This window comes from Metabacillus halosaccharovorans (genome assembly GCF_002019635.1).
Lineage (GTDB): Bacteria > Bacillota > Bacilli > Bacillales > Bacillaceae > Metabacillus > Metabacillus halosaccharovorans.
This window is the reverse complement of record NZ_KV917373.1, coordinates 1-46,257: the sequence shown is the minus strand read 5'-3', so window position 1 is coordinate 46,257 and position 46,257 is coordinate 1. Positions and strand designations below refer to the sequence as shown.

The 46,257-nt window shown below is 34.7% G+C and carries 47 protein-coding genes and 1 rRNA gene (1 of these 48 only partly in view); 10 read left to right on the top strand and 38 right to left on the bottom strand.

The genetic code is table 11. The features are described from left to right. From BK577_RS26295 to BK577_RS24590, 3 genes are all read right to left on the bottom strand, one after another. A 16S ribosomal RNA gene (locus tag BK577_RS26295) occupies positions 1–947 on the bottom strand (it extends 65 nt beyond the left edge of the window). A gap of 328 nt (positions 948–1,275) precedes the next feature. After that, positions 1,276–2,061, bottom strand: coding sequence for an SDR family oxidoreductase (locus tag BK577_RS24595; RefSeq protein ID WP_078435434.1), 786 nt, complete (start codon positions 2,059–2,061; stop codon positions 1,276–1,278). 100 nt (positions 2,062–2,161) lie between these two features. Continuing rightward, positions 2,162–2,899 carry an SDR family NAD(P)-dependent oxidoreductase gene (locus BK577_RS24590; protein WP_078435433.1) on the bottom strand — a complete coding sequence of 246 codons (738 nt, stop codon included), beginning with the start codon at positions 2,897–2,899 and terminating at the stop codon, positions 2,162–2,164. A gap of 150 nt (positions 2,900–3,049) precedes the next feature. Between BK577_RS24590 and BK577_RS24585 the strand changes: the two genes are divergently transcribed. Then, a complete protein-coding gene (locus BK577_RS24585) occupies positions 3,050–3,643 on the top strand; it encodes a TetR/AcrR family transcriptional regulator (RefSeq protein WP_078435432.1) in 594 nt (197 codons plus the stop codon). Between the two features lie 117 nt (positions 3,644–3,760). Here BK577_RS24585 and BK577_RS26545 read toward each other — a convergent pair whose 3' ends face one another. From BK577_RS26545 to BK577_RS24510, 14 genes are all read right to left on the bottom strand, one after another. Then, positions 3,761–10,930: a 5'-nucleotidase C-terminal domain-containing protein gene (locus BK577_RS26545; RefSeq protein ID WP_078435431.1), complete on the bottom strand. Its 7,170-nt coding sequence runs from the start codon at positions 10,928–10,930 to the stop codon at positions 3,761–3,763. 696 nt (positions 10,931–11,626) lie between these two features. Further along, the gene (locus BK577_RS24575) at positions 11,627–12,265 is read right to left on the bottom strand and encodes an NAD(P)H-binding protein (protein ID WP_078435430.1); all 639 of its coding nucleotides are present in this window, start codon (positions 12,263–12,265) and stop codon (positions 11,627–11,629) included. A gap of 356 nt (positions 12,266–12,621) precedes the next feature. Next, the gene (locus tag BK577_RS24570) at positions 12,622–12,825 is read right to left on the bottom strand and encodes a hypothetical protein (protein ID WP_078435429.1); all 204 of its coding nucleotides are present in this window, start codon (positions 12,823–12,825) and stop codon (positions 12,622–12,624) included. Between the two features lie 551 nt (positions 12,826–13,376). Further along, on the bottom strand, positions 13,377–13,865 hold the full coding sequence (locus BK577_RS24560) for a hypothetical protein (RefSeq protein WP_078435427.1): 489 nt from the start codon (positions 13,863–13,865) through the stop codon (positions 13,377–13,379). Continuing rightward, on the bottom strand, positions 13,866–14,336 hold the full coding sequence (locus tag BK577_RS24555; protein ID WP_139367458.1) for a hypothetical protein: 471 nt from the start codon (positions 14,334–14,336) through the stop codon (positions 13,866–13,868). Positions 14,337–14,438: 102 nt separating this feature from the next. Next, on the bottom strand, positions 14,439–15,218 hold the full coding sequence (locus BK577_RS24550; RefSeq protein ID WP_078435425.1) for an AraC family transcriptional regulator: 780 nt from the start codon (positions 15,216–15,218) through the stop codon (positions 14,439–14,441). Positions 15,219–15,243: 25 nt separating this feature from the next. Next, positions 15,244–15,819: a LysE family translocator gene (locus BK577_RS24545; protein WP_078435424.1), complete on the bottom strand. Its 576-nt coding sequence runs from the start codon at positions 15,817–15,819 to the stop codon at positions 15,244–15,246. A gap of 90 nt (positions 15,820–15,909) precedes the next feature. Beyond that, complete coding sequence (locus BK577_RS24540; RefSeq protein ID WP_078435423.1) at positions 15,910–16,233, bottom strand: hypothetical protein; 324 nt, start codon at positions 16,231–16,233, stop codon at positions 15,910–15,912. A 129-nt stretch (positions 16,234–16,362) separates the two neighbouring features. Further along, the gene (locus BK577_RS24535) at positions 16,363–16,692 is read right to left on the bottom strand and encodes a hypothetical protein (RefSeq protein ID WP_078435422.1); all 330 of its coding nucleotides are present in this window, start codon (positions 16,690–16,692) and stop codon (positions 16,363–16,365) included. 6 nt (positions 16,693–16,698) lie between these two features. Then, positions 16,699–18,831 carry a DUF6792 domain-containing protein gene (locus BK577_RS24530; protein ID WP_078435421.1) on the bottom strand — a complete coding sequence of 711 codons (2,133 nt, stop codon included), beginning with the start codon at positions 18,829–18,831 and terminating at the stop codon, positions 16,699–16,701. A 10-nt stretch (positions 18,832–18,841) separates the two neighbouring features. Beyond that, the gene (locus BK577_RS24525) at positions 18,842–19,414 is read right to left on the bottom strand and encodes a hypothetical protein (RefSeq protein WP_078435420.1); all 573 of its coding nucleotides are present in this window, start codon (positions 19,412–19,414) and stop codon (positions 18,842–18,844) included. Positions 19,415–19,706: 292 nt separating this feature from the next. Continuing rightward, entirely contained in the window at positions 19,707–19,931 is a 225-nt protein-coding gene (locus tag BK577_RS24520; protein WP_078435419.1) for a DUF6792 domain-containing protein, read from the bottom strand. Positions 19,932–19,942: 11 nt separating this feature from the next. Continuing rightward, positions 19,943–20,515 carry a hypothetical protein gene (locus BK577_RS24515; RefSeq protein ID WP_078435418.1) on the bottom strand — a complete coding sequence of 191 codons (573 nt, stop codon included), beginning with the start codon at positions 20,513–20,515 and terminating at the stop codon, positions 19,943–19,945. Between the two features lie 358 nt (positions 20,516–20,873). After that, entirely contained in the window at positions 20,874–21,446 is a 573-nt protein-coding gene (locus BK577_RS24510; RefSeq protein WP_078435417.1) for a hypothetical protein, read from the bottom strand. A 289-nt stretch (positions 21,447–21,735) separates the two neighbouring features. Here BK577_RS24510 and BK577_RS24505 point away from each other — a divergent pair, with 289 nt between their 5' ends. Continuing rightward, positions 21,736–22,398 carry a hypothetical protein gene (locus tag BK577_RS24505; protein WP_078435416.1) on the top strand — a complete coding sequence of 221 codons (663 nt, stop codon included), beginning with the start codon at positions 21,736–21,738 and terminating at the stop codon, positions 22,396–22,398. A gap of 18 nt (positions 22,399–22,416) precedes the next feature. Beyond that, entirely contained in the window at positions 22,417–22,992 is a 576-nt protein-coding gene (locus BK577_RS24500) for a hypothetical protein (protein ID WP_078435415.1), read from the top strand. 524 nt (positions 22,993–23,516) lie between these two features. Here the strand turns inward: BK577_RS24500 and BK577_RS24495 are convergent. Then, positions 23,517–24,212, bottom strand: coding sequence for a CPBP family intramembrane glutamic endopeptidase (locus BK577_RS24495; protein ID WP_245823606.1), 696 nt, complete (start codon positions 24,210–24,212; stop codon positions 23,517–23,519). Between the two features lie 93 nt (positions 24,213–24,305). On the opposite strand from BK577_RS24495, the gene BK577_RS24490 reads away from it, so the two are divergent. Next, positions 24,306–25,058, top strand: a complete 753-nt coding sequence (locus BK577_RS24490) for a MerR family transcriptional regulator (RefSeq protein WP_078435414.1) — start codon at positions 24,306–24,308, stop codon at positions 25,056–25,058. A 189-nt stretch (positions 25,059–25,247) separates the two neighbouring features. Here BK577_RS24490 and BK577_RS24485 read toward each other — a convergent pair whose 3' ends face one another. The 3 genes from BK577_RS24485 to BK577_RS24475 all read right to left on the bottom strand — a co-directional run bounded on the left by BK577_RS24485 (position 25,248) and on the right by BK577_RS24475 (position 27,417). Further along, entirely contained in the window at positions 25,248–25,937 is a 690-nt protein-coding gene (locus tag BK577_RS24485) for an alpha/beta fold hydrolase (protein ID WP_078435413.1), read from the bottom strand. Positions 25,938–26,215: 278 nt separating this feature from the next. Further along, positions 26,216–26,653, bottom strand: coding sequence for an SMI1/KNR4 family protein (locus tag BK577_RS24480; RefSeq protein ID WP_078435412.1), 438 nt, complete (start codon positions 26,651–26,653; stop codon positions 26,216–26,218). Positions 26,654–26,835: 182 nt separating this feature from the next. After that, positions 26,836–27,417: a TetR/AcrR family transcriptional regulator gene (locus tag BK577_RS24475; RefSeq protein ID WP_245823605.1), complete on the bottom strand. Its 582-nt coding sequence runs from the start codon at positions 27,415–27,417 to the stop codon at positions 26,836–26,838. A gap of 200 nt (positions 27,418–27,617) precedes the next feature. Here BK577_RS24475 and BK577_RS24470 point away from each other — a divergent pair, with 200 nt between their 5' ends. Continuing rightward, positions 27,618–28,328 carry an SDR family oxidoreductase gene (locus BK577_RS24470; protein WP_078435411.1) on the top strand — a complete coding sequence of 237 codons (711 nt, stop codon included), beginning with the start codon at positions 27,618–27,620 and terminating at the stop codon, positions 28,326–28,328. A gap of 178 nt (positions 28,329–28,506) precedes the next feature. Here the strand turns inward: BK577_RS24470 and BK577_RS24465 are convergent, their stop codons facing one another. The 4 genes from BK577_RS24465 to BK577_RS24450 all read right to left on the bottom strand — a co-directional run bounded on the left by BK577_RS24465 (position 28,507) and on the right by BK577_RS24450 (position 30,538). Next, on the bottom strand, positions 28,507–28,899 hold the full coding sequence (locus BK577_RS24465) for a hypothetical protein (protein WP_078435410.1): 393 nt from the start codon (positions 28,897–28,899) through the stop codon (positions 28,507–28,509). Between the two features lie 145 nt (positions 28,900–29,044). Continuing rightward, positions 29,045–29,257 (bottom strand): hypothetical protein, encoded by a 213-nt coding sequence (locus tag BK577_RS24460; RefSeq protein WP_078435409.1) that lies wholly within the window; start codon positions 29,255–29,257, stop codon positions 29,045–29,047. A gap of 172 nt (positions 29,258–29,429) precedes the next feature. After that, positions 29,430–29,876, bottom strand: a complete 447-nt coding sequence (locus tag BK577_RS24455) for a GNAT family N-acetyltransferase (protein WP_169908488.1) — start codon at positions 29,874–29,876, stop codon at positions 29,430–29,432. Positions 29,877–30,118: 242 nt separating this feature from the next. Further along, on the bottom strand, positions 30,119–30,538 hold the full coding sequence (locus tag BK577_RS24450) for a carboxymuconolactone decarboxylase family protein (RefSeq protein WP_078435407.1): 420 nt from the start codon (positions 30,536–30,538) through the stop codon (positions 30,119–30,121). 121 nt (positions 30,539–30,659) lie between these two features. Between BK577_RS24450 and BK577_RS24445 the strand changes: the two genes are divergently transcribed. From BK577_RS24445 to BK577_RS24435, 4 genes are all read left to right on the top strand, one after another. Next, positions 30,660–31,112, top strand: a complete 453-nt coding sequence (locus BK577_RS24445; protein WP_078435406.1) for an Lrp/AsnC family transcriptional regulator — start codon at positions 30,660–30,662, stop codon at positions 31,110–31,112. Positions 31,113–31,528: 416 nt separating this feature from the next. Continuing rightward, on the top strand, positions 31,529–32,275 hold the full coding sequence (locus tag BK577_RS24440; protein WP_078435405.1) for an ABC transporter ATP-binding protein: 747 nt from the start codon (positions 31,529–31,531) through the stop codon (positions 32,273–32,275). Beyond that, complete coding sequence (locus tag BK577_RS26290; protein ID WP_218970511.1) at positions 32,272–32,547, top strand: hypothetical protein; 276 nt, start codon at positions 32,272–32,274, stop codon at positions 32,545–32,547. The genes BK577_RS24440 and BK577_RS26290 overlap by 4 nt, the downstream gene beginning before the upstream one ends. Continuing rightward, the gene (locus tag BK577_RS24435) at positions 32,544–34,214 is read left to right on the top strand and encodes an FtsX-like permease family protein (RefSeq protein ID WP_218970510.1); all 1,671 of its coding nucleotides are present in this window, start codon (positions 32,544–32,546) and stop codon (positions 34,212–34,214) included. Before BK577_RS26290 ends, BK577_RS24435 begins: the two co-directional genes overlap by 4 nt. A 3-nt stretch (positions 34,215–34,217) precedes the next feature. On the opposite strand, the gene BK577_RS24430 is transcribed toward BK577_RS24435, so the two are convergent. The 7 genes from BK577_RS24430 to BK577_RS24400 form a co-directional block, all read right to left on the bottom strand. Beyond that, entirely contained in the window at positions 34,218–35,213 is a 996-nt protein-coding gene (locus BK577_RS24430; RefSeq protein ID WP_078435404.1) for a sensor histidine kinase, read from the bottom strand. After that, positions 35,210–35,884, bottom strand: coding sequence for a response regulator transcription factor (locus BK577_RS24425; RefSeq protein ID WP_078435403.1), 675 nt, complete (start codon positions 35,882–35,884; stop codon positions 35,210–35,212). Before BK577_RS24425 ends, BK577_RS24430 begins: the two co-directional genes overlap by 4 nt. A gap of 589 nt (positions 35,885–36,473) precedes the next feature. Next, the gene (locus BK577_RS24420; RefSeq protein ID WP_078435402.1) at positions 36,474–36,788 is read right to left on the bottom strand and encodes an antibiotic biosynthesis monooxygenase family protein; all 315 of its coding nucleotides are present in this window, start codon (positions 36,786–36,788) and stop codon (positions 36,474–36,476) included. A 234-nt stretch (positions 36,789–37,022) separates the two neighbouring features. After that, positions 37,023–37,613: a TetR/AcrR family transcriptional regulator gene (locus tag BK577_RS24415; protein WP_078435401.1), complete on the bottom strand. Its 591-nt coding sequence runs from the start codon at positions 37,611–37,613 to the stop codon at positions 37,023–37,025. A gap of 659 nt (positions 37,614–38,272) precedes the next feature. Beyond that, complete coding sequence (locus BK577_RS24410) at positions 38,273–38,533, bottom strand: CPCC family cysteine-rich protein (protein ID WP_078435640.1); 261 nt, start codon at positions 38,531–38,533, stop codon at positions 38,273–38,275. A 158-nt stretch (positions 38,534–38,691) separates the two neighbouring features. Further along, complete coding sequence (locus BK577_RS24405; RefSeq protein WP_169908486.1) at positions 38,692–39,399, bottom strand: Type 1 glutamine amidotransferase-like domain-containing protein; 708 nt, start codon at positions 39,397–39,399, stop codon at positions 38,692–38,694. 131 nt (positions 39,400–39,530) lie between these two features. Then, on the bottom strand, positions 39,531–39,887 hold the full coding sequence (locus BK577_RS24400; protein WP_078435399.1) for a cupin domain-containing protein: 357 nt from the start codon (positions 39,885–39,887) through the stop codon (positions 39,531–39,533). A 449-nt stretch (positions 39,888–40,336) separates the two neighbouring features. Between BK577_RS24400 and BK577_RS24395 the strand changes: the two genes are divergently transcribed. Beyond that, positions 40,337–40,795 (top strand): DUF4871 domain-containing protein, encoded by a 459-nt coding sequence (locus BK577_RS24395; RefSeq protein WP_078435398.1) that lies wholly within the window; start codon positions 40,337–40,339, stop codon positions 40,793–40,795. A gap of 367 nt (positions 40,796–41,162) precedes the next feature. On the opposite strand, the gene BK577_RS24390 is transcribed toward BK577_RS24395, so the two are convergent. The 6 genes from BK577_RS24390 to BK577_RS24365 all read right to left on the bottom strand — a co-directional run. Then, positions 41,163–41,774 (bottom strand): TetR/AcrR family transcriptional regulator, encoded by a 612-nt coding sequence (locus BK577_RS24390; RefSeq protein ID WP_078435397.1) that lies wholly within the window; start codon positions 41,772–41,774, stop codon positions 41,163–41,165. 49 nt (positions 41,775–41,823) lie between these two features. Next, complete coding sequence (locus tag BK577_RS24385) at positions 41,824–42,438, bottom strand: GNAT family N-acetyltransferase (RefSeq protein WP_078435396.1); 615 nt, start codon at positions 42,436–42,438, stop codon at positions 41,824–41,826. Between the two features lie 546 nt (positions 42,439–42,984). Continuing rightward, positions 42,985–43,998, bottom strand: coding sequence for an ABC transporter permease (locus BK577_RS24380; protein WP_078435395.1), 1,014 nt, complete (start codon positions 43,996–43,998; stop codon positions 42,985–42,987). Further along, positions 43,995–44,858 carry an ABC transporter permease family protein gene (locus tag BK577_RS24375; RefSeq protein ID WP_078435394.1) on the bottom strand — a complete coding sequence of 288 codons (864 nt, stop codon included), beginning with the start codon at positions 44,856–44,858 and terminating at the stop codon, positions 43,995–43,997. Before BK577_RS24375 ends, BK577_RS24380 begins: the two co-directional genes overlap by 4 nt. Before the next feature lie 372 nt (positions 44,859–45,230). Beyond that, on the bottom strand, positions 45,231–45,680 hold the full coding sequence (locus BK577_RS24370) for a S1 domain-containing RNA-binding protein (RefSeq protein ID WP_078435393.1): 450 nt from the start codon (positions 45,678–45,680) through the stop codon (positions 45,231–45,233). A gap of 319 nt (positions 45,681–45,999) precedes the next feature. After that, positions 46,000–46,257, bottom strand: a 258-nt coding sequence (locus tag BK577_RS24365; RefSeq protein ID WP_139367457.1) for a GNAT family N-acetyltransferase, incomplete at its 5' end; no start/stop codon positions are given.

The following is a 46,257-nucleotide window of genomic DNA, read 5'->3' as shown; positions in this document are numbered from 1 at the left end:
GCTTGTGCGGGCCCCCGTCAATTCCTTTGAGTTTCAGTCTTGCGACCGTACTCCCCAGGCGGAGTGCTTAATGCGTTTGCTGCAGCACTAAAGGGCGGAAACCCTCTAACACTTAGCACTCATCGTTTACGGCGTGGACTACCAGGGTATCTAATCCTGTTCGCTCCCCACGCTTTCGCGCCTCAGCGTCAGTTACAGACCAGAGAGTCGCCTTCGCCACTGGTGTTCCTCCACATCTCTACGCATTTCACCGCTACACGTGGAATTCCACTCTCCTCTTCTGCACTCAAGTTCCCCAGTTTCCAATGACCCTCCACGGTTGAGCCGTGGGCTTTCACATCAGACTTAAGAAACCGCCTGCGCGCGCTTTACGCCCAATAATTCCGGACAACGCTTGCCACCTACGTATTACCGCGGCTGCTGGCACGTAGTTAGCCGTGGCTTTCTGGTTAGGTACCGTCAAGGTACCAGCAGTTACTCTGGTACTTGTTCTTCCCTAACAACAGAACTTTACGACCCGAAGGCCTTCATCGTTCACGCGGCGTTGCTCCGTCAGACTTTCGTCCATTGCGGAAGATTCCCTACTGCTGCCTCCCGTAGGAGTCTGGGCCGTGTCTCAGTCCCAGTGTGGCCGATCACCCTCTCAGGTCGGCTACGCATCGTTGCCTTGGTGAGCCGTTACCTCACCAACTAGCTAATGCGCCGCGGGTCCATCTGTAAGTGACAGCCAAAGCCGTCTTTCAATTTTGAACCATGCGGTTCAAAATGTTATCCGGTATTAGCTCCGGTTTCCCGGAGTTATCCCAATCTTACAGGCAGGTTACCCACGTGTTACTCACCCGTCCGCCGCTAATCTTCGGGAGCAAGCTCCCTCAGATTCGCTCGACTTGCATGTATTAGGCACGCCGCCAGCGTTCGTCCTGAGCCAGGATCAAACTCTCCAATAAAGTGTTTGATATAGCTCATAAAAGTTTTGTACTATTATAGTACGTTTTTGTTAATCGAAATTAACGTTGGCACGCTTGGTTTTGTTTAGTTTTCAAAGATCATTTACCAGTCATTAACGACTAGGTATTTATCATACCATCAAGAGTTAACGAAGTCAACAACATTTTTTAAATTTATTATTTTGAAATATTGTTTAATCATTCTTTTTCGTGGCAGATACCTAGAATAACTGATATTCATTCCACAGTCAAGATATTTCTTAATAATTTTTATGGATTTTCTAAACAACAAAAAGACACGGAAAGCCCGTGCCTATATTTATAGCTATTAATATTTATATGATTGTCCACCATCAATAGGAATAACAGTTGCATTAATGAAGTTTGCTTGATCAGATAGAAGGAACGCTGCCAAGTAACCCACTTCTTCCGGTTTACCAAAGCGTTTCATTGGATTCGGTTCAACGAATTGTTTTCCTACCTCTTCCCAATTGTCAGGATCAATTTGTTTTAAAGAGCCTTCAACCATCGGAGTCATAATAGCACCTGGTGCGATAGCTTTTACACTAATTCCATATTGACCGTATTCAATTCCGGAGTTTTTCGTTAATCCGACAACACCATGCTTACTTGCTGCATATCCGGATTGATTTCCTACTCCACGAATTCCACCGACAGAAGCAGTATTCACAATTGAACCAAAGCCTTGTTCCTTCATCACTTTCAGTACGTATTTCATTCCGTAGAATACACCATTTAAATTGATTGCGACAACTTTTTGAAATTCATCAATGCCGTAATCCTCTGTTAAGTTTTGTTTTCCTTCAATCCCTGCATTATTAAAGAAACTATCGATTTTTCCAAGCTTTGCTACTGTTTCATTTACATAGTTTTCAACAGCTTTTTCGTCTGAAACGTCAGCAGTGATAAGTATCACTTCTGCATTTGGTGCAACTTCTAATACTTTTGATTTTGTTTCTTCTAATGAAGCTGAGTTCAAATCAACTAGTGATAGTTTTGCTCCTTCTTTTGCGATTTGTAAAGCAGTTGCTTGACCTAAGCCAGATCCTGCCCCTGTAATTAAGACGACTTTTCCATCGAAACGGTTGTTCATGTGATTTTCCTCCTTATTAACTACAATTTATCTGGTGAAAGTAACCTATTACCCTTTAAAAATTATGTTCAAAATAGAAGTTTCTTATTTAAAAAATACATTATTGTGCTGTATACCCTCCATCAACTGTTAACGTATTACCTGTCATAAAGGATGAATCGTCAGATGCTAAGAATAAGACGCCTTTTGCCATTTCTTCTGCTTGTCCTAAACGTTTCATTGGTGTTGCTGCAGCTAATACCTGCTTGCTTTCTTCTGGAATAATTGGCGTATCAATAAAACCGGGACATAATGCGTTAACACGGATGTTTTTTTCGGCATATTCAAGCGCCAATGAGCGTGTTAAATTCACAACTCCACCTTTTGCAGCGTTATATGCTGCTGAACCAGGCGAGCCTACCAATCCGTACATAGATGCGGTATTCACAATCGTACCCCCACCTGTTTTTAACATTTCGCGAATTGATTCTCGTGCCACTAAAAAGACACCATCCAAATCAACATTTACTGTGTTTCTCCATTCTGAATATTCTAGCTCATGTGAAGGTTGGACACGGCCTATCCCCGCATTGTTGAACACAATATCCACTTTACCGAAGACTTCAATTGTTTGTTTGAAAATATTAACCACTTCATCTTCACTTGTAATATTTGCTTTAATAAAAAGAGCTTCATTATTAAGCGTTTTCAATTCAGTTTCAAAAGCCATTCCCTTCTCTTCATTTAAGTCTACTAGTACGACCTTAGCACCTTCTGAAACAAATAGTCGTGCTGTTGCAGCTCCAATTCCAGATGCTCCACCAGTAATCACGGCTACTTTATCTTGTAATTTACCCATTTTACATCCTCCTACTTATATTTTTTTACTATTATGTGTACAATTTAATTCTACTCCTTTGTTTTTGACTAAAAAATCATTAAGATTTTATGAAGTGTCTAATCCTTAGACATTTTTACTCAATCTGTCTATTTTGAGCGAGGTTTTTTTATGAACACACCATCTCAACGACAAAATCGAACAAAAACACATTTGAAGCAAGCATTAATTGCTCTTATAAAAGAAGAAGGCTACCATGCGGTAACTGTAAAGGATATTGTGGATTATGCCGCTTATAATCGCAGTACCTTTTATGTTCATTACCAAGACAAAATTGAGTTAGCAGAAGATTTACTTATGTCTATGCTTCAGGGGTTAGAATCATCAGTAGGCAAACCTTATACACCTGGTCAGAAAAATTATACCGAAAACCTAAAAGCACCATCTTTTCATATTGTTTCGTATATTTATCAGAATAGAAATTTCTTTGAACTCATAAACTTTGATGACACAATTCCAGGACTACATACACGTTTTCCCCAAACGATCTTAAAAATCTATCAAGAACAGTTTGTGTTTGAAACAATCGACAATATCCCGGTTAATATGGAGTATTTTAAGCGTTATACTGCCTACGGCTTTTACGGACTTCTTCATAATTGGATTGAAAATGGATTTATTGAGACGGAAGAGGAGTTTATAAGGGAAGTTATTGATCTTACAAAAACACATATTTATTCGTATAAGTATGTTGGGAGGAAATAACCAAAACCACCTTTAAAAGATGGATTGAACATTTTTCATATTTGACACTTCTCTAATGTTTTTCAACTATTGAAGAAAGGCGTGCTTCTAATGGCACGCCTTTCTTTTTCGTTCCTATTAATGTGAATTCGTATGTCTCCTCTTAACGGAGTATAATATTCCGCCAGCTAAAACTATCATTAATCCTAGTAAGATAAGATTAAAACTGTTTGTTGCTGTATTTGGAAGTTCGTTATCAGCTTGAGATGGAATAGTATGAGATTTTGGTTGGCCTTCAAATACGCCATACGTACTGAAGTGATCAGTATACGCTGACACTTCGCCATTTTTGTATTCTCCACCGATTAGTTCCCATTTATCCTCTGCTTCATTCCAATAATAAACTTTTACATTTTTAGGATTTTTAATTTGTTTTGGATCAACCTTGAATGTAAGTTTAACTTTTTCACTGAACGTATGATACACTTTGCCATCTGCTTCAATTGTAAAGTCATAAGCAACTAGTGAACCACTTGCTTTCATTTTCTTCACTTTAATATCTACACTTTCTGCTAATGGCAGGATAGAAGCAGGTATTTGCACATCAACGTTTCCGTTACTTACTACAATTGTTGCTCCAGCAGCTTGTAAAGCTTGGATTTGTTCTTTCGTTAGTGTTAAAGTCGCATTTATTTTATCAACCTCAACAACAACTACTACATCTTCTTCAAGATCTTCAAGTGCATCTTTATTAATTGTGTACTTGTTTCCTTTTTTAGTTACTGGCAATTTTATAACTTCGCTATCATTTTGGTTGCCTGGGTTTTCACCTGGGTTCTCACCCGGGTTTTCGCCTGGGTTTTCACCTGGGTCCTCGCCTGGGTTCTCACCTGGATTCTCTCCCGGGTTTTCGCCTGGGTTTTCACCCGGGTTCTCGCCTGGGTTCTCGCCTGGGTTCTCGCCTGGGTTCTCGCCTGGGTTCTCGCCTGGGTTTTCACCTGGATTCTCTCCCGGGTTTTCGCCTGGGTTTTCACCTGGTTCGTCTTTTATATCTATAATTCTACCTTCAACTTCTGTTGGAATTGATTCTAAGCTTACTAGATGATCTCTGAAGTTTTCCCAATCTGATAGACCTAAGTCTGTTACTCTGCCTTCTTCATAGGCTTTCGCAAAGACATCATAACCATCTCCACCTTTAGCTGTGAAAGCATTTGTGGCGATCGTGTACATTTCTTCATCTTGAACTTCTACGTACTCACCATTTTCATTTAAATATTTTACAGATATGACACGTTCTCCTGCTGGTTTCGTTGAATCAAATTCTACTTTACCACCGGCTACGTGTAAGAAACCGCCATTTTCCTCCGGATATTGACTGAAGCTGATTTCAAAGGCTTCCTTCAACTCAGCACCGGTAAGTTCCATTGTCGCTAATGTATTCGCAAATGGAAGAACCGTAATGACTTCACCGACAGTGATTGGGCCGGCATCAATTGCGGCACGGATACCACCACCGTTTTGTAATGCCATAATGACATTCTTTCCAGTGAATGATTTTGCTTTTTCAAGCATTCCATCTGTAATTAAGTTACCTAAGATGGTTTCATTTTTACGTACACTTGGTTGAGTATTATCTCCATTTGTACGTGGGTTTTCTAATTCCACTTCAGTTGTGACACCAATTTCTTCTTGTGCTACTTGATCTACTTTTTCTTTAAAAGGAGCTAGAATGTCCGCAGCTTCCTGGTCTTCCTCTTGATCTTTAATTGGAATCAGTTGACCTTTTTGTGCTACAACTACACCATCTTGATCAAATTCTACATTAAGTGAACCAAGGTTACTATTGGCATTTCCTGTTTGAACAATAACTGTTGGTGTTCCATCTTCCTCTACTACTGTTGGTTCCGTCAACGCTGTATGGCTGTGTCCACCAACAATAATATCAATACCTTCTACTTCTTTTGCAAGGGTTAAATCGTTATCAATTGCCGCATTATCATCATACCCGATATGAGTTAATGCAATAATCTTGTTAACACCTTGTGCCTCAAAGTCTTTAACAGCTTTTTCAGCTTCTTCAAGATAATTTTGGAATGCAATTGAACCAGGACTGGAAATGTCTTGTGTTTCTTCAGTCGTTAAACCGAAGATACCGACTTTTTCACCGTTTACTTCTTTGATAATGCCATTATAAATTTGGCCGTTTTGAACATCAGATGTCACTAAGTCATTGAATAGACCATTAAATTGATCATCTTTCGAGAAATCCACGTTGGCACTAACGAACGGGAATTGGGCTCCTTGGATAAATTCTGTTAATTTCTGATGGCCTGCAGCTGATGAACCTAAATCAAATTCATGGTTACCAAATGTCATCGCATCAAAGCCCATTAAGTTCATTAAGGCTAAGTCTGCTTCACCTTGGAATTCATTAAAGTACAATGTTCCAGTGAATGCATCGCCTCCGTGTAAAAGTAATGCATTTGGATCTTTAGCTCTTTCTTCTTTTACAGCCGTGACTGTTTTAGGCATGTTGTCTAAAGATGCGTGTGTATCATTTGTATGAAGGACAGTTAAATCATAGTTATCCTCTACAATACGACCTTCAACTTCTGTTGGGATTGAATCTATGCTTACTAAATGGTCTCTAAAGTTTTCCCAATCTGATAAACCTAAGTCTGTTACTCTGCCTTCTTCATAGGCTTTCGCAAAGACGTCATAACCATCGCCGCCTTTAGCTGTGAAAGCATTTGTGGCGATTGTGTATGTTTCTTCATCTTGAACTTCTACGTACTCATTATTTTCATTTAAATATTTTACGGATACCACACGCTCTCCTGCTGGTTTTGTAGAGTCAAATTCCACTTTTCCACCGGCTACGTGTAAGAAACCGCCATTTTCCTCCGGATATTGACTGAAGCTGATTTCAAAAGCTTCTTTCAACTCAGCACCAGTTAGATCCATTGTCGCTAAAGTATTAGCGAATGGAAGAACTGTGATTACCTCGCCAACAGTGATAGGTCCAGCGTTAATCGCCGCACGGATACCACCACCGTTTTGTAATGCCATGATAACATTTTCTCCAGTGAATGATTTTGCTTTCTCAAGCATTCCATCTGTAATTAAGTTTCCTAAGATGGTTTCATTTTTACGTACACTCGGCTTAGTATTATCTCCGTTTGTACGCGGGTTTTCTAATTCCACTTCAGTTGTAACAGCAATTTCTTCTTGCGCTACTTGATCTACTTGTTCTTTGAATGGAGCCAGAATGTACGCAGCTTCCTGGTCAACTTCTTGGTTTTTAATTGGAATTAATTGACCTGTTTGTGCTACAACTACACCATCTTGATCAAATTCCACATTAAGTGAACCAAGGTTACTATTGGCATTTCCTGTTTGAACGATGACAGTTGGTGTATTGTCTTCTTCAATTACTGTTGGTTCAGATAATGTTGTATGACTATGTCCTCCAACGATTACATCGATTCCTTCTACTTTTTTCGCCAGAGTTAAATCATTATCGATTGCAGCATTATCATCATACCCGATATGAGTTAACGCAATAATCTTATTTACACCTTGTGCTTCAAGGTCCTTTACAGCTTTTTCAGCTTCTTCTAGGTAGTTTTCAAAAGCGATTGATCCTGGGCTAGAAATAGATTCTGTCTCTTCAGTTGTTAAACCGAAGATCCCAACTTTTTCACCGTTTACTTCTTTGATGATGCCATTATAAATTTGGCCGTTTTCAGCATCAGCTTTAACAGAGTTATTGAATACACCATTGAATTGATCATCTTGCGAGAAATCAACGTTTGCACTGACAAACGGGAATTGTGCACCTTGGATGAATTCCACTAATTTCTTATGCCCTTCAGCTGACGAGCCCAGGTCAAATTCATGGTTACCAAATGTCATTGCATCAAAGCCCATTAAGTTCATTAAGGCTAAGTCTGCTTCACCTTGGAATTCATTAAAATACAATGTTCCAGTGAATGCATCGCCTGCATGTAAAAGCAACGAATTTGGATCTTTAGCTCTTTCTTCTTTTACAGCCGTAACTGTTTTTGGCATATTGTCTAAAGATGCGTGTGTATCATTTGTGTGAAGAACAGTTAAATCAAAATTGTCCTTTTCTTTGTTCTTTAAATCAACTTGAATCATAACAGGGTCATGATCTGATGCTTGTCCCTGAGCCTCTGTATAGTTCGCATTAATATGAATCATATCTGCTACTGTGCTATCTACGAGATTATTGGAAACAAGAATATGATCAAGTACTTGGTTATTACCTTGGAAGAAATAAGAGAAACGGTCATTTGCCGGAACTTTATCTACCATATTTGTTAATTCATTACCTTTAAGGATTTCGAATGTTTTTGTAAACTCAAAATCATTCATATCCCCAGCAAGTACTACGTTTAAATCTGGATTTTCCGCAAGTCCTTCATCAATGAAATCATTAATTGCTTGCGCTAATTCATGTCGTTCTGCTTCAGAACTTAATTGTGGCGGCTGGTTAGACCCCCATAAAGATTGATCTCCACCTTTAGAATTCAAGTGTGTTCCAATAACAACCACTCGTTCACCTTTGAACTCAAATTCTGCAGCAATTGGTTTACGTGTATTAGGGTATTTAGCTGGATCAATGACACCTGGGTTAAGGGTTAAATGACCATCTTCACTCCAACTATTTGCTTGGGTTCCATTACCTTTTGTTGCCTCAACTAATGTAACGCGCTCAGGATTATAAAGGTAACCTACACGAATATTCCCACCTGGTGCACCGCCATTTTCATTATTAACAGGCGCCACATCTGTCCATTCGTAAGCCGGGCCGCCAGCCGCTTTGATAGCATCAATTAAGCGTTGATAACTTTCTGATGCATCGGTATTACCTGAATCAGTTTCCCCATCATTGTCTTGAACTTCTACTAATGTAATAATGTCTGGAGATTTCATATTTTCTACAAATGTTTTTGCAATTCTTTCAACTTTCTCATCTGGTGTATTTGATTTATTATTTGAGAAGTTTTCGATATTGTATGATGCAACAGTTACTTTATCTTCAGCAGGTTCAATATGAGTTACTTCAGGCTCGATGTTAGACTCGATTACTTGAGGTAATGTGTCTTTGTTTGTTAAAAGTTGAAAACCTGTACTGGAGTAAGAAATAACCCCTACAACATCACCGTCAAACATATCACCTGATTTGAAGTTATTACCTACATTATCTAAAAATACTTTTTCCGGATTATAATCATCTGCAGCAATATTAAGACCGCCTTGATTATTTAACTCATTGTTTGTTGTACTCTCAACAATGATTGGAACATCACTTGAGTATGGAGGTCCCACTACTTTTGCATTTGGGAATGAAACCCGCATAAATTCTACAGACTCCCAGAAATCAATCCCATCTTCTTCTGGATCAAATGATTTCATTTCATCATTATCAATTACTTTATTTGGAGGAATGATGTCTTCTCCAACTACTAATGGTGCCGGTAACTCAGCTGTTCCTGTTTTTGTTACTGCACTTGCATCAATTTCAGTTTTAGACAGGTTCGCACCACCGCCATATTCTTGAACTGTTCCGTTAACTGATACTTTATCTCCAACAGATAGACCATGAGAAGATTTGTATACTTGGATGGCTTCAGATGTTGTATTATCATCATCGGCATTTTCATCTTGAATGATAACAGTTGATCCGCTAACAACATATGTTACAACACCAGTAATCCCCTCAACTGAAGCGCCTGTATATTCCGATACATGTCCTTTTCCTTGGATATCACGAATTTTTACGCCTTCAGTATTTAAAATTGTGTAAGAAAAGCTGAATACTTCGCTTAATTCTTCACCATTAACAGCAATAGCTTTAATCGTTGTTTTTCCAGTATCTAATGCAATAGGGTCAACATATTTTGTACTTTCTACAGTTGGTTCTGTGCCATCTGTTGTGTAATAAATCTCGGCACCTTCGATACCTGACTTCAATTCAATTTTTGTGCCTGCAGGTACTGTACCTTGAGCTTGATCCACATAAACTGCCGGTTTATTTACTAAATCATAGCTTTCAAGACCAAAAGTCTTTACATGATATCCATCATTATCAATCGTGCCAATTCCTGTTAAATGAACTTTGTCGCCTTCTTTATAATGTTTAATCAGTTCATTGTAATCAGAACCTGTACGGTTATCATGAATAACTCTTACCTGATCTCCTGATTCCGTTTTAGCTTGGAAAATAGCCGTTCCATAGCTATCACTTTCAAGATCTGTAATTGTTATATTTTCTAATTTAATCAATTCACCTTGAGTATCCTCATTTACAGCTGTTGGAGCGATAATTTGAGCTTCCGGCAGACTATTACCCGAAGAAATAATCTCCATACTAGTCGGTTGAATCTCTAATTCGTTCTTATATGTTAATAGCTTACCTGTAATTTTCACTTTATCGCCAGGTTGAACATCTTTCGGGCTACTGTATACAAGCATTCCAGCTGTATCGTCTTGCATATAGAACGTATCATAACCCCAAAGTCCATTCTTTGTTGTAGCAATACCTTCAATCGTTACAGTATTACCTGCACCAGCTTCACGAGCTGCTGCAACTGTTATTGCTTCTACTGGTGCCTCAGGTTCAGTTGGCTCTTCCGGTTCGGTCGGCTCTTCCGGATCAGCTGGTTCCTCTTCAGATTGATATGTTCCTAGATTAGAAAACGTATCTTTCCCTAAATTAGTCCATTCCTTCGCAGGATCAAATGCATCGTTAATAATTGTATCCCCTGCTAGAATATTGTCATTTCTAACTAAAGATACATCGGCAAGGGTATTATCCACTGAACCGACTTGTCCAATTGAATCAACAACAGCCCCATCTTTCTTTAGCACGATTTGATCGTTGCCATTGAAATTAATGACATTTTTGCTTTCATCCATATAGTCAGTTACAGCGACAATCGCAGCATTTGCATCTGAACGGGAAATGACGTATGTATCACCTGCCGCAAGCTTACCCTCTAACGGTAAAACCTTATCCGTCGTCGTTGTTCCGGTTGTTGCACTTCCACTATTATTATAGTGTTCAAGAGAATATTTACTTAAATCGATTTCTGTACCTGTACCATTGTATAGCTCAATAGCTTTGTTAAAACTAGAGCCCTCAATATATTCCGAGATAATTAAATCAGTAGCTGTTCCACTTTCAGCCTGTACAATCGTATTAGCCGCAGGTGAAAATAAGCCTACAAGTAAAACAAACACCATGACAATACTGGCACTCTTTTTATGCCTTCTTTTCATGTTTCTCCTCCTTTTTGCAACTTTTTAGGGAAATATGCTATCGAAACGGTTTATGATGCTAACTATGAGTACAACGATTCCAGCCGCTAACTCTCACAAGAAAGCGCACGCAATAATTAATAGCACTAAGTCTTGTAATACCTGCATCCACCTCATTTTTTCAATGATTGAGTTTAAGATTCCTTAACATAGGGTATTCAATTAAACCGTTTCAAAATCATTATATAACGACTCAACAAACTCTTCCCTGTCAAAATTTTATCGTCCTACTATTAACCTAGTATTAATTCATTGTAAAATTTTGACGAATTTTTAGCTTTTTTAACGATAGAATTGTGTATTCTAAAGGTATTAAGCATTAATAGAGTTGCAGTCTTATATAAAAAATCTATCTAGATCATTTCTACTACCAGAAATATTTTTGATAGATTTTACCTATTCATATTAGTTCTAAGAGTCTAAAATTTCACGCTAGTTGTAACTTAACATTACATAGTTTTTTAAACCTACTTTTTTCACAAAGCCGCCTTGTATAGTTTGTTTGTTTTTAATTTGCTCACAAACAAACACCCGGTCTCAAAACACAAGGTTTGCTAGGGAGGAACTAAAAAACAACCCTCATTATTAACGAAGGTTGTTTTTATAAAATTGCTTTGATCTTGCTGCGGGTACCCATCCATATGAATGAACCCTCTCTTAATGTGAAATAAAAGGAGCTTTATGAATATACTTGGTGTTTTCTACATGCTCCATAATAAAAGTCGCTATGTCTCGATTGGTAATTTTCGTACCAGGCATGTCTGTAAGGCTTTCCTTTATTTCCTTTGTTTTTAAGCTATCTATCACAAATGGCAATCGAATCATGGTCCACTGGATAAGTTTATCTTTGGATAAAAGTTCCCATTCTGCCTTTTTATCTTCCATCATGCCCGGAAACAAAAGTTCAAACAGCTTTGCACCAAAACGATTTAACATCCTTTTATTATCACCGCTAATCGTGAGAGAACCACCGGAAACACCTATATAACGAGTAATATTTAATTCTGTCATTACATCAAGGATATTTTTCGTTACCTGACTATATATAGGTTTTTCCTTCGTTGGTTGACCAAATGTATTAATAACGACTTTACAATCCTTAAGCAGTTCTCGAATATTTTCTATCTCTTGTATTTGTCCTTGTACGATTTCTATTTTGTCATGTTTATACGATACTCTCTCTGGATTCCTTACAAGCATACGTACATGATAGCCTTGCTGTATCGACCTTGTCGCAATATGACGTCCTACAGTTCCTGTTCCTCCAATAATAGCTAACTTATAAGAATGATCCATTTTATACCTCCAGCTGGATATGATACTTGATATACGATTCATTCCTCCAGAGGGTTTCCTAAAATTAACATATCTCCAAAAAAGTTGATTATCAATTTCTTCAACGGTCAGTAAAAAGTTTTTCAGGATTCCAACGACATAGTTGTGTTTCCGCTTGAATTAGCACAAATAATCGTCAAGGCTTCTAAGATCACATCTTTCAGCTGTAAAAAGCCAGAATTATTTAACCAAAATAACAGCTGCTTTTTTCACTCACGACTGAAAGACCAAATCCATTGTTATCCAAAAACTCAACGATTTCTTTCACATCATTTTGATCTGAATTTGTGATTGAGCCTCTATGTATGGATTATTCTCTATATTTGGGTTAAGAGCTTTTGGTTGTTGTTTTTCATTTTCTTTTTCTTATTCTTATTCTTTTTATTGCCTACGTATTGTTTCACGACACGCGGACGTATCTTCAAATCTTCATAAATCATAAAGATCACTAACTTCTTTTTTGGAATGACTTCCGAAGCATACGAAATAAAAGGTGCCCCTTGGACAGAGGGTTTCACCACTTAAGGTCCATCCTTCTCCATATTTTATGAGCGAGTTCTCTATTTTCAGCATCATAATGAAACAATTTATCCACCCCGATAAATCGTTCCAATATCGACTTCATATAATCAATCGATAACTTCAAACACACAAACTTCCTTGTCATTCGATAAAATTTAGTTTGAGTTGCAATTGGATTCATGAGTATATAGAGGTTAAATAAAATATCCTCAAAGCCCATCTTTCCTACTACAAACAAGTTTTCCAAAAAACAAGTACACACCATTCTGTATTTTGCCATTTTTTCATTACAACCCTTTCTTTTTAAGGAAATGTTCTTCTCACTGACTATATAGAGTTAAATGTAGGAAGAGGACTGTATTTTTTCTGTAAAATTGTGAACATATTGTGACAAAATGTTCTTTTATTATCTAAAGGCTTTTTGGCACACTTTGTTGTTTTCAATGCAGTTAATGCTGAAAATCAGATTGTTCCGTTGCAAAAACAGCTTTTCTAAAAAGAAAAAGACCCTGAAATAATGGTCTTTGGAAGTAATTCAACTTTCTTTATATTAATTCACCACTTTTTTTGTGAGAAAAATATAATAGAAACCAGTTAAAGTTTGAATTAGTAAAAAGATCGGGAAAGAATACGCTAATTCATAATTATTTTGATAAGTTAGGATATGAAGTTTTGTAAATAGCCATTGAACGAGAATACCAACGATTGACCAAGCTGTAATATAGTAAATAAACGTTACCTTATTCACACGGAGTTTATCATAAAAATACATAAAGAAATAACCAAAAACTCCAAATAAAGCGTAATAAAAAACGTCAAATAGTTCATAGCGATTTGTATCATTTTGCTTGTAATAATCCAAGATACCTCCACCGATTGTAAAATCAAACAGCATTCCTGTTGCTAAACCTGCAAGAACACTTAAACATTTCACTTCCCTGCTTAGTCTTTTAGGTAAGAAAAACAAGAAAGAATAACCAATTATATTAAATATTATTAGTGATATCTCATTTAAGCTAAAGTTTTCAATCCAAACCATCTAACTCTTCACTCCTTTTGAAACAAAAGACTTGTATCCATACAAAATGAAGTATCCTAATATGTGTAAAAAGACGTAGTATAGATAATCATAAAATAAATTCCATTGATGAAAAGTGAGAACATCATAAGACAATAAAACAACTTTAATTAAAAGTAAAACTAATGAAGAAATGAGAATTGCTATACCTTTAATTAAGAAATTTGAATTTCTTTGTACACTATTTAAGCCAATCAATATAAGAAGTGGAGTAATAAAAGTACGGTGAATAATATACACTGTATATTCAAGAGGAGAAGTAGAATATTCAATAATCTTTAATTCATCACTTATGATCCAACTTCGGTTAATATCAAATATAAATACACAAAAGAGCAGTGCAGAATTTTCAAATTTAGAATATGTTTTTTTCATAGCGTAGAATACTGATATTCCTAACCATGCAATATAAACAATTATTGCTAACACCATCATCGATCACCTCTTTCTTTTATTATTTAATTTATTAGGGTTTCTATGCATTTTGCGTTGAAAGGGCGCAAAAAAAGACCAGAAAATACTGGTCTCTAATGATCATCTATATAAATGTGACATATATTCAAACGCTGTCGTTCCATATACACTTTTGAAATGCTTATTTAAATGAGCTAAGTCCACAAAACCACACTCAGCTACAGCCGAATAAATATCCCGATCTTTTTCAATTAATTGCTTTGCCCGTTCGACCTTACTGTTAAGAAAATATTGATATGGAGAAATTCCTGTATGACCCTTGAATAATCGAATAAACTTATATTTTGACATACTCAGCTCTTTACTAATCTCATCCAATTTAGGTACATGATCTACGTTCGCAAGCAGCATATCCTTTGCTTTTCTAATGAAATTGTTATCTTTCTTATAGCCTGTAGGAAAATTTGTTTGAAAAAGGCTATCTGTGAAGGACAAAAACAATTCACTGCACAAATCCTCATCTTTTTCATTGAAAATAGCCTGAAAGAGATTTAATATTCTTTGCTCCAGTTCACGATCATAAACAATCGGGGTCGAAAACGTTACGACATCCTTTTTCTCAGCAACCTCTAAAAGCATTTGAGGCTCGATATACAGCATCACATAATCAAGTCCTGTTTTATCATGTGCCATTCCGTCATGTGTCTGCTCCGGATTGAAAAGCATCACACCATTTGGATATGACAACTGCAAACTGCCATCAAGGTTATATTGCTGAATACCACGCAATGTCACACCTACTCCATACTCCTGATGTGCATGCTTTTTATACGTAAAATCCGTCATACTTGCTGACAGCGCAGTAATACCGGCTGATTTTTTATAGATAAATTTGTCCACTACATTCACCTCTTAAACAACTAACCTACATCCAGATCATAACCCCGGAATACGCTAAAAACAATGCCATGAATACATTCACAATCTTACTATGCCTTTGCAAAAACTCCTTGAAGATTGCTCCGAAAAGCACCCATGTCATTAATGCTAAAAATCCAATAACAGTTATAGCAAAAACACCTATTGTCATCGCAGGCATAGCCGTATAATAAGGCATAATAAAGCTAGGTATGACCGTCATTGTAAATAGAATCAACTTAGGATTTAAAAACTGCATAAGAAATCCTGACACAAAGGAACCTGCTTGATGTATAGTCGGCTTTAGTTGATCCGCTTTGTAAATTTGATAGGCAAGATAGAACATATACAACGTTCCGATGGCCTGCATGACAATTAAAATTTTCGGAATGAACTCGATTAGCAACGCATTTAACATAGCTGAAACAACAAGCAGCAAACCAAAAGCAATCGTTGCTCCATATGTATACTCCAATGCCTTCTTTGTCCCCCTATTATGAACTGTGGACAATATCACAACATTCGTAGGCCCTGGAGTAAAGGTAACAATAAAACAATATAATAAAAAAGATGTAATATCCATGAGAACAACTCCTTTTAGGTTCGTCTCAATGAATTTTACATCTTTGGATTGTGTGCTTATAGTATATTATTGCAGGATTAAGTTCATTTTTTATTCAGGCATATCAATGATGTCCGGATTTTTATCCTTACTTGCCGCATCTAAAAGAATAAATATCGCCGATAAAATATGCATAATCATACCAAGAATCGGAATCCAACCAATAGCTGATGTGATGATTCCAAGAATATTACCGTTCGCTTTCACTCCAACATTTTTGGCAATGATCAATACTGCAATATGAAAAACCAGCATGATTAATAATGGCGTCCAAGCAAACCCTAATACAATACTTCCTCCTATAATTGGTATACCCAGAAGAGCTTCAAGCCCTCCTGATATCCACTTTAACGTTTTTACTGTTTGTCTATTCATGAAGACCACCTTTTCATGGTTGTATAATTAGTTCTTCCTATTATACGTATAAATATGTGATAAGTTTCAAAATTAAAAACTGATTCTCATGCAAAATAAAAGGACTACCTTAAGTAAGTCCTCACGAAACTAGCTTTCATCAAAAGCATTATATGTATAATAAAGTGTGGCATCCTGTGTTCGCCTGTCATTCACATAATTTGTATAGTTGTTGGCCATAGCTGTTAATGTATCTTCACAGTGGTCCAGTATAAGGTTATGATTGCGATGTTGGTTGATTATTTCTTGAATAATAGCGTCGACTAACTCTCCGTTCTCTTGATCCATTTCTTTTTTCATAAATGTAGCAAAGTCAGTCCCTAAATGACGTATTTCTTCAATTGTACTCTTAAAAGGGGTGACTTTATAACTCAGTTCTTTTGATTCTGCAAAGTTATGGCTTATTGTAAAAGAACCCATAAGTCGTTAACCTCCATATCGATAATCAAACATTTTTGATATTCTTTCTTCTTCTGAAAATAAATCTTCAATGGAATCTCTAATTTTTTTAACAAGCAATTTTTCTTTCTCAATATCAGCCTCAATTGTTTCAATCATTTGAGAGAACGATTGATTAAATGTTGCTGGTAATGGTGGGAGCTGTTCGTTTACATTTATCTTCTTCAGTTCGTAATACCCACCCAATGGATATGGCATGGTTTGTGTTAATAGGTATGAATACTGCTTTGGATTCGATTCCATCATATGTACTTTGGTCATGATACTCTGCATTCTTTCATCATAATCATCCATATATTCACTGTTAAATAGAGTTTTTAATCTATTAACATTGCTTTCTTTTTCCTGTGAGATTGCTAGACCTTTTTGGTAAATACGAACCGATGAGGAAATATTTACTTTTATCTCACCTTTACCAGAAGGAGACATGTACATATCATTGTTTACATAACTAATATTTTTATCATGCACAAGTCCATTGACAACGGCATCAAGCTTATGTGCATGGGCACTACCACTAAATTGCTCCATAAAACTGGTATCTACATTTTTTAATCCCTCAAGTGCTTCTTTAATATCATTTACCTCAGCTTTTATCGTTTGCAAGGCATCAACAATTTTAGCAATCTCCTTCATTTGATTCATAGGATCTTTTGAGTTTAACGCTAAAAGAAGTGAAGGATCTAACGATTCATCTATCGTTGTTTGAATTACTTCTAAACTTGTTTCAATTTCTTTTACATAAGAAATGATCTGGTCTTTTTCAACCTGGCTGATAAAACCAACATCAACAAAGGCTTGGAGAATGGGATCAAGATTCTGGTATAAAACTTTCACATTACTTATAAGCTTAGGCATTTTCTCAGCCATATCGATGATCATCGGAACAGCCTCAACAATTAGTCCAGTTAAGTTTCCGACTGTCTGAAAAAAGCCAGTTACTACCTCTTTTTGAAGGTTTAGGTTTGCACCAAATAAATCAAATGGAAGTGTCAATGACTCTTTTGCAAACGACAAAAAAGAATCCGCATTCGTTACATCAGTAAATGGCTTCTCTAACCCATCTACCGACTTCTGAATCTTTTCAACTGTTTCGGAAAATTCATCTGAAGAAGTAAGAATTGAATCAACAACAGCTGGATTAAAGCCGGTAAGGCCTCTCAAAAAACCATCGATCCCTTCCGTGTCATATGTTGTTGAGTAATTAGAGAGAAACATTTGAATCGTTCGCAAATCTTTATCAGGGATTTTATCGATTAACTCACGAATGCCCGCATAACGTGGATCTGTATCGAGAAAGCCATTGCGATCGCCGATTTCTAGAAAGCCACGGACACCGCTTACTCCGTATAGCATATCTTCTTCTGCTGTAAGGTGATTGATGGTGGTTTCATCGATTTTGTTTTTGTAGTATTCTTCGGCGAAGGCTTTTAGTTCGTTGGATGGGATTTTGTAGATGTCTTCGTCATTCATTATTTTAAATTTATTATTAACGCTCTCTCTAAAATCTAAGTCTATTGCAGCAAGCTGATAAGCTGTAGGCGTAGCATCGTTTATAGCATATACATTTTTAAATCTTAAATTTTCTTCATTCCTCGACATCAATTGTAAAATTGTTATATTATTGCCTCCTAAAGAGTGACCGTATCCGTATTTCTCTAAACTAGGTAATTCACCTTTTCTATTTTGAACAACACTATGAACTTCATCATAAAATATTTTCGCATCTTGATATTGATTATCAGTTCCTCCAACAAATATCCCCATTAAATTATAAGTCCAATCAATAGGCTTCCAAGTGTCCTTTTCTCCTAGTTCGCTTCCCCTAGTTATTGTAATTGCCTGATTAATTCTTTGTTCTTCACTTTGGAAGTGAAGGATTGTTCCGTCGAATCCACTATCTACTTCGTTTTCCCTTCGCTCGTCGAGGATGTCATCAGAACGATATATAGTCACATTTGCAGTTAACTTATTTCCAGTCTCTTCATAATAAATACGCTTTATTTCACTTTCAATTTCTCTTTCTGTAAGATTTTCATACTCAAGATCCATAATTCTTGCTCTTAGAATATCAGAATTAAGCAGTTCTTCATTACTCATTTTGCTACCTCTATTCATCCTTATTGAATTTTACAGATTTCATATAATGCAATGCCTTTTCTTCTTCTTTTTCAATATCTATATCACAATTAGACAAAGAATCATCTAAGCATTGAGCTGAAAAAACATATTCTAAACCTTTCTGACTTTCTTTCGAAGTAATATAAGCAAAGAATCGGTATGAAGTAGAATGCGTTAATTTTCCTTGAGATTTCGCATAGTAAATACGAGCATTATCTGTCTCTATTTTTTCATATTCTCCATTGTAACGAACTGAATCACTCAAAATGCCTAGACTTGAATCAATTACGCTTTCACCATATGTTGAATATGTGGTACTAAATGAATATCTATAATTTTCTTCTTCGTTTGTTTCATAAAAAATAATTTTTTCAAAACTATCTTTTGTTCTCTGATAAAATGGTGGTCCATCTGTTACTGCATTTTTCGGCCAAAGCATCGAATATCCACCTGTTGCTGATTCTAATAAATAGTGCCCTTCTTCGACTTCTTCGGTAGAATCTAACAAGCTACTTGTAAACTCATCCTGAAACGCAGCTGTATTTGGCAATTCTTTTTCCATACTACATCCTCCTATAAAAACCAATGTACATATTAGGGCATGGATTAGCCTTGATCGCATTCGTGTGACCCCTTTCGATTTCCTTTAACACTACATTATTATCATATATTTCCAGTAGATTAAATAATGAAATTAGATTTTTCAAAATTGAGGAGTTATTTACTATTCGGAATATAGGTACCATGTATTAGCTTTGGATATTTTTTACTAGTAGGGTAATAAGGGGATTCTAATATATATGGGGGCAGTTTATAGTTTTCTAGTCCTTAATTATTCTATCGGCAAGCTCACTTTACCTAGCTAATAAAAAGTCAGTCTCAATAGTAGTCTTTTTATGTTCTTTTAGAACATCATCGGAATGATATACAGTCACATCAGTAAATAACTGCTTTCCAGTCACTTCATAATAAATACGTCTTATTTCACTTTCAACTTCTTTGTTAGTTAGATTTTCATATTCCAAATCCATAACCCTTGCTCTAAGAATATCAGTATTAAGTAGTTCTTCATTACTCATTTTTGCTACCTCTATTCATCTTTATTGAATTTTACTGATTTCATATTATGTAATGCTTTTTCTTCTTCTTTTTTAACATCAATATTGCATGTAGACTTGGATTCATCTATACATTCGGCAGAGTATATATATTCTAATCCTTTTTCATTTCCTTTTGAAACTACATAACCAAAAAAGAAGTAAGTCGTTATGTCTGCAAAAGTATCTTCAGATTTCGCAAAGTAAATACTTGTTTTGTCTGTTTCTATTTTTTCGTATTCACCAAAGTAACTCACTCCGCCACTTAATATGTTTAGACTTGATTCAATTGAACTCTCACCATATGTTGAATAAGTCGTACTAAACTGATAGTTATAATTTTCTTTTTTATTTACATCATAAAAAATAATCTTTTCAAAACTATCTTTTGTTCTTTGATAAAATGGCGGACCATCTGTTACCGCATTTTTAGGCCAAAGCATGGAATATCCACCTGTTGCTGATTCTAATAAATAGTGCCCTTCTTCGACTTCTTCAGTGGAATCTAACAAGCTACTAGTAAACTCATCCTGAAACGCAGCTGTATTTGGCAATTCTTTTTCCATACTACATCCTCCTATAAAAAGTAGTGTACATATTAGGGCATAGATTAGCCTTGATCGCATTCGTGTGACCCCTTTCGATTCCTTTAACACTACATTATTATCATATATTTCCAGTAGATTAAATGATGAAATTAGATTTTTTAAATTTAAGGAGTTATTTACTACTCGGAATATAGGTACCATGTATTAGGTGTGGATATTTTTCACTAGTGAGGAATAAGGAGGATTCTAATATATATAGGAGAAGTTTAAAGTTTACTAGTCCTTAACTATTCTATAGATTAGTAAACTTTACTTAGATATGTAATTGTAAGCTTTCTTTATTAAGTTCCCGGATGAATAGCTCATTCCTTTTCCTCTATTCATCCTTATTGAATGTTACTGATTTCATATAATGTAAAGCTTTCTCCTCTTCCTTTTCAACATCTATATCACAATTAGGTTTAGACTTATCCAAACACCTAGCTATAAATACATATTCTAAGCCTTTCTGATCATCTTTCGAGACGATATACCCAAAAAAGCGGTAAGAAGTTGAGTTTTCTAACGGTTCTACAGATTTTGCATAGTAAATGCGGTTTTTTCCTGCTTCTATTTTTTCATATTCTCCGAAGTATTTAACTGAACCACTTAATAGATTTAGACTCGATTCAATTGCACTCTCACCATATGTTGAATAGGTCGTGCTAAATGAATTTAGATAATTCTCTTCTTCGTTTACATCATCAAATAGTATTTTTTCAAAACTATCCCCTGTTCTTTGATAGAACGGAGGACCATCTGTAACCGCATTTTTAGGCCATAGCATGGAATATCCACCTGTATCTGATTCTAATAAATAGTGTCCTTCTTCGACTTCTTCAGTGGAATCTAACAAGCTACTAGTAAACTCATCCTGAAACGCAGCTGTATTTGGCAATTCTTTTTCCATACTACATCCTCCTATAAAAACCAATGTACATATTAGGGCATAGATTAGCCTTGATCGCATTCGTGTGACCCCTTTCGATTTCCTTTAACACTACATTATTATCATATATTTCCAGTAGATTAAATAAAGAAATTAGATTTTTTAAAAATTGAGGAGTTATTTACTATCCGGAATATAGGTCCAGGTTGTTTTTTGGATATTTGTGGTAAAATAATATATATTCCATAAAAATACAAATAACCCACGTTTTAAGTTTCTTATTATAAATCTAAGTATCTGAGAGGCTATTATGTTAAAAAATAAAAAACTGCTATTTCTTTCTCTAATTCTTTTTGTTATCTCAATTGCTTTAAACTTTCCTTTTCCACATAAATATCCATACGGTGAATCAGTTGCTTCCATATTAAATATTCCAATTCAAATGGAAAATGGCCTACATATCGTTGGAATCACTTCATTACTTTTCCTAATCACCAGTCTTTTCTTCCTTTCAAAATCGTTTAAAAAACATAAAGGACGTTTTATACTGCTTGGCATTGTTTGCGCTCTGTTTTTACCCCACTTCCTTGCAGATACTTATCAAAAGACTTTCGCAACAGGTATTTATGCCATTTCCTATGAAGTAGAAACAAGTGAATGCAGTTTTGATATGATTTCTGACAATACAATGCAAGCTATTTGTGAATTCTCATTTATAAATAATAACAGCTGGGATAACGTGTCTTTTGACATCAATTTTTACGAAACTTATCTTTTCGAGGAAGATGTAAATATGTTATCTCTCTTAGGAATAAACGCTCCATACAATGTAGCCATAAAGGCCAAAGAAAACAAACACGTAAAAATCGAGACGATGATTGATATTTCGGATATAAAAAACCATGTTGATAGTGGCACAGCATCACATGTGAACATTATCATAGAGTCTGGAGAAAAGATGAGGAAGTTATAAATAGGGGGAATTACTATTTTGTTCGATATTATATTTTTGATCATCATCGTAATTTTATACTATTATCAAATATTTATTAAAGCTGAAAAAGACGACTGGAGCAGGTACCTTCCCGAATCACTCTCAAATATAGTCCGCTACTTGCACTTCGGAGCCATGATATCCCTCTTTATCGTCATTATCTTTGATATAACTTGGGTTAGTTGGATTGCTCTTTATTCATTAGTCGCTCTAGTTATATGTTTAAAACTCAAAGAAGAAAAAAATAAATATTGGCAGAAATTCATACTCATTTTAATTATAATCTTCATTTTTAATATTTTTAGAATTCCTACTCATCCGTATTCATTCCAGAACTACATAAGCAGTAAGGAAATGTATCAATGTGTTCAAAGCTTTGAATGTGTGAAAATAACATCCGTTACAACTCCTGATGACCAATTGATTACGAAGGTGGAAATTTTATCAGTTGAAGATTACTCGTATGATACTTACTTCTTGTTTGCAAAAGGTTCTATGAAACTTGTAAGTGATGATGGGATTGTTGAGGAGATGAAAGGGGTGAATGTTGGAGGGTTTTGGATTGAGTATTGAACCATGATTTTAGCATGTATATAGAGCATAAGTTGGCGGGAATGAATCTAGTTCCATACCAGACTCACACCAGCCAATAATACTACTTACAAAAAAAACAATTTAGAAAAGGTATTTTTGGTATAGGATAAGGTACATTATCCATGCTTCTGCTGGATATTGTAAGAAATGTATCTTCAATAAATGGAGATTAAAATATTTTGTGATTCATAAAGTAGGTACCAGTGGATTGAAACAGATATTTTATACGAAGTTTAGACTTAAGAATAATAGGGAGTTTCCTCCCTCTCTTCAAAACTGTTCATTATTATATCCAACTTGAATAGCATTTAACTTTGCTAAATTAGAAATAATGTAAAATTAGATCTTCAACACTCGCGCTTGATTGCTGAATATCATAAATAATACAAGAGAGCTTTAGAGATAGGTCTAAAGTCACTTTTTATAATAGTGTTGTACAGGTATTGCAGAACGGCTTCTTAACAGAAGAATACATCTCGTTTACTTTATTATTCGGAACAATTTTAAGCTACGGCCGTAAGAATAATTGCGATCCCATTAAACGTTCCATGTATAATAATTCCAGGTAAAATAGAACCCGACTTTTCATATGTCCATGCAAATATCATTCCAGAGATAAAGTTTACAGGCAGAGTGTTGTAAGTAGGAATGTGAACAATCGTAAAGATGAGAGAGCTAAATATTATCCCAGTGCTTACTCCCCATTTCACCCTAACCCATTTATAGAGAAAGCCACGGTAAAAGATTTCTTCGTATATCGGAGAAATTATAGCTGCTGAGATAAACCCGATGCTAAAAGTCAACCAAGTCATATTTCCCTTCAATGATTCTGTTTTCCTGTTTTCTACGCCTATCTGCAATAGGTCCATTAGGGTTAATATCAGTATACTAGCTGCTATTAAAACAACTGTCCAAACTATTATCCATTTCCAGTAGGTTCTGGAAATGGAACGCAGCCCTACTACATTCCACCCCAAACGCTGGGGCCTTAAGGCAATAAAATATACTCCGAGTGTAAACACAGTTCCCATCACAAGGCCTGTAATTGTTCCAGAATAAAGGCTATCTAAAAATACTTGGTAAAGAAAATCATGTAATAAAAACTCAATTCCTATAGGAACAATTACGAGTGTAAGTAAGAGTAATAGACTAAGCTCCCTATACGTCCACTCCATCGATTCAAATGTATCTTTCTTCAAACTAAGATTCCCCCTACACTTTAAGTATGCTACATTTAGGTTAAATGGTGACGTAACGTAACCTGCAAGCACTTTTTAGGAGGAATTGTTCTTATGACTTATTTTTCAACAGGAGAGGTTTCGAAAAAACTAAATCTATCCTTACGAACTCTTCGCTATTATGACCAAATCGGGCTGGTGGAGCCTGCATTAAAAGAGGATAATGGGAAACGATTTTATACCCCTGAAAATTTGCTGTTGTTGGAAAAGGTTTTATTACTTAAAGCCACTTCCATGTCGTTAGATGATATCAAAAAAATAATTAGCCGGATTACCATCCAAAAAACTCTTGCCGTACATAAAGAACAGCTTGAACATGAGATCAAACAATTACAACAATCACTGGATTATACCAATACACTTTTTAATACGTTAAAACTGGAAGGTGATATTCATTGGGATCAGTTATTGCCGCTACTCTCAGAAGAAAATCAATCCTTAAAGCTGCAAAGAAAGAAGAAGGTAATGGAAAAATTATTCAACGAAGAGGAAAGAGCAGCGTTAGACGAACAGTTGCCAAAAATGGAGAGCGACCCACATCAAATGGCGAAGTGGATTAATTTAATCAAGCGAATCGAGCTATGCTTAGATGAAAGGAAAACACCTGACTCTCGAGAAGGTCAATTGATTGCAGAGGATACTCTGCTTTTATCTAATGAAACCTTTAAGGGGAATGCAGAATTAGCCGATAAATTCTGGGAAACACGTAAATCAGAGGAGATTTCTTCAGATTTGAATTTGTATCCAGTTAACAAAGAAGTAATGATTTTCTTGGAAGAAGCTATTCTGTATTATGAAAAAGAATAATTACTTAGAATAATTGCCCCAGAGGTTTAATAGAAAAAGGTCACAACAAAAGGGGCGCCTGATTGTGAGGAATAAAGTGGTTATTCCATTAAATGGCCCTTAACATGATAAAGAGCGCACATCCTTCTTCAAGAATGGCGCTTAGTTTGTTTAATAAGAATTAGGGTAACAGTGAAAGGATTCGGAAACTCATGAATTAAGAAAATTTTTTAAGGTAGCTAAGAAGGCTGGTAAATTATCATCATGCACAAAGTGCCCAGCATCATCTATTGTCACCAATTCGCAATTCGGAATAAGCTCAGAAACTTCCTGCAATTTGTTTTGAGGAATATAACTGGACCCACCCCCTATAATAATAGTTGGCATTATAATATCAGTAAGACGCGCCCACCATTCGGGATTAGGTTCATTAAGTTGCTGTAGAATCGAAGGCACAACCTGCCAATCAAACGGTAGGGGATCAGAAGGTTTAGAAGGAACTTCAATTGCCTTATCCAGAAAAGGAGGGGGGGTGTCTTCAACAATCAACCGTTCTATCCTTGAAGGAAATGTTTGCGAGAAAAGATAGGATACTGTTCCCCCCATGGAATGACCAAGTAGCGTAAACCGTCCCAAATTCATAGCATTCGCAAAATGAAGCAAGTCATCGCACATCAATTCAAAAGTATATGTACCAGTTCTCGTGCTCCCACCGTGCCCCCGTTGATCTAAAGCTAAAACGCGGTATTTTTCTCCTAATACTGTAGCCACATGATCCCATGATTCTGCACTTTTTCCTAGCGCGTGAAGTGCAACAATCGGTGGTGCAGAAGGTTCCCCACTCTCGCGATATTGAAAAGTGAGTCCATTCAATTCAATTTGATTCACCTGTGCTTCCATTTCCAATCAACTCCTAAGATGGGTTTCGTCATTTGAAACCCAATTTATTTAATGCCTATACCTATATATTTCAGCGAATGTGTGAATATTCCCTGCTCATCCACAACAATATGGCCCTATAAATGAAAAAGAGCGACATCCTTATTCGAGAATGGCGCTTCTATTGTTGAAGATCAAAAATTATTACTATTAGCAGGTTTTGTGGAAGATCGTTATTGAACTAAAGGCTCCCCGTTACTTTAAGTGTATTTCTTCACAAACTTTTTTTTTCAAACCAACTAAACACCAATCTCACCAGTAATCCATCCTTCAATAAAATTTTTTAATGAAGCTGCAACCCAGGTTCGACTATCATCCTCGTGATTCCAAACATAAATATCATTTTTTTCAATGGTCCCATTTTTTAATATTGCATAACAAAATAAATCGCCATTACCTGCGTCTGAAAAAAAGAAAAGATTATCAAATGGCATATAAATATCTCTATAATCTTCAAAATTTCTATAAAATAAATTGTCCTTAATAATTTGAGAAGTTGACCAAATCAAAGGACAATTCCAGTTGTCGAATACACCATTTGTTTCATTAAGTAAGGTAGCTATTTCTTCTGGTAATTCAACATTTAATTCTTTTTGAATTTGACCAATCTCAAACTTTGTTGCAGGGTCTTTAAAGTGATGTTCCTTCGAGATGGTATTGACAAATTCTTTCCACATTTCATTCCCCCCTATGTTTTGGATGAATATGTTTTATTTCGATTTCTATTTATGAAAATCCTTCACTAGCGAACCTGCCCGTTAGCTGAACAAACAAAAGTTCGCCGCAGCGATCCCATCTTAAACTCTTGCACCCTTTAGTTCAATAAAACTATTCGGAAGCTACAACCATATTAATAAATTTAGGAGTTTATGTTATTCCTTTCAAACAATGTCCAAACTTGATCTGCCATATATTCGGGTGGATGCGGCATTTGGTTCATAATCCACCATTCTAAAGTTCCTACAAAAGCCGTTGCAGTAAACTGTATAATTAATTCCTTGTCCATCCCTTGATTAATACCTTGCATATCGATCTTTTCTTGAATACTAGAAGTAAGGGTTTTTTGTATACGTTCTCTGAATACTGAAGTTTTTTGACTAGAGAGCATCGAAGAAAAGAATAGAAAATTCTCCTGAATATAATTAAATAAAGATTTCAGAGCCTCTATAGCCTCATTCTCTTCAACTTTTTCCTGTATAAACTTAGTTAACGTGCAAGAAGAAATCATTTTGTCCAAGTGATCATCTATACACCTATTGAGTAGGTCATATTTATCCGTATAGTGAAGATAAATGGTTCCTCGATTTACATTTGCTCGTTCAGAAATATCATTTATAGTGATTCGATCAAATTCCTTCTCAGAAAAAACTTCAAGAAACGCCCTGTTTATGGCTTCTTTTGTTCTAAGAATTCGTCTATCAGTTTTATTTCCAATAGCCATATTTAATTCACCTCCGTTTTTCATCAACAAAATTCATACGTTTGTTGTATATCACACAAAAGAGTGATTATTAGCGATTGTAATAACTTTTCTTCTCTCTATAATAATAATCAACGGCTGCATTATAAACAACACGTATTGAATAAAATATGTTTTGAATACGGAAATAACATTGAAATTACTTAAAGGAGCGATAACAATTGGAAAACTTGAAATCTAAGGTAATCATTATAACAGGAGCATCGAGTGGAATTGGAGAAGCAACCGCTAAGTTTTTAGCCCAAAACGGTGCAAAAGTAGTATTGGCTGCCAGAAGAGAAGAACTTCTCAAAACAATCGTGAACGAAATTAATAAGGAAGGTGGAAAGGCTGTTTATATGCAAGCCAATGTGACTTCGGTGGAAGACATGCAAAAACTCGCCCAGTTTGCTGTGGAACAGTATGGTCGTATTGATGTACTTATTAATAGTGCTGGAATCATGCCGAATTCTCCTCTAAATGAACTTAAAATCTATGATTGGGATCGAATGATCGATGTGAACATTAAAGGTGTGCTGTATAGCATTGCATCGGTTTTGCCAACGATGAGGAACCAGCAATCAGGACATATTATCAATATATCTTCTCTTATGGGACACAAAGTAATTCCAAGTACAACTGTATACAGTGCGACCAAATTTGCCGTACGTGCTATTACGGAAGGTCTTCGTCAAGAAGAGTCTCCTACCTCTCATATTCGTTCAACGAACATCTCACCGGGAATGACAGCAACAGGAGTTCTTGATGAGTATCAAGATTATCCTAGCATTTCTCCTTACAGTGTGGCTAGAGCAATTGCATTTGCTATAAATGAACCAGATGATGCTGGAGTTAATGAGATAATCATCCGGCCTACGCTACAATCAATCTGATCTAACGATATTACTAGAATGACTGCCCTTGCATGTTATCATGAAGGGCTTTTTTTATTCAATTCTAACAACATTTGCTCCTTTTTAAACTAAACTGCTCCGTAAGCACAATAAGAAAAGACTGCCACAACGACAGCCCTGATTCTCAACTCTTGCACCCGTTACTTCAATAGTGAAATCAGTTATTCCCTGATATTGTACCGAAGTGTGTCTCATTACCATTATTAAAGAGTTTGGCTTCCTCATAATCTTTATCTACGTTCACTTTATAGAAAAGCTCGTGCTCCAATGAAGAATTTGAATAATCAGATGTTTTATCACTTTTATATAAAATGTTTAATGTTTCATTAACTCTTTCAACATCAAATCCAGTAAAGTAAATAGCTTCTTCACCTTGAACAACATTGGACCCATTCAAATATACAAACATAGCTGTATTCTGGTTATCAAAGTAAAGGTGAACCCCATTTTCTTCTTTAACACTTTGGAAAAATGATTGAATATCTTTGTTAAGGCTCTCTTTACTTACTTCTGTATAAGATAATTGTGAGTTTGTATTACATCCTGTCAATAAAAGAAAACCTTACAGTATTAACAATATTTTATTCAATTTTAGCCCCCCCTTTTTTATTCAACTCTTCTGCTCCTTTATTGCAATAACTTCAACAAAAAAGGGCACTTCTCCTTCTAAAGGTAAGCACCTGTTAGTGCAATAATCACTTCATAAACTCTTTTCTATTTTCTTTATTGTGACCACCATATTTTCTAAACAAGAATGCAACAATGGTGATGATTGTACCTACGAAAACTGAAAAAAATGTAACTCTATCCCAAAGGGTATTAGGGTTGCCATTATGACGTATTAAACCGTTTGCCAGTACGGAACCTAAACAGATTATATAACCAATCCATTCAATAATTCTTAACATTGGTTTAACTCCTTTCTAAAAATCCCTCCAATAAATTTTACCATAAATACCCAAATTAATTTATTAAACTATACTGTATATATCTGCTCCGTTAGTACAATAAGAAAAGCTGCCAATATGACAGCTCTGATCTATGACTCTTGCTACCCGTTAGTGGAACAACAAACCCAATCTATCTATGTAAAATCATCTGGTCTGTTTCTTTAAATCCTAATGATTTATATAGTTTTTTTGCATTATTACTAGCTAATAAACGGACGGTATTGATTTCTTTTTTAGAAAACCAATCTAACACTTCGTTTGTTAACTTTTTTGCATAGCCTTGATTTCTAAACAGAGGCTCTACATATACATCACCAATAAAACCATACTGTTCTTCCTTATAAAAACAGTATGGAATATCTTCTTTGATAAATGCCCCAGCACAAGCAACAATATCACTTTCGTGTTCAATTACGAAATGAATAGCTTTTCCTGTTTCATACAATTTTTTGTAGGTCTCCTCAACAGAATTAACAAAATCTTCCATAAGTAGATGTTCCATACCAACTTCTTTAAACATTCTTTGTTTAAGTAGGGTAATTGCAGCAATGTCTAATAATGTTGCAGTTCGTATCAAGTTTTTCTCCTCCACATTAGGTTATAAACATTTATTTCTCTTAACCCTAAAGAAATTCCTTTTTGGAAAGTCCATTTTTAAACAAGCCTGCCCTATAGTTTAAGAACATTTTTTCACAATCTTTAAGTTGTTGTTCGACAATCTGGCCTTATAAATGAAAAAGAGCGACATCCTTATTCAAGAATGGCGCCCGTTTGTTGAATATTTGAAAAGTGTTTTACTAGCTGCTGTTATTGAATAATCTATTGGTTATTCTCAGGTTCTAATTTCATCATTGCACCAAAATATTGTGAAGCAGTCGTAAAAGAAATAAATGCACACAACTCACTTATTTCCTCTTCACTGAAACATTCTCTCAAAACATCAAAACTTGATTCAGCTATATCACTCTTTTGTTTTAAAAAGACTTCTGCAAATCCTACTGCAACTGATGTTTTTTCTTCAAAATTAACTGAATCCGGTTTTCCTTTGGCCATACAATACTCACATCCGTTACTTTGAGCTAATGTTCTTCTTACTTGTTCCTTTAAATTAGATGTTAGTATTCCATCGTTCTCTAACACATCACCTAACTGATTCCATCCTTCCATGACAGTTTTATTATGCCCTAGTAGTTTTTGGAAAGGTGTTTCCCCATAATGGGATTCAACAATTCTTGCCATATAAGTCCCTCCTTGTTATGTTTAATTATAGAAAATAAAATTACTAAATCACATTAAATCCGAAATGATTATTAAGTAAATAACGAATGAAATTAACGATTATTTGGAGGAAACTTTAAAAATGAAAATAGATGAAATTGATAAAAAGATTTTAGATGAACTACTTAATAACAGCCGTTTATCAATGAGTGAGCTTGGAAGAAGGGTGAATTTGTCCTCCCCATCAGTAACGGAACGAGTAAGACAGATGGAGTCCTTTGGAATTATAAAGAAAAATACTTTAGTGGTCGATTATGAAAAATTAGGTTTACCGATCCAATGTATAATTGAAGCAACCGTTAAAAATGGTGACTATAAGTCTTTTAGAAGATATATAGAGAAACTTCCAAACGTAGAATTTTGTTATCGAATAGCAGGGAGTGCTTGTTACATGTTTAAAATGCAGTTTGAAACTTTTGCTAACGCAGAAAAATTCATAGATGAAGTTAGTCCAATCGCACAAACTGTCACTCATTTTATTTTTTCCCAGGTTTCAACTAATTTAAAATTTGATAGAGACGAAGAATTCTGTTAAGTCTTTACTCTTATTAGTCGAAAGGCAGCTGAAGTAACTATACCAATTTATATTCTTGAGCAGAGTTCTTTTTATTCCGCAATATGGCCCTATAAATGAAAAAGAGCGACATCCTTATTCAAGAATGGCGCTCGATTGCTGAAGTTTGAATTTAGACTAAAGCCCCCGTTTGTGGAAGATCAATATTCTATTGCATAGTATCATTGTACTGCGCAGTATATGACTTTACATTTGTTATGTTCTTTCACAAAAATAATCACCCTATAGTTCAAATACAATCTTTTAAGTATAAATACAAGTATTAAAAAGGCAGTAATTTACCTAACATGACAAAAATGTCACATTAGAAGTAGTTAAATCGATGGTTTGGTGGGCACATTAGCAAGTATAGTAATGGGGTGAAGGAGGACGAAAAAATGACTACAATTATAAAAACAAAAAACTTATCTAAATCTTATGGAAAGTCACAAATCTTAAAAAATATTGATCTTACCATTGAACAAGGCGAATTCACCGCTATTATGGGTCCATCAGGCTCTGGGAAGACCACATTAATGAATACACTATCAACGATTGACTCTTTTAACAGCGGTAATGTCTGGATTGGGGAACAATCGCTGTTAGATTTAAAAAGGAAAGCGTTACGAGAATTCCGGCAAAAACAAATGGGGTTTATTTTTCAAGATTATAACTTACTAGATACATTAACTGTGAAAGAAAATATCCTACTGCCTTTATCTTTACAAAAAAAACCAGTTAAAGAAATGGAACATAGATTAGCTAAATTAATAGAAGCTTTAAATATAGATTCAATCCTAACTCAGTATCCAACTGAAATATCCGGTGGACAGAAGCAGCGTACAGCTGCAGCGCGTGCACTCATAACGAATCCAGCGATTGTGTTTGCTGATGAGCCAACTGGCGCACTGGATTCGCGATCCGCTACCCAACTACTAGAACAAATTCAATTGCTCAACAAAACCTTTAAAACAACTGTTCTAATGATAACTCATGACCCGTATGCAGCGAGCTATTGCGAGCGTGTGATTTTTCTTCGAGACGGAAAAATCGTTAACGAAATGTTTAAAGGAGAACAATCGGAAAAACAATTCTTTGACCGAATCCTGACGAGTCAAAGCGCTCTAGGGGGCGACTTCCGATGAGCTTGTTCGATTTATCATGGCGCAACATGAAACGAAACTTTAGACTTTATTCTATCTATTTCATTTCCATGCTTGTTGGGGTCGTCATTTACTTTACCTTTTCCGGTTTAATGTTTAACGAGGATGTAGTTACAGCAATCCAAAATAAAGATAACTATAAAACAGCTATATTCATTGCATCCATGGTTGTTTTTTTATTTATTGTGTTCTTTATCTTGTATGCTAACTCATTTTTCATGAAGCAACGTAAAAAAGAATTTGGTACGGGATGAAAGAAAGACAAGTTGCCACAATGGTTTTCTTTGAAACGGTATTATTGAGCGTTATCACTGTATCTGGTGGAATCTTAATCGGTGGATTATTGTCGAAATTTTTCGGAGCGGTATTAATGAACTTAATGCACTACAATGAAGATATTTCTTTTGCATTTCCAATTGAATCCATCGTTTCAACGATTCTTTTATTTGCTCTATTAATCTGCATCATTACGATCCAAAGTTATTTTAGTGTCCGCCGTGTGCAGTTAGTTGAATTATTTCATGCAAAAGAAAAACTGGATAAACCGTTTAGATTTTCTATGCCTCTAGCGATTTTATCCATCTTACTAATTGCAGCGTCGTACTACACGATTACCTTATCGGGAAACACAGACTTATGGAAAGATCATTTTAATACAACATTACTTTCTACAACTGTTGCCTTGATTGTTGGTACGTATTTGTTTTTCAGACAGTTTTCTGGTTGGGTTTTACAAAAACTAAGTCAAAGTAAAAACTACTATATAGGCAATAAGATGTTATGGATTTCTTCCCTTCGTTTTTCCATTCGTGGAAATACAGTAAACTTTACGTTTAATACACTGATTAGTGCTGTTGTGATTTTTGCAGTAGGTTTTATTGCTGTAGACTACGCAATGAAAAGTGAAGTTGTAAAAAAAGAGTTTCCGAACCATTTTGCTTTTTCAACGCCAGATGACGAATCACTAGACCAAATCGAGCAAATGATGGGTGAGTCAAATCCAATTATAAGTCATGAAACCATCACAGCAATTCAAACAGAAAAAATACCACATAGAGAAACGTTTTATAGCTATCCGGCATATTACACAGAAGCATTTTACCTATTCCCTGAATCACAACTAAATGCAATTGTAGATTTACGTGAAGTCGGAGAAAAGGTAGATTTAGAAGGGGAAGAAGCGATTGTTTTAACAAGAGGAATAGACGATCCGACAAAATATAAAAGTCCCAAGCCAATAACTGTTTTAGAGGGTCATACCTTTCGTTTAGTGAAGAAAATAAGATATCCGCTACTAAGCATTCCAACGAGTCCTGGAGGAGATACTGCCCCGCAACCTTCTGTACTCGTGATTTCAGACGAAGCTTTTGCGAACATAAAATCAAGTCACACGCTTACTTCTTATGAAATATACAAAGTAGAAGATCCGAAAACATCCAATGATTTATCGCAAAACATTTACGATATGGTGATGAAGAAGGATGGGGCTTATTATTCAGCCTATGTAGATCAATATTCCCTTAATACAGAGTCGTCCTCTTTAATCCTATTCTCTGTTGCGTTTTTTGCAGTCATTGCATTGTTTGCTTTAGGAAGTGTCATTTATTTCAAACAGCTCCGCGAAGCAACAGAACAACGGGAACATTATGCGATATTACGAAATATTGGTGTTGAAGACAAAGAATTAAAAAAGATTATTCGGAAACAATTATTGTTCGTATTTTTACCGCCACTCTTACTTGGATTGGTACACAGTTGGTATCTTTTGTACTACTCAGTCATCCTAGTAATTGAAGATTTACCATCCTTAACAACAATCATTTTTTCCGTAATGGGATTGTTTGTATTAACGTATTTTATTTTTTACGTATCATCAACATCTATTTATTTTCAAATTATTAAAGAAAAAAACACACGGTGATTTCTACTCATCGTGTGTTTTTTGTAGGACTAAATAAGGATCGCTATCAATAGGGAAGTGAATAATAAATTCGGTGAACTCCCCCACTTTGGATGTACAACTAATAAAATGACCTAATTTATTACTTAACTGCTGAGATAAATATAATCCCATGCCAGTTGAATTGGTGTGCGTCCGTCCTGTCTCTCCAGTAAAACCTCGATTAAAAATACGTGGCAAATCCTTTTCACTAATTCCAATTCCATTGTCTTGAATAATTAACTGTTTCTCTTGCAGCGTTTTGCATGCTGAGATGGTAATCTCCCCGCCATTATCTGTGTATTTCAGACTATTCGTCACTAACTGATTGACGATAAACTGCAGCCATTTTGGATCACTTTGAACCTCAAGTGAATCAACCTGTATGTCAATACGAATCTTTTTTGAAAAAAAGGTTTTCGAATGAGACTTAACAACCTCTTTCGATATCTGTATAACATCACAATTTTGTATATCATAATCCTGGTTAAAACTATCTAGCTTAGCGTAATAGAGGGCTTGATCAACGTAATTTTCGATTTTCGTGATTTCTTCTCTTAAACTATCCGCGTTCATACCAGTTTGCTGTAATAAGTGAAGAACCGCAATCGGCGTTTTTATCTCGTGGAACCAGGAGACGATAAAATCATAGTGTTCCTCCTGCTTTTCATGTAACCGATTCATTTCATGGATATGTTCTCGATTCAACTCATCGATATAGAGTTTTGCTAATTCCCCTTCCAGCGACAAACTGTCATAGGTCACATTTTTCATTTGTCGGGCCACACGAAGGTTTTGCTGATAGCGAAACAAAATAAATCCAATCAACAACATCGATGTTAGCGTGAAGGCATAGAAGAACGTCCCCCATGCCCACCCCCCATTGCTATCTGTATAAAATACAGCAGCTGAAACCAAAAAACAAGTTAAGTACAGATAAATATAAGGCTTTTCATAGCTTAGGTATCGAAGAAAGGTCATTCTATCAAATACCCCATTCCTTTCCTTGTCACAATAAACTCTTCTAGCCCAAGGTTAGCTATTTTCTTACGCATTCTGTTCACGTTTACAGTGAGTGTATTATCATCAACAAATTGATCTTCATTCCATAGTGCCTGCATTAAGTCCTCACGCGAAACAATTTTTCCAATATTGCGCATCAGTAGTTGAAATAGTATAAATTCATTCCGACTTAACTCCGAGCTTTCCCCCTTATATTCAATGGTCGAATTAGTCACATTTAATTTCAACCCTCGATGTAGGAAGCTTATGTTCTCATCTTCTTGATAGGTATATTTCCGGCGGATAAGCGCACTGATTTTAGCAACGAGGATATCCAAGTCAAAAGGCTTTTGGATAAAATCATCACCACCCATGTTAATTGCCATAATGATATCCATATTCTGATGTCTAGATGATAGGAATATAATCGGCACCTTAGACACAGATCGTATTTGCTGGCACCAGTAGTATCCATCAAAAACCGGCAAATTGATATCTAAGAGTATGAGGTGTGGATCTGATTGCTTATATTCAGCTAACACCTGGTCAAATTGGGTCACTTCTACCACTTCATACTGCCATTTTTTCAACGTATCGGCGACAATCTGTCTAATTTTTTCATCGTCTTCAATCAGCATTATTCTATACATGAAACCCCTCATTATTTAAAAATGGTTACTATATTCATTTTAACACAATCTTTTTAAACCTTTTATGCAAGGCTTATCTCAACAGAAAATACCATAAATTGAATTCACAAAGTTATTTTACAGCTAAAATATTACTTTTACCTTTCACGAGTAATTGGAACGAAGAGATAAAATACCTTTCCCACTTATTCAGTACATTTTCTGCTTGTAAAACTACTAATTAAATTAAGTACACTTTTCACAAAATCACTAAAAGGTTTAATCCTAATGCTGTGCAGTATAAAGTCTACTACGTAATATAAAGTTGCTCCACAATCTGGTCCTATAAATGAAAAAGAGCGCCATTCTTACAAGAATGGCGCTTAGATTGCTGAATAAGTAAAGAACAATTTCTTTCTGCCTGCCATAAAACAACTTATCAGCAATGCTAAAAGGATAAAGGGATTATTTATTTTCAAAAACTCAATTAACCTTTCTTATATTATTACTACTTCTATTTAGAAAGATCAGCTTATTGGTGGAATTACTTAGTTCGATGTGCATAAGGGGACCCCTATTTTTTAAAAAAGTTTAAAATTCAGTCGAATTATTAGTTTTCAATGTTTTCCACCAACGTGTAGTACCCACCTTCTGCTCCTTCAATTAGATGTTTAATCTTGTTTAGGTGTTCCGAGAAGTCAGTTTTTTCTAACCAACTTTTATGAAATTCAATACTTTCAAAGGTAGTTATCATAATTGCCTTGTTGCTATCAACAGAACGATGCCAACGACTACTAATCCAACCAGGAACACTTTTACCCTTAAAGTTAAGTAATTCTTCAGTTTGGATAGTGACCAATTCATCTAGTTTGCCTGGTTTTGCGGTAAATACATTAATCCACACTATTGATTTACTAAATTTCATTTAAATAACCTCCTTAAATTTAAATTATCTTATCTTCTAGGCATACCATTAATATTTTGAAAAACCCTACGTTAAAATTTTTGAGTAAGTTTGGCCGTATCTTAAATTGTGTTGCATTTAGAGTTTCGAAATTTGTTTAACGTGGTCTTCTATTTTTGCAAACGGTACACCTCTAAAAAAAGTTTACATATAAATGACTGTTTGTACTGACTGACATTTTGTTTTAAAAAAATATTAGGGGGTTAAAGCCCTAGTGAATAGTTGGACACTCTCTGTTATAAACTTTTCCATTGATACATTTTGAAAATTCATATCGGATTCAAGATTGTTCATAAATGCACCGAAGTTCATCATCATGAAAGATAGTGCCTGTGTTTCTGGATCGATTTTAATTAGTTTTTCTTTTTCATACATTGATTTAAAGTAATTCGTCAAAAATCTCAGTAACTTTTGAGGTGATTTCTTTGCTCTTTCTTGAAATCCAGGCAAATTATTTTCTTCTTTAATGCTGATCATAATCAATTTCCGATTACGATTCATAATCTCATGATAAGTTTGGCTGATGAGAAGTAAATCTGTTTGTAAATCCCACACGAGCTGATCTTGAAAAAGTTTTGTCATCTCTTCCGCGTAATGAAAACGGTCAAATGCCATTTCTAGAAGGTTTCGTTTGCTTCCGAAGTGACGAAACAATGTTTTTTCGCTTAGTCCAGCTGTGCGAGCAATTTCTTGAGTAGTAACGCCATTGTACCCCTTAACTGCTATGAGATTGATTGCTGCTAACATTAGTTTATCAGCACTTCCTGAATTTTTACTGTTGTTCATGTTTTAACTCCATTTCACAAAACAAATGTCAGTATTCACTGTCATTTTATATTATTCCATTTTATGTTAAATGTCAAACCGATTTTCACTTTTTATTTTAAAAGATTCTTTTTAAATTTTATACCTGTTGTATACTAGCTTATCTATATGAAGTGAGCAAAAAAACCAATCCCTTACGATTCAAAGGATTGGCTTTTGTTCCTTTTTATCGTTTATACATCGTGGATGAATCAGCATTTTTGGCTTCTTCAGAATCCTGTTAGCTACATAAAAGTCAGGTTTTATGCAACCTCTTATTCAATATAATGGCCCTTGCGGAAGAAAGAGATATGAATAGTGTCTGGTGTTTCAATCCGCAATAAGTGTTAATAACACTTATCGTTTGTTCATAATCAAATATATAAATGCCTCAATTCCATTACTATCAAGGATTTAAGACGTTTTAACTATTCTAATTTAGTTGTGTTAATAGATATTTTACACGAAGTTAAGGCTTTAAGAATAATAGGGAGTTTCCTCCCTCTCTTCAAAACTGTTCATTATTATATCCAACTGGAAAGGCATTTAACTTAGTTTAGTTAGATAAAACGTGAAATTAGATCTTCAACACTAGCGCTCGATTGCTGAATATAAACTCAACTTATACTATTAAATCTTATTTATAACGGTTTCCAATTAGGGTCTTTTATATCAGACTTATTTGGCTTCCTTACAGACTTTATACTACCCAAATCGCAAGCACCAAAATTCAAAAAATTTTGTTGTGCTTCTCTAAAGGAAACATAATTAGCACCAGTTTCATTTGGGAATTTATATTGGTAACCATCATCTTCCCAAAAACAGATTCTACAAATTTGGTAGGTGTCTGGGGGTTCTTCATTTAATGTTATATATCCACAACAAAGGCAGGTAAATTTCAAAATATCACCTCGAACTTCTAAAATATTTATCACCATGTATTATCCTAAATTAAATGTTCAGTTACTTTTAATCTTTATCAATCTAGGCTTTAAACGAAATAATCGCTATCCTTGTTCAAGATAAGCGCTTGATTGTTGAAGATCCAAATGACTCGATGTTAAGCAGGAGTACCTTTACAAAGTTCTCTTATCGTTAATTGTCCATCGTTAACAGATAGCTTATATCCTCTAGAATTATTGTTTGATTTAATAATTTTCAACTTCGAATCTTGGAATATTAAAGCACAATTATCTTCAATACCGTAACCTATAAACTGACTTAACGACATCATTTTTTTGTATTGTATAGATCTTTCCTGTTGATTAAAGTGAGGACAAAAGAGTGCATTGATCAACCCTATTCCATCAATCTTAGAGAAAATTGGTCTATTAAAAGCATCATATTTATTAAAACGGACTCCACTATTAAACCAACAACTTGCACCTGCACTTATTCCTGCTAAGATTGTGCCTTTATGAAACGCTTCGGTAAATACAATGTGTAAATTGTACTTCTCCCAAACATTCATTAGACGTTGAGTATCTCCACCACCAACATAAATAATATCTGCACTCATTATTTTGCTTTTTATTTCATTGAAGGAGGGTTGTTCCTTTATTAACCATAGTACATCGGTGTCACAGTTAAGTTTTTTTCTATATGAATTATTAAAACTATCCCAGTAACTTGTTTCATCATTACTGGCGGTTGGAATAAATAAAAGCTTTGGATTTTCCTTATTAGCCATATCAACAATTTCTTTATCGATAATAAGAGTTGTAAATTCACTTATTTCGCCACCACCAATTGCTACGATAGTACCCACTACAAATCCCCTATTCATTCTTTTATAACTGCTTTATTTAGCTGATCTAATACTTTGTTATTCTTCAAAGGTTTCTAAATGAATTCTGGTATAGCTAAATTCAGCATCCTTTATTTTTTTTACCTTTTTTTCTATTTGATTAATGTCATGAAAGATGCTGGAACTAACTCTTCACTTTCAATGACAATCGCAGTTAATCCTGTCTCCGTCTTAGTTTCATGCCATTCTCCTTTTGTCCAAAACACGGCGTCTCCTTCTTGAACTTCAAAATAATCTTCATTTTCATTTCTAACATACCCCTTGCCGTTAATAATAATTAAAAGTTGAGGAAGTACAGCTTGATGAAAACCTATAACACCATTCGTTTCTAAATACATACAACCAACATGAGCTGGCTTGTGAGTGTTAATTACACGTGACATAATAAAATCAGAACTAAATTGGTTAATTTTCTTCCCAACATCTTTTCTAAATGAGTAAATCTCCATTAAAATCTCCTTTTTTCTTCTAAATTTAAGGATGAATTGATGATATTCGCTATTTATTTATCCAAATCCTCTGAAAAGGTGGAAAAAACACTTACCTTTATTAAAGATAAGCGCTCTATTGTTGAATAGTACAGTCAACTAACTGTATCAATAGTACATCTTAAATGTAGTTTTTGATTCACATAATTTTTTGAAGAACTATCCAAATAAGTTTGTCCTTTTTATATCAATGCGACACCTATAAATCATCGATGGTAAGGAACTTACTCCTGCTCAAATATTAGGAATTACACTACAGTGTTTGATTTGAAAGATATTAAATATCTAGGATAGTTCACTTAATATTAAATGAACTTATTTTTTGAGAATAAATGGAAATTTCATGCTAGAATATGTTTATAAATTGTACATGACTAAAAAGGATTTACCAAAATGAAGGGGGCAGTTCTTTGAGAAAAAAACTCTTGATGTTGATTGTGTTTAGTATTATTTTTGTTTTAGCTGCTTGTAAATCAGAAGAAACAATTAAAGGAGAAAAATGGGAAGATAATAGTCAGACATTTACTAATGAGTATGGCGAAATGTTTGGAAATGAAGGTAGTATTGGAATTATTGGTTCTAAAACTGTTACAGAAAATGGACAAAAATGGATGTGGCATTTTTGGGGAACCGAAGAAATCTCTGATAAAAAATGGGAAGTAAGAGCATTTAAACAAGGTGCAAAAGAAGCTATTAATCCTATAAAATCTGGGGTAGAAAAATTAGCTCCTCGTAATGATGGTGATGAAGTAATAAACGGACACACTATTTCAACGGTGTTATTTCCGTCATCAGGATTATGGAAGTTACAGGTTTATATTGATGGAGAATATTTTGATGAAATTATTGTAGATATTACTCAGGAATAATAAGAATAGAAGTTAATCGATGAAAAACGCTTGGAAAAATCCAAGCGTTTTTATGGGCTAATATAACTGTTATATACATTTTCATTACTTTTTGAAATGCAATAACCACTGTGATTTTTAATTTTTTCTACATAAGATGAACTTCTTATTATTCAACTCTTGCGCTTGATTGTAATATAAATTTAACCAATTTTTACTGGTTGAACTTTTTTGTGGAAGATCACTATTGAACTAAATCACCCTATATTTTAATTAAAATGTTTCACAATCTATACATGATTCTCCCATTTATCTTTTCGGCCTTTTCCGATCCAGAAACCAACTTAGTTTCAAAAGGGAAGAACAAGTTTCGTCGAAACCAAAAAAGTTACGGAGAGATACAATCCTCTATCAAAATAGATGTTATGATTTCCAGACTTGGAGTTATGAACTTTTCATTCATTGTAATTTTCATCATCGTTAACCCTTGAATGAATGCAAAATAGAAAAAAGCCATCTCCATAGGATTTCCCTGTTTAAATTGACCCATTCTCTGACCCTTTTCGATTAACCGGGTAGTTTGATGTAACATGGCTTCACTCTGCTTCTTAAGATGTTTTATTTGAGGAGAAGGGTCTTCAATAATTGAGGATTGAGTCATAAGCATGTGAAAGTGCGCATATTCGTCATCTTTATTAAAATCATTTATTATTTCCAGTGTAAATTGTTTAATTAACTCAACTGGTGAAGCATCACTTTGAAACCTTTTCACAATCCTATCTAACCCCTCTACAGCATAGGTAACTAACTCATTAAATAAGTCTTCCTTCTTTTTATAATGACGATACATTAGCCCAATGCTGATTCCCGCCCCTTCGGCAATATCTTTCACACTTGTAGCAGAAAACCCTTTCTTAGCAAATAGCTTTATTGCTGCCGAATGAATTTTATTTCTTGTTGCAATTCTCATTGCCTCATATTGTTCTTCTGTTCTAGGCAATCTTTCTCTCTCCTTTTCGTCCTTTCTATTACCTTGTAAATAAGCATCTTTATTTTTTCACATATTTTAAAGACAAAAGATTGTTGATTCCATTTTTCTTGGCTATCTTTTCAGGAATAGGCTTTCTTTTGTATTCTTCAAAACCCAATTTTTCATACAATCGCATTGCTGGAATATTCGTATCTGCTACCTCGTCAATGACATAATCATTGTACGGTGTGTTTTCAATGATATGTTGGATGATTTGAGATGCTACACCCTGACCACGGAATTTCGGAGCTGTTCCAACAAACTCAATTGATCCAGTATTTGGAGGGAAATTTTCATATGGAGCTTCAAATTCCTTCTTTAAAAAAATCCCTGCAATGCTTCCCTTGAAGAAACCTAAGTGCTTTCTTAACTCTTTTGTATTTAATCTTACAGAAAAAGTTTTTCCATCAGTACATGCCGTAACTCCAGCAATTTCGTCATTTGCTATAGCCACATAAAATTGTTCTAAAACAAACATATGAGCAAAGGCATTTGCAATAATGTTTTTATCATTGGAAAAATAGCCAAGCCATTGTGTGAAGCCTTCAGCAAAAATTTCAGCCATTTGTTTCCTTACATCTAAATTCGTATTATTAGCATTTACTATTGTAAACTTATAATCATCTGACTCCATATATGATTCTCCTTTTTTGGATGAATGAATATATTTTCATTGTAAAACAAGAATGTTACATTGTAAAACCATATTGATTGATTACCCTTATTTCCGCCATTATAATTTTTTCTCAAGACAGTGAAATTGACTCGGAAACAGAATGGAAAACGTGGCAATTGTGAGACAGAGTAGAATAAAGAAACCCACGAAAATGATTGAATACAAAATATACTGTCCGCTGCTCTTCTCAATTTTTCTTTGTTGTTAGAAAACCAACTATTTAGCAGTTGAAACAAACCTTTGCATGAAAAATAATAGAAAAAGGTAAAATTGAAACTACTATCGATCATTTCATTCCATTAAACTGCCAGATAGTTTAAGTACATTTATTCACAGTCTTTAAGTTGTTGTTCAACAATCTGGCCCTATAAATGAAAAAGAGCGACATCCTTATTCAAGAATAGCGCTCTATAGCTGAAGATCAATCTTTCACTATTTCCATAGACTCTTTAATTATCTATACAAGAGGTATCACAATGTCTATATCCTTTACTCATTTAATTTTTATTGATTATAACGCTGAAATTTAAATTTAGATGTGTTTACTCGATTTCTGGAACTCTCTGTATTATTCTTTTTATCTTTTTTTCTTATTACATATAAAGACTTACCTGTACTTACCCGATTGTATCCTTCGATCATTAATGTAACAGCTAAAATGGTTAGTGCAAAACAAATGATTGGTGTCAACGGAATCCAAGGAGCCGATCTTATGTAGTTTTTTGTTCCTCCAATAAGTCCAGACCATTCATTAGTCATAGATTTAGGAGGATCTGCAAAGTCTCCATATGTAATTACTGTGCCACCAAAATAAAGATTGAACAGACCCAAATGCACCATCACTAAGAGTGTTTGCGTAATTTGCTGACCGAAAAGAATCCAAAATCTTGCTTTTAGTAAAGGGAAAATATGCTTTCTTATTATATGTAATTTGGAACCACCCATTATTTTTGAACTTATTACAAATTCTTCTTTAAATAATTCGTTTGTCTCGTTTCCTATTAATAAAGCTAAAACTGGAACTGCTAGTACCGTTAAAACGATGACCTCAATAACAATACGTTCGGTTAGTGAGTACTCAAATCCATTAGAACTTGAGTATAGAACGGGACTCAATAAATACAGTGCAATAAGACTAAGTGGTATAAAATGAAATATATCAATTATGCTATTTAAATATTTAGTAAATTTAGATAAATATGACCCTAAAATTAATCCGAATGGTATTGAGATTAGTATCCTTAATGCAGCTATACTTATCGCAGCTAGTAACGTATATTTTGCGCCAATTAAAACCTTGCTTAACATATCGTAACCTATCAGGTCCGTACCGAAAGGAATACCCCATCTTGGAGAAATAGGTGAAGATGCTAACAAATCTCCATTGTTGTCATATAATAATTGAATTTGTCTTACATCACTGTTTACAATAGCAGTATATATAAAACTTGTCATAAGGAGTCCAATAATAAATAGAAATCCTATTAAAAATAGTGGATTTTTAAGTACCTTTATCATGAAATAGAACCTCCATTATTAACAGTGCGTTCAATAATCCATTTGGTAAGATGATAAACGAAAAATATTGGAGTAAAAAAGCCGAGTAGTATAATAGTGAAAACTTCTGGTACCATTACTTGAGTTAAAAAAAAGGTTATTCCTTTAATTCCATTCATTACCTCTACAACTACTAGTGCAGATAACATAAACCATATCGTTTTCTTTGAGTGAAAAAACAAACTAATCGTTATATTTCTCAAAACGTGGACAAATAATATAAAGGACCACTTTAATCCTTTTGACTTTGATAGCAGGACATAATTTTTTATTAGTTCTTCTTCAAACAGTAGGATACTTATTCGATACAATTGAACGGTTGGTATTATAGCTAAAGATATAATAGGGAGTAAAAAGGCTCTTTCATCACCCACTGTAACAACTTTCATTAATAAAAAACCAGTATTTTTATAAATGTAGATAACAAATAATTGTAATAAAATGATTACTAATAAATCTGGGAATGATTCTAAAACTAATACAAAAAATTTAATCTTTTCTCTAATTAATTTAGGAAGAAGCATTGTGAAAATAGATAAAACAATTGAAAATAAATAGGCTATTATTAGAGCTATAAATAGAATACTGAATGAATAAACAATAGCCTCTACAATATATGGATAGATGATGTATTCATCACCTCTAACCACAATCTTCAAATCTTGAATGTGAATTAATCCAAATAAAATCTCTCCAATCGTATCAAAAAAATTGTTAATCAATTGTCCTTTTTGATGGAATATTGAAGGTAGGGCCCCTACTAAAATTATTCCAGCACAAGCTATTGTAAATTGCAGTAAAATTAATCCTATTTTTTTCATGAACTTCTCCAACATAATTCACCCTTTTTAACTAAGATTCCTCACAAATAAGGATCGGATTAAGAAACATTTAGCTGTAATATGTATAGAAGCCTCATTTATGGAAAATAAGGATTTAAACCAATTCTATCTAACTATATATTAACATAAATATCCAGTCTCTTTTGAAGTACTCTGTTTAATTAAATAGACTAATCTGATGTACCTACTATTCAATTATTCGAATTCAAATTTCAAAAATATAGCACTAAAGCAAAATAAGCGTCTTTCCTTGTTCCAGAAAGGCGCTAAGATTGCTGAACAAAAAAGACAAGCCAGTTTATTCAGGCTTGCCTCTAATCTATATGATGAATTATTTAAAAATGCTGCAGGTTATCCGCGTCTTCCGCCTCTACCGCCTTGTTTTGCTCCAGTGTTACGATTAAGGGTAGACAAATTCTCTTCACTAGTCTTTAAAAAACGAGACATCTTATCTTCAAAACTTTCCTTTGATTTGAAATTGCCTTTTGAATGAAAGTCTTTGGAACGGCTATCAACGCTTCTTTGGCGTGGTGGGCGTTGTGAATAAGAAGAGGTTTGTCCTTCGGGTCTATCTATAGCTTTTTTGATGGACAAGGCAGTTTTTCCGTCTTTCTCACTAATCACTTTTACTTCAATTTGGTCGCCTACTTTAAGATGGTCATTAACATCTTTTACATAGCTATCTGCTACCTCGCTAATATGCACAAGACCTGTTGATCCTCCAGGTAATTCTACGAATGCTCCAAAATTAGTGATTCCTGTTACTTTACCTTGTACCTTGCTGCCTACTTCAATTGACATAAAAATAATGTTCCCCCTCAATAAATGTTAAAAACACTTCATTATAACAAATTAAGTGAAATTATAATATCAATTGGAGTTGTTTTCCTCTTATTTGTTCTAATTTGTTCCTTCTAACCAAAAGCAAAAGCACATTTCTAATGCATTAGTTTTCCATCGAATGGTTCTTCTGAATTTAATTTTGGAATTTCTAAAAATCAATACTATTGTTTAACAGGGTCAAATAAAAAATGCGCTAATCCTTATTAGAGAATTGCGCTCGTTTGTTGAAGAAGAAGATGTTATTAAAAGAAAAATTAATCCATTGTTGTGAATTAAATCAGTATTTCTTCTCCAGTAAGTTAATCAATTTTCCCTTTACATCAATCCATTCGGTATCAACAATACTGTAAAATATATTGTCGTGAATAGTCCCATCTGCCTTAATTCTATGTTTACGAAATATTCCTTCTTTTACTGCACCTATTCGTTCAACTCCTTTTTGAGAGCGTACATTTTCTCCACTAATCGAAAATTGAACACGTAGTACCTTCAGTTCTTCAAAACAATATTGAAGTAATAAAAATTTACATTCTGT

What these genes read in the sequence shown, in the direction of transcription:
- BK577_RS24530 (WP_078435421.1), bottom strand. Translation starts at nt 18,831, where the DNA reads ATGAGTAATGAAGAACTGCTTAATTCTGATATTCTAAGAGCAAGAATT.
- BK577_RS24485 (WP_078435413.1), bottom strand. Translation starts at nt 25,937, where the DNA reads ATGGAAGCACAGGTGAATCAAATTGAATTGAATGGACTCACTTTTCAA.
- BK577_RS24445 (WP_078435406.1), top strand. Translation starts at nt 30,660, where the DNA reads ATGAAAATAGATGAAATTGATAAAAAGATTTTAGATGAACTACTTAAT.
- BK577_RS24435 (WP_218970510.1), top strand. Translation starts at nt 32,544, where the DNA reads ATGAAAGAAAGACAAGTTGCCACAATGGTTTTCTTTGAAACGGTATTA.
- BK577_RS26290 (WP_218970511.1), top strand. Translation starts at nt 32,272, where the DNA reads ATGAGCTTGTTCGATTTATCATGGCGCAACATGAAACGAAACTTTAGA.
- BK577_RS24430 (WP_078435404.1), bottom strand. Translation starts at nt 35,213, where the DNA reads ATGACCTTTCTTCGATACCTAAGCTATGAAAAGCCTTATATTTATCTG.
- BK577_RS24375 (WP_078435394.1), bottom strand. Translation starts at nt 44,858, where the DNA reads ATGAAAAAAATAGGATTAATTTTACTGCAATTTACAATAGCTTGTGCT.
- BK577_RS24415 (WP_078435401.1), bottom strand. Translation starts at nt 37,613, where the DNA reads ATGAACAACAGTAAAAATTCAGGAAGTGCTGATAAACTAATGTTAGCA.
- BK577_RS24520 (WP_078435419.1), bottom strand. Translation starts at nt 19,931, where the DNA reads ATGAGTAATGAAGAACTACTTAATACTGATATTCTTAGAGCAAGGGTT.
- BK577_RS24585 (WP_078435432.1), top strand. Translation starts at nt 3,050, where the DNA reads ATGAACACACCATCTCAACGACAAAATCGAACAAAAACACATTTGAAG.
- BK577_RS24480 (WP_078435412.1), bottom strand. Translation starts at nt 26,653, where the DNA reads ATGTGGAAAGAATTTGTCAATACCATCTCGAAGGAACATCACTTTAAA.
- BK577_RS24525 (WP_078435420.1), bottom strand. Translation starts at nt 19,414, where the DNA reads ATGGAAAAAGAATTGCCAAATACAGCTGCGTTTCAGGATGAGTTTACA.
- BK577_RS24475 (WP_245823605.1), bottom strand. Translation starts at nt 27,417, where the DNA reads ATGGCTATTGGAAATAAAACTGATAGACGAATTCTTAGAACAAAAGAA.
- BK577_RS24560 (WP_078435427.1), bottom strand. Translation starts at nt 13,865, where the DNA reads ATGGTTTGGATTGAAAACTTTAGCTTAAATGAGATATCACTAATAATA.
- BK577_RS24505 (WP_078435416.1), top strand. Translation starts at nt 21,736, where the DNA reads ATGTTAAAAAATAAAAAACTGCTATTTCTTTCTCTAATTCTTTTTGTT.
- BK577_RS24425 (WP_078435403.1), bottom strand. Translation starts at nt 35,884, where the DNA reads ATGTATAGAATAATGCTGATTGAAGACGATGAAAAAATTAGACAGATT.
- BK577_RS24385 (WP_078435396.1), bottom strand. Translation starts at nt 42,438, where the DNA reads ATGGAGTCAGATGATTATAAGTTTACAATAGTAAATGCTAATAATACG.
- BK577_RS26545 (WP_078435431.1), bottom strand. Translation starts at nt 10,930, where the DNA reads ATGAAAAGAAGGCATAAAAAGAGTGCCAGTATTGTCATGGTGTTTGTT.
- BK577_RS24575 (WP_078435430.1), bottom strand. Translation starts at nt 12,265, where the DNA reads ATGGATCATTCTTATAAGTTAGCTATTATTGGAGGAACAGGAACTGTA.
- BK577_RS24370 (WP_078435393.1), bottom strand. Translation starts at nt 45,680, where the DNA reads ATGTCAATTGAAGTAGGCAGCAAGGTACAAGGTAAAGTAACAGGAATC.
- BK577_RS24400 (WP_078435399.1), bottom strand. Translation starts at nt 39,887, where the DNA reads ATGGAGATTTACTCATTTAGAAAAGATGTTGGGAAGAAAATTAACCAA.
- BK577_RS24595 (WP_078435434.1), bottom strand. Translation starts at nt 2,061, where the DNA reads ATGAACAACCGTTTCGATGGAAAAGTCGTCTTAATTACAGGGGCAGGA.
- BK577_RS24515 (WP_078435418.1), bottom strand. Translation starts at nt 20,515, where the DNA reads ATGGAAAAAGAATTGCCAAATACAGCTGCGTTTCAGGATGAGTTTACT.
- BK577_RS24440 (WP_078435405.1), top strand. Translation starts at nt 31,529, where the DNA reads ATGACTACAATTATAAAAACAAAAAACTTATCTAAATCTTATGGAAAG.
- BK577_RS24510 (WP_078435417.1), bottom strand. Translation starts at nt 21,446, where the DNA reads ATGGAAAAAGAATTGCCAAATACAGCTGCGTTTCAGGATGAGTTTACT.
- BK577_RS24380 (WP_078435395.1), bottom strand. Translation starts at nt 43,998, where the DNA reads ATGATAAAGGTACTTAAAAATCCACTATTTTTAATAGGATTTCTATTT.
- BK577_RS24450 (WP_078435407.1), bottom strand. Translation starts at nt 30,538, where the DNA reads ATGGCAAGAATTGTTGAATCCCATTATGGGGAAACACCTTTCCAAAAA.
- BK577_RS24420 (WP_078435402.1), bottom strand. Translation starts at nt 36,788, where the DNA reads ATGAAATTTAGTAAATCAATAGTGTGGATTAATGTATTTACCGCAAAA.
- BK577_RS24535 (WP_078435422.1), bottom strand. Translation starts at nt 16,692, where the DNA reads ATGGGTTCTTTTACAATAAGCCATAACTTTGCAGAATCAAAAGAACTG.
- BK577_RS24460 (WP_078435409.1), bottom strand. Translation starts at nt 29,257, where the DNA reads ATGTTAAGAATTATTGAATGGATTGGTTATATAATCTGTTTAGGTTCC.
- BK577_RS24540 (WP_078435423.1), bottom strand. Translation starts at nt 16,233, where the DNA reads ATGAATAGACAAACAGTAAAAACGTTAAAGTGGATATCAGGAGGGCTT.
- BK577_RS24590 (WP_078435433.1), bottom strand. Translation starts at nt 2,899, where the DNA reads ATGGGTAAATTACAAGATAAAGTAGCCGTGATTACTGGTGGAGCATCT.
- BK577_RS24545 (WP_078435424.1), bottom strand. Translation starts at nt 15,819, where the DNA reads ATGGATATTACATCTTTTTTATTATATTGTTTTATTGTTACCTTTACT.
- BK577_RS24490 (WP_078435414.1), top strand. Translation starts at nt 24,306, where the DNA reads ATGACTTATTTTTCAACAGGAGAGGTTTCGAAAAAACTAAATCTATCC.
- BK577_RS24555 (WP_139367458.1), bottom strand. Translation starts at nt 14,336, where the DNA reads ATGGTGTTAGCAATAATTGTTTATATTGCATGGTTAGGAATATCAGTA.